The following is a 57671-nucleotide window of genomic DNA, read 5'->3' on the forward strand; positions in this document are numbered from 1 at the left end:
GTCGTACCGGATCCGGGCGGTGAGGGTGTACGTCTGCCCGGCCTGTACCTTGCCGGTCAGGTCCTGCATCGGGCCGGACCCGGTCGTCGCCCGGTCGGTGACCAGCACCGCGTTGGCCCCCGAGTAGGCGTCGTCGGTCAGTGCCAACGTCGCGCTGTCAGTGGCGTTGCCGTTGTTGACGAACCAGCCGTCGAGGCCGGTTTCGAAGCCGCCGTTGACAATGAGGTCGGCGTCGTCGGCGTACACCGGCGACGCCGGGGCGACGAACCCGGCGGCGACCAGGGTGCCGACCGCGGCGAGCGCCACGACACGTCGACGGGCGCCGCGTTGCAGAGGTGGTCTCACGAGAATCCTTTCTGATCTGCGAGTTGACTGCCGGCGGAAAAACAGGTCACTGGCAGGTCTGCGCGTCGTACGGCACGGTCACCGTCGCGGTGACGGCGGTGCCGTCGACGCGGGCCGTCGCGGTCACCGTCACCGCGCCGGACGGCATCGACGCCGTACCGGTCGGGAAGGTCCGCACCTTGCTCGCGGCCGGAACGACCCCGTACTCCTTGCTGCCGTACGGCGAGGTGACCGCGCCGGTCACCCGCGACGGTGCGACACCGGCCAGCTCCACGACGAGCTGCACCTTCTTGGCCAGGCAGCGACTCGACGCGCTGACCGACACCAGCCTCGGCGTGTCGAGTCGGAGCGCTCCGAGGCGGGCCAGCTGGTAGCTGAGCGCCCGCTCCGGCGCGTCGATCTGGTTCTGGGTGCCGAACTGGCCGGCCCGCGCGGTCACGGCGTCATCGAGCGCGGCGCGCATCGCCGCCCAGGCGTCCGCCGGGTGGTCGGCTTCACGCAGCGTCGCGGCGTGCGCGATGGCGTCGTCGAGGGCGCTGGTGTCCAGCGGTCGGCCCTGGGCGGTCAGCACGTCGCTGAGCAGGTAGTGGTCGAAGTCGACGTGCCCGCCGGTGTGCTGCGTCGCGTAGTTGAACAGGCCGACCCGGTGCCCCATGAAGTGCGCGAGGCTGCCGTCGAGAGTCTGCGGACCGACCCGGCTGCCGAGCTGCGCCCAGGTCAGCCCGTCGAAGCTGTAGTGGAACGTGGTCCACAGCTGCCCGGTCGACGAGGCGAAGTCCAGGTCCGCCTTCAGGTGCACCTCGGTGGCGTCGCCCAGTGGCACGGTGCTACCCGGCAGGAAGCTCTCCAGGGTCGCCTGGTCGAGGTCGACAGCGAAGGGCTGGCCCCGGTTGACCACACCGAGGGTGCTGACGCCGTCGACGCGTTTGACCGCCGCGTACGAGAATCCGCGGTTGTACGCGGCTATCCCGGCGACGTCGCCGTCACGCATCGCGGAGATGTCCATCCTGGTCTCCGCCGACTGGCGCGGGCCGAAGGTACGCTGCGACAGCGTGTTACGGGCCTCCTCGAACCAGGCCAGCTCGGCCCGGTTGGACAGCTTCGTGTAGACGTACCCACCGGTGACGACCTTGCCGGTGCTCAGCCGCAGCCAGCCGTCGCGGTCGGTGAGCGACCAGTAGCGGTTGTCCGGGGCGTGGTTCCACTGCCAGGCCATGTCGAGCCGGGAGCCGTTGGGGGCGATCTCCGCCTCGGTCGGGGCTTCGCCGGTCGGCGGCGGGTCCGGGATCGTCCACTGTTCGTCCTGGTACGCCTTGTGCGGGGCGTCGTTGGCGAAGTCGTCGGACGCGACGATGCTCTGCTGCCGCTGGAACGTCTCCTCGGCCGGGCGCAACCGGATCGGCTTGTCGAACACGCCGCCGACCGGCACCACGCCGTTGCTGCCGAAGACCGGCCAGCCGTCGGACCAGGTGGCCGGGATCAGCGCCGGGATGCGGCCGATCGGGAAGGTGTCGCGGAAGAACATGCCGTGCCAGTCGATGCCGCCGGCGGCGGTGGCGATCGGCACCAGGCTGCCCTGGGCGAAGCCGTTGGAGTTGAGCACCCCACGGGCAACGTATGTGTTGACGCCACCGGCCGAGGTGTAGCGTCCGAGCAGCTCGGTCGAGCGGAACATGACGACCTGCCGGCCCTGCCCGGACGGCCAGGTGATGATCACCGCGTAGTAGTAGCCGTCGATGTAGTAGAACTGGGCGCCCTCGAACAGTCCGCCGATGAACGGCTGGCCGGCGTAGTCGGCGGCGGTGAAGATGTTCGGGTAGTTGTGCTCGATGGCGGTCAGGTCGGCGTTGAGCCGCACCGCGCTGGTGCCACCGGATCCGTAGAAGATGTACGGGGTGCCGTCGACGTCGAAGAAGAGCGACGGGTCGTGCAGGCCGCGGCCGAGCGCGGTCCGCTGCCAGGCGCCGTTCTCGATATCGTCGGTACGGTAGAGGTACGCGCCGCCGAGGTTGTTGGTGTTGAACGCGACATAGAACATGCCGTCGTGGTAGCGCAACGACGACGCCCACTGGCCCTGGCCGTACGAGTTCTGCCCGTTGCGCAGCGAGTACGAGTCGCCGATGCTCGCCCGGTCGAAGACATAGTTGACGATATCCCAGTTGACCAGGTCGTACGACTTCATGATCGGTGCCCCCGGACTGAGGTGCATCGTCGTGCTGATCATGTAGTAGACGTCCCGGCCCTCGTCGTTCTCGGCCGCCGGAACCCGCTCGACGCTGATGTCCGGCACGTCGGAGCGCAGCAGCGGGACGGAGTAGGTGCCGTCGCCGTTGTCGGTCGAGGTGTACGACGAGCGCGGCGACCAAGTCTGCTGCTGCGCTGCGTGCGCGGGTGCGCCGCCCGGGGCCAGCACGGCACCGACGAGCACCCCGGTCAGGGCGACGGCGAGCCGGCGGCTGCGGCCAGCCGGATGACCGTTCCCAGCCCGGCCGGGCTGGTGATCGCTAACAGGTTCGCCGGGTGGAGGAGAGCAGGCGTTCGTACGGCCGTTTGAAGCGTGCATGGGAGCTCCAGACGCGGTCGATCGGAAGGTTCATCCTGTTAGCGCTCACATAGACAGGTCAAGACCTCTGTCGATACTCGCCGGAAATGTCCGTGTAACACGGTGCCGGCGTCGAACGTCAGCCGACCGGATCTCCCAGGCGTCAGATCGGGTGAGTGCTCCGTATCCACACCACCGACCTGTTCGTCATCGCCGGGCTGCCGGTGCCGGATGGCCTGGCCTCAGCCTGGCCAACGTCGCCGTGGAACGTAGATTCGATCGTCCGACGCGCCGTCCGGATGGACGGGGAGCACGCCCGGCTCATCAGCAGTAAACAGCTGAGCGACGTGGTGGCGGCGGATGCTATGCGGCAGGACTGAACATCTTCAGGTTGATCGAACCCTGGCCACCTCGCTACTCGACCGAGCACGACCCGGCGGTGACCTATGAGACCTCGGCCGCCTTGCTCTGCCGGGATGACGCCCACGCCTTCCGGCTCGTCCTAGTCGCGCTTGGGGAAGCCGAAGGGGATCACGCCGATGAGATCATGGCTGCGGTGTTCCACGTCGACGGACACGAAGCATCGCTACGGGAAACGCTTCCCTCATCGCATCCCGATGCGGGCTCGTCCTGACGCGTCACCACTGGAAGTAGTCAGATCTCCCACCGCGCGGAGATCCGGCGCCCACTCATCGGCGCGCCTGGACGACCGTCGGGTCATCCTGGCATAACGCTGCATAGTGCATCGATCGCGGCAGATCGGGATATTCGCGCTCGGTTGCCGCAGCCGGGCCATCCTGTCGGCCGCCGACCGGACCCTGATGCTGTCTGGATGCTCGCCGGATCGCTACGCCGGTTCGACGGGCAGCCAGAGGTCACAGGTCGCGGTGCTGAAGTCGTTCGCAGGCTCGTGCACCGCGACGATCTCCGGACCTGGCCGTAGACGCCACGGGTTGGACGGGAACCACGTGGCTGCGGCCGTGGCCCAGGCCTTCTGCAGGGTCTGCGGATGCGGCCCCTTGGTCCGGATGACCACCCATTTGCCAGCCGGAACTTCGATGATGTCGAGGCTGTCGGGGACCGGCGTACCCGGGGACACGGCGACCCCGTGAAGGTAGGTCAGCTCGCTGCCCTCGGCGTAGTCGGGATCGAGGTCGTCGCTGACCGCGAGCAGGCCGCTTGGCTCAGTGTTGCCGAGAGCCTTCAAGCGCAGGTGCTCCTCTGTCGGCAGTGCGGTGATGTGCCGCTGGATGTGGGGGTTGACGCCTTGATGGACCAGCCGGACGCGGGTCGCGTGCCCGACGAGCCGGAACTTGGGATGGTCGACGATGCGGGTGTCCACGTGTTCGCTCCCTTCGACGGTCAGACGGGGTGCCGAGATCAGCGAGCCTCCGTCCGACGTCAACCTTGGTCGCGGCGCGCGGGTAGGCACCCGACCAAATCGGCGCAGAAAATGTCGGGTGGCCGAGGCCGGCGTTGCCGCACGATGGTGGGCATGGATGACACGACGTTGGTATCCCGCTTTCTTCGCGACGGCTTCGTGAAGCTGGAGGGTGCCGTCGCGCCGCGCGTGGCAGCGGACTGCGCGCGGCTGCTGTGGCGGGAGACGGGCTGCGATCCGGACGATCCGGCGACGTGGACGCAGCCCGTGCACTGGGTGCCCGGCCTGGCGCAGGGGCCGTTCGCCGCCGCTCCCAACTCCCCGTTCCTCCATCACGCGTACGACCTGCTCGTCGGTCCGGGCCGCTGGGAGCCGCGCTACTCGCTGGGCACGTTCCCGCTGCGCTTCCCGCACGAGGAGGAGCCGGACGACGCGGGCTGGCACATCGAGGGCAGCTATCTGCCGGAGGGCGAGAGCTGGTACTTCACCAATCTGCGCTCCCGGGGCCGGGCGCTGCTGATGCTGTTCCTGTTCAGCGAGGTCGGTGAGAAGGACGCCCCGACCCGGATCCGGGTCGGCTCCCACCTCGACGTGCCGAAGGTGCTGGAGGCGTACGGGGAGGATGGAGCGAGTGGACTGGCCATTGCGCCTGACCTGGTGGCGGCATCCGAGCATCGGCCGCTCGCCCTCGCCACCGGCTCTCCGGGCGACGTCTTCCTGTGCCACCCGTTCCTGGTGCACGCGGCGCAACCGCACCACGGAACGCGGCCCCGCTTCATGGCCCAACCGCCGTTGATGCCAGCCGCACCGTACGAACTGGAGCGGGCCGACGGCGCATACTCACCCGTAGAGATCGCGATCCGTCGGGGTCTCGGGCAGGAGACCCCCGGTCCGGACGGGGACGGCACCGGCTGCGGCGCCGGGGCGACCTGCTCCGTCCGTTCCTGAGTGCCTGAGCCGGCCAAGTGCGTCGGAGGCGGGTTGGCAGTGGTCCTGCGGGTGAGTACGCGCAATGCCCGGTTCCAGCAGTGGAAAGCTCTCCTCGGGAATCGGACCAAGCGGCAGCGACGTGGCGAGTTCCTCGTGCAGGGCGTGCGCCCGATCACCATGGCCGTCGAACACGGCTGGCAGATTCGGGAGCTGCTCTACGACACCAGCGCTCAGCTGTCCGGCTGGGCACGCGAGGCCCTGGACACAGTCCGGGCTGAGAAGTGCGCCGTCTCGCGTGAACTGATGCACGAACTGGGAGGCAAGGCAGACAACGTTCCAGAGCTGCTGGCCGTGGTCGCGCTGCCGGAGGACGACCTGCGCCGTATCCCGGTCGGTCCGACCATGCTCACCGTTGTGTTCGATCGGCCCACCAGCCCCGGCAACATCGGGACCCTCGTTCGGTCGGCGGACGCCTTCGGCGCTGGCGGCGTCATCGTCACCGGTCACGCCGCCGACGTGTACGACCCGAAGGCGGTCCGGGCGAGCACCGGCTCGCTGTTCGCCTTACCTGTGGTCCGGGTGCCCTCCCACCAGGCCGTTCTGTCCTGGGTCGCTGACGTCCGTGCCGGCGGCATCGGCATGAGCATCATGGGAACCGATGAGCGCGGCACTCTGGACGCCGCCGAGTACGACTTCACCCAACCCACCCTGGCGTTGATCGGAAACGAGACCACCGGCCTCAGTTCCGGCTGGCGCGAGGCATGCGACCAGCTCGTCCGAATCCCCATGTTCGGGTCCGCCAGCTCTCTGAACGCGGCGACCGCCGCGACTGTCGTGCTGTACGAATCGGCACGCCAGCGGGCCGCCGTCGCCGGCGGTAGGGCACTGATCGCAGGCGGCTGCGCCGTACGCGCAGATCGCCGATAGCAGCCGCTCCGCCATGACCTCCGGCCGCCGCAACGACTCCCAACCGACTCCGTCCGGGGCATGAAACGCTACGGACTGCCGACGGCGCTCGGCCGGCGGGGATCCCGCCGCCCTGACCACGGGCGATGTCACGTCCCTTGCTCGCACTCTCATCGGCTGAAGCCGTGAGTCCCTCCGGCTATGTCCCGGAGGTCGTGTCTGTGGTGGGGCCCTCGCCCGCCGAGGCGGCGGGCCAATCGGTCGCGCGGATGTCCACGCCAGTCGGCGGTGACGGCGCGTACGAAAGCACGGGGTGTCGCGATCAGAAGGGCAGTACCGCCGAGGAGGACCAGGTCGGGGTCTGGCGTTCCTCGCCACGTGCCTTGATGTCACCGGGAATTGCCTGGTTGAACTCGGCGGCGAACGCGTCACCGGTCCAGCACTTTCCGCATCGCCGACGCCGTCGTGGAACCTGGGTGTTCCCTGGGTGCTCCCCGCAGAGTTCGCATTTCCGACAAGCCCGGCTAGTTGAGGCCGAGCAACCCATCGACAAACTCACATTTTTCCAGTTCAGATGGTGGGCCGCCTGGGACTCGAACCCAGAACCTAAGGATTAAAAGTCCTCAGCTCTGCCGATTGAGCTAACGGCCCGTCAAGGGCCTAGCCTACTCCGCCTGGCTGTGGGCCCTGCGTCCGCCTGTCGGCTGCCTGGGTGTCGGGGAGCGCGGTTGGCGGGTGGACGGTGCTGGCGGGCGTGTTGGTTAGTGGTCGGGCTGGGCTGTCGGCTGGTTGATGGGGCGGCGCGGTCGACTCTTGCGGGAGATCGACATGGAGATGGTGCAACGCCGCCTTGGGGCAGGTTACTGGCTCGAGGGTGGCCTGCGTCGGTGTCCGGGGTGGGGTGGTGGGTTCGGGGTCATGGGCGTGGGTCAGCGTCGGTGGGGGTGGGTCGTGGGTGGTTGTCGGAGGTGGTAGCGGAGGGTGGAGGTGGTGATCGGGGGAGGTGGCCGATGGTGCGCCATCGGGGTTGTGGGCGCTGGTGAAGACGTCGACGGCGTGGTTGGTGCGGGATTCGGTGGGCTGCCAAGCCCCAGTCGACACCGCGATGTCCTTCTCCATCCGCCTGTCGGCGTGCCACAACACGATCCGCGCCCGGGTGCCGACCGCAGCCGACACTCCAGCGCTGTTGCTCAACGCCCGAAGCTCCACCCGCTCATCCGCTGAGCTCCACGAAGCACAGCCAACCACACTGGCATCAGGTCGAAGACAGCAGGACCACGAGACCACTAGTCCATCCCCTTGCGGCCCGGGGTCCAGAACGGCTTGGTGATCACGTTGCGGCGCGGCCAGTTCCGCTCCTCGACCAGGTGGCGGCGGACCAGCTGGATCGTCCGGGCTTCCCCGGCCAGGTAGGCGCGACCGGGCTCGGCGGGCAGCTCCAACCTGCGGACGGCCTCGACCAGCGTCTCGGAGGAAGCTGCCGACCGGCCCCGGCGGTAGCTCCACTCCAGGTCCCAGCCCGTCTTTGGGTCCAGGCGCCCGTCGTGGGAGTCGATCAGGTTCAGGCGCTCGTCCGGGGAGTCGATCTCGAACCGGCCGAAGACCCGGGCGTCGGCCGGCAGCGCCCGCAGCATCGGACCGTAGGCGGCCTGCGCGGTCTCCTCCCCGGCGAAGAGGTGGTACGGCGCCGGCGCGGTGACGAAGGTGCCCTGCGGTTTCATCAGCATCAGCTCGTCGCCCGGCCGGGTGGTGCGTGCCCACTCGGCGCCAGGGCCGTCCCCGTGGTCGAAGACGACCAGCTCCATGGTCTGGTCCTGGTAGCTCCACACCGTGTAGGTGCGCAGCGTGCCGACCAGCCAGTCGACGGCGGTCGGCCCCGGGGCGAGCTGCAGGCGTACGTGCTGGCCGGGCAGCCAGTCGAGACCCGTCAGGTCGGGCCCGGTCAGCGTGACCAGCCGTAGGCGGGGGCCCAGCGGCTCGACCGCGTGAACCTGGGCGGCGACCAGCAGGCGGTCGAGCAGGCGACTCTTCACGGTCGATCCTCACAATCGGAGTCGAGACTGTTCCTTGCCGATCGACAAGACACGACTTGCCGATCGGCAAGTTATACCCTGTGGCAGTGACCTCCGCCAACCCCACTCCCGAGCCGATGCGGGAGCGCATCGTGGACGTCGCCGTCGAACTGTTCGCCCGCCAGGGCTACCAGGGCACGTCGCTGCGGCACATCGCGGAGCGGCTCGGCGTCAGCAAAGCGGCGGTGTACCACCACTTCCACGCAAAGGACGACATCGCCCGCACGGTCATCAGCCGGGCCCTCGACGTACTCACCGAGGCGTCCGACCGGCTGGTGGTGGCCGGTACCGACCCGGGGGCCTGGCAGCGGGCCCTGCCGCAGATCATCGACATCGCCCTGCGGCACCGGCAGATGCTCGTGGTTCTGGAACGCAACGAGGACGTCTTCCACTCGCTGTTCGCCAACGACCCCGAGGTCGGCGCCCGAATGGCGGCGCAGAACACGAAGCTGTCGGCGCTCTTCGCCGACCCGGCGCTCGACCCGCAGGTCAGGGTCCGGCTCGGCAGCACTCTGGGCGCGATCTTCGGCCCCCTGGTGATGCTGTCGGACCACTATCAGGACCTACCAGCCGACCAGCTGCGCAAGCAGCTGATGGAGGTCATCAAGGTGCTGCTGGGCGACCTGTGACCTAGTGCCTCGTCTTTGAACGTTGATCGTGCGTCAGGTGTCGATGGCCGAGGGCCAGCGGTTGCAGCGGATCATCCGGACCGCGAAGGACCCGGTCGAAGCTGCGCCGGGCGATCGGGGTGCTGATGTCCGCCCAGGGACAGCCGACCCCGGACATCGCTCACCTGCTCACCGCCAGCGAGGACTACGTCCGACATCATCCACAGGTTCAGCAAACGGGGGTTCGACGGGTTGTCCCCAAAATGGAGCGGGGCGCATCGAGACCATCCGGCGGATACTGCACGAACGCGGCGTGTCGTGGCAGGCCACCAAGACGTGGAAGGCCTGCACCGACCCCGGCTCAACGTCGAGGATGCGCCGGATCCTGGACCTCTACGACCACCCACCCGCCGACGGCAGGGTGCCCTGCGTGGACGAGTTCGGGCCACGGAATCCGCAACCCCGCCCAGGACGGTCCTGGCGACCTGTCGCACACCCTGCGGCTGGTGCCACCTATACCCGTGACCAGGGCTTACGGCGCAGGATCGCCGCCCCGGACCCGGCTGCCGCCGCTTCGGTCACCTGCCGGGGCTGGTCGTGGGGGGATGGACCCGCGACCGCAGCGCCCACTCAGCCGTGGTCGAATCCTCGGGCGTGCAACTCCTGGCGAAGGGCGCGCAGTGCGTGGAACAGGCGGGACTTGACCGTCCCGACCGGAATCCCCAGCATTTCAGCGACCTGGGCACCCGGCCGGTCCCGCAGGTAGACCTCGACCAGGACGCTGCGCCACCGGTCCGGCAGCGACGCGATCGCCACCCGTACCTCGGCCGCGTCGAGAATCCGGTCCACCGGGTTGTCCGGGTCGGCGTGTTCGTCGACCGGCTGCGTCTGCCGGGCGGTACGCAGATGGTCGATCGCGAGGTTCCTGGCCACGGTGAACAACCACTGTTGGCCCCACCGTCCGTCATCCGACCGGGCCTGCGGGTTTCGCCAGGCTCGCAGCAACGTCTCCTGCAGGATGTCCTCGGCCCGGTGCCGGTCTCCGTTGGTGAGGCGAACGACATAGCCCAGTAGTGGTGCCGCCTGTGTCTCGTAGAGCTCGCGCAGCGCACCGTCGTCCGTCGACGGCCGCCCCGGTCGTACGGCACTGACATCCATCACATCGGTCACTCTGGATCCGTCCTGCCCCGCCACAGTGGGCGCCCGCCCCACGTCATCGGGGACAACGTATCGGACAGACATCGATGCCGTCGAGGTAACTCGTACCGATTTACGTTCTCCGAATGTACAGGTGACAGCCGTGTGTCAGGACTGTTTCCGGCTGGCTACCGGGGCCGGAAACGGGGTCGCGACGAAGCAGGTGATCGGGCCGCCGGCACCGGATTCGCTATCCCCGCCGGGTCGACGGCAACGGACGCGGCCGGCGCTGCTCACGGGCGCCCAGGACCAGGTCGAATCGGCAGCGGGTCGGTGCGACCGTGGCCGGCACCGGCCGGGCGGGCGCCGCCGGGTCGTCGGGCCCCGCCGCGGCGTCCCGGCCGACAAGGTCCGCAGGGTCCCGGCCGGCAAGGTCCGCGACGTCCGAGGCGACGAGGTCCGCCAGGTCCGCCGGTTGGAGCAGCCTCAGTGCGATGGCCACCGTACGCAGGCTGGCCACCGACTCGCGACATGCCGGACACCCGGCCAGGTGGCCACGGGCCGCCTCGGCCTCCACCCGGTCGAGCCGCCCGAGCACGTATGCGCCGAGCAGCTTCTCGATCGCCGGGTCAGGGCATTCTCCGCCGATCATGCGGTGCGCCGCGCTGGAAGTTGAACCATCTGAACAATCACGGTGGTCATCGCCGCAACCTTCGCTCGTACGAACGTTTCCTCAAGGTAACGAGCGGAAGGCGGTGACAGTTCGATGAGCCAGGTGAGGGGAATCCCTGTTCCCGCTACCTGGCCCGACCTCCAGACGCCGGAGGCGGTCACGCCACCGCCCCCGGCAGACTCGCTTCGCTCACGACGACGGGTAGATCCTCGACGGTGAGCAGGGCCAACTCGGCGTTGGTGACATCGACGGCGGCAGCCAGCCGGGACGCCTGCATGTCGGCCATCCGTTCGAACACCTTCCGGGCCTCCCGGCCGTTGCCGAACGTGCCGTCCTTCGGGATGCGGTCGAAGTACGCCAGCAGCGCCGAAGCGGCAGCGGGGTCCAGCTGATAGTCATGTCCGGCGCAGTGGTTCTCGACGATCGTCACCAGCTCGGCCGGGCTGTAGTTGGCGAACTCGATGGTCCGGCTGAACCTCGACTCCAGCCCCGGGTTCGCCTGCAGGAACCGCTGCATGTCGGCGGAGTAGCCGGCGGCGATCACGACCACCTCGTCACGGTGGTCCTCCATCAGCTTCACCAGCGTGTCGATGGCCTCTCGGCCGAAGTCCGGGCCGGTGCCGCCCCGGCTGTTGCTCAACGTGTAGGCCTCGTCGATGAAGAGCACCCCGCCGAGCGCCGAGTTGAACGCCTCCGTGGTCTTGATCGCCGTACCGCCGATGATCTGCGCGACGAGGTCGGCGCGAGCCACCTCCACCAGGTGTCCCTTACGCAGCACCCCGAGCTCGGCGAGAATCCGGCCGTACAGCCGGGCGATGGTGGTCTTGCCGGTGCCGGGGGAACCGGCGAAGACCAGGTGGCGGGCCATCGGCGGAGCGGAGAGCCCGGCCTCCTGACGACGCTTGGACATCTTGTTCAGGTTGATCAGCGACGTCACTTCCTGCTTGACGCCGTGCAACCCGACCAGTGACTGCAGCTCACGCAACGGGTCGCTGCCCCGGGCCACCGGCCGGTGGTCCTCCCCCGACGCCGACGCCGGCACCGCCGACGCCCCGGCGGTCGTCCCGTAGGCGTCCGGCAGTCGGTTGCGACCACTGGTCAGCCCGACCACGGTCAACTGGGCTTCCGGCTCGTGCTGCCGCAGCCCGGAGCCCTCGTTGTCGTGGACGGTGCAGCCGGTGATCCGCACCTTCCCCTGGGTCCGTACGACGATCCCGTCGCCGGCGTTCGCGCTGAACTCGGAGTCGACGACCGTCGCGGACGAGCCCTCGGCGAGCACCAGGCCGGGGCCTTCGGCGTCGTGCACCCGGCACGCCGTCAGCGAGACGGTCGCCCCCGCGCCGGCCGTCATCCCCTCGCCGCCCACGCCGGCGACCTCGGAATCGGTGAACGACACCACCGCGTCGGTGACCACGACACCGGCGGCGGATCCGCCGCCGCGCAGGCTCAGCCCGGTGACCGAGGTCTGCGCACCCTCGCCGATCGACATCCCGACGCCACCGCACCGCTCGATGGTGACGTTGTCGAAGCGGCCACGTGCGCCGTCGACGACCTCGATCGCCGGGCCGTGGCAGCCGCGTACCTCCAGCCGCTGCAGCAGCGGGTCGGCTCCGCCGTCGAGCCGCACTCCGGCACCGGTGCAGTCGTCGACCTGCGTGCCGGTCAGCTCCGGAGTGCAGCGGTCGCCGATGCTCACACCGATGCCCGCGACGTCGGCGGCGGCGCAGCCCTCCAACCGGCCGGCGGACCGTCCACTGAACCGGAACCCGCTGCGCCGGGCCCCAGTGACCCGGCAGCGGCGCAGCGTCGGCGCGCACCGTTCCCCGGTGAACACCCCGTCGGCGGCGCTGCCCTCCACGACGCAGTCCTCCAGCACCGCCGCGCCGGTGGTGGCCAGGTAGATACCGACACCTCTGGTCCGGCGGACCGACAAGCGGCGTACGGTGGCCTCGGACTGCTGCTCGGCGGCGAGTGCCGGCTTGGTCGTCGCGCTGATCTCGGTGTCCTCGATCGAGATTCGGCCGTGGCCGTTGAGGCAGATCCCGTTTCCCTTGGCCTCCCGGACGGCGCAGGCGCGTACCCGCAGCTCACCATGCTCGGCGACGACCACGCCGGAGGTGCCAAGTTGCTCCACCCGGCAGTCGTCGAGCATGCTGCCGACCGCCGACGTCACCACCACACCGGCACCGGCCTGGTTGGTGACGCGGCTGCCCCGCATGGTCAGTGAGCCCTGGTCCCGGACGAAGACCGCCGCCCAGGCCGACGCCGACAGCTCGCATTCGGTGACGCTCAGCTGACCCGAGGTGAGGGCCAGTGCCGGGCTGTCGCTGTCCGTCGCGGTGATCGTCAGCCCGGAGAGGGCGGCCGATTCGGCGGCGAGGACCACGGGGATGCCCGACGGCGCGGTGATCCGCACCGTACCCGGACCGTCCTGGGCCGCGATGGTGACGATCTTCGTCAGAACCAGGTTCTCGGAGTAACTGCCCGCCTGAACGGAGATCACCGATCCGTCGACGGCGGCACGCAACGCCTCACCGAGCGTCCGGTACCCCGATCCCGCCGACTGACTGACGGTGATCATCCGCTGCGTCATGTTCCCTACCTTCGTCTGACACCTGTGAGGGTGGCCGGATCAGCGGTCCGGCCCCAGTCCTTCGCTGTTCTCGGTGTCCAGGTCCTCGAAATCGTCGATTGCCTTGCGGCCTGTTGAACCGAGGTCGGTCAGTCCCTCGACCACCTCGCCGATGCCGTCCAGTGTGCTCTTGGCGTTGGTCTCCCGTATGCCGGCGAACGGTTTACCGTACTCGTCGTTTCCCCATGGTTCGACCACGGTGGACCGGATGTTGACCACCCCGCGCAGAGCTGTCTTCAGGTCCGCGCCGATGCCGATGAGTTCCTTGAACATGCTCCGCGCGCCGTCCGGATCGATCCTGGTCTCGTCAGCCATCGGTCCGACCGCCCTGCTGCTCGGCGGCCCGGATGATGCCGGGCAGGTCGATGGCCGAGGTCATCAGGCCGCTGACGACGTCGTTGAGATCGACCTTGCCGGCGGCCAGGTCGCCGAAGTTGACGCCGGGCAGGACGTCGCCGCCGGCCATCGCGTCGATCTTGCCGAAGGCCTGGGTACGGCCACGCCGGACGACGTCCAGCAGCATGTCGGCGAGCTCGTTGGGTGCCATGGTCCGGTACTTGGTGTTGTTGACCGTGAACCGGACCAGTTCACCCCGGCCGTCGAAGGTCGCCGTGAGCATCTTGTTCGCGGACTCGACCGTGGTGCTCGCCTCGTTCATCCGGCGCTGGAACTCGGCCAGTTTCCGCTGTTCCTCCCCTAGCAGGGCGAACATCGTTTCCAATTTGGCCGCGGCCCGCGCCGAACCGTTCTCGTCAGCCATTGCGGTCTCCCCTCATGAACTTGCCGAACTCCCGCTGCAGCCCTTCGCGCACTTCCTCCTGTGCCTGCTCGATCCGGGCCTGCCGGCCGAGCACGTTCCAGCCCTTGTCCTGATCGCTCCAGGCGCTGGAGTCACCCTGGACGGCGTTGGCGGTCCGCCGCTGCCCGGTAGCGGCGTCCTGCTGCCCGGTCATGCCCATGCCGCCCATCCCCATGCCGCCCATCCCCATGCCGCCCATCGGCATCATCGGCATCATCGGCATTCCGCCTCCGCCGCCGGCACCACCGCCGGCGGGCGGCGGCGGGATCAGGTCGGTGGGCAGACCGGCCCCGAGGACGGGCCCCACCGGCCGGAACAGTTCGACGTCGGCGGACGCCCCGGACGCCAGGGTGACCGGTGCGCCCGAATCATGCACGTGCCGGCCACGTTCGGCGACGGTCGGCGGCTCGGCGACCGGCACCAGCTCCGGCGGGTCCGTACCGCCCAGTGCCCGGCCGATGTCCTGGTACGTCGTCGCGACATCGTGCAGGAGGAGCTGTGCCCGCTCGTCGTACCCGGCACCGGGACCAGGATCGGCGGCGCGCTGCGCCTGAAGCTCACGCACCCGCGCCTGGCCTGCTGCGAGCGCGTTCGCGGTACGCCGCAGCTGCTGGCCGAACTCGCCCGCGTCGAGTACGCGCAGCACCTCACGGGTCCGGCGTAGCGGCTCGCCCAGCCGCGACAGGTGCGGATCGCCACCCGGCCAGGCGAGGTCGGCGCCCTCGCCCTGCCAACAGTCCGCCAGTCTGTTCAGTGTCCGTTCGGTGACCGCGGCGATGGCCCGCAGACTGCGTCGGGCGTCGTCGAGCAGTACGGCCCCCTGTTCGACCTGGGTGCAGTCGGCCGCTTCGAGCGCCGCCGCGACGGCGTCGAGGTCGCCGGGCCGGTCAGCCGCTGTCCACCGCATGGTCAGTCACGTCCCAACGCTTTGCTGGACGCCGCCTCGCTGCCGTCCTCGCCCCACATGCCGTCCTCCCCGACCAGCCAGGTGTTGCGGTCGCGGTCCCGGTCCCCTTGCTGGCCCATCCCGCCACCCATCGGCGGGGACATCGGCATCCCCGTCCCAGCGGCCGGCGTCATCGGTGCCAGTGACATGGCGGTGGAGGCCGTCGCGGGGGCGGCAGCGCCGTTGGTCACCGGCGCCAGTTCCAGCGGGGCCGGCCGGTCGCCCTCGTCACCGGACCCGCCACCGGAGCCGGACCCGCCACCGGAGCTGGCGTTGCCGCCCGATCCACCGCCGACGTCGCCACGGTCGGAGGTCGTGCTGTCGGAGTCCTCGTCGCCGCCGGTGAGGAAGTCCGCGATGGACGAATGGTCGCCGTCGGCGTCGATCATCTCGTCCAGTACGTCGTCGACGGCTTCCTTCGCCTCGGTCAGCGCCGCCACCCGCGCGTCACGTTCCGCCTTGGTCTCGCCTTCGCCCTCGCCCGCCAACTCCTTGTCGATGAGCTCGTCGATCGAGTCGCTGACCGCCGCTCGTGCCTCGGCAAGTGCGTCGTCGCGGGTCTCCTCCAGCGAGTCCGGAATCCCGTCGCCGTCCGCGTCGGTCCTGTCCTGCGTGCCGTCACCGTCGCCGTCGCCGGCCCCGTCGAGCGGCTCGCTGGAGACCAGGTCGTCGATGGCGTCGGCCGCAGCCCGCTTGGCGTCCTCCAGCGCGTCGTTGCGGGCCTCTTCCTGATCGGCGGAGCCGCCGTGCTCCGACCCGGAACCGCCGCCCGATCCACCGACGTCGCCGATCGCCCCGCTGGCCGCCTGCCTGGCCTTGTCGAGTGCGTCGTCGACCGCTTCGTCGCCCGTGGACAGACCTTCGATCGCGTCGTCGACCGCGTCCTGGGCCTGCTGGAGCGCCTGCTCGCGGGCAGTCTCCGGAGACACGTCGCCAGCACCCTGGTCCGCCAGGTCGTCGATGGCCTTGGCTGCGGCCTCCCGGGCATCCTCCAGCGCCTTCTGCCGGGCCTCGTCGGCCTCGGCATCGCCGGTCGGTTCGGTGTCGAACAGGTCCTTGATGGCGTCGTCGGCCGCTCGGCGGGCGTCGTCCAACGCCTTGTCGCGGGCCTGCTCGGCCGCCGGGTTCGTCGATGTCGTCGGCGGGGGTGTGCCCGCGCCACCGCCGAGCAGGTCGTCGATGGCGTCGTTCGCGGCCTGTTGGGCGTCCTCCAGCGCCTGGTTGCGGGCCTGCTCGGCCTGGCTCGGACCGGAGCCGCCGGAACCGGAACCACGAGAGCCGCCAGACGAACCACCACCGGGCGACCCACCAGGTGCACCCCCCGCCGACCCCATCAGGTCACCGATGGCGTCGTTCGCGGCCTGCTTGGCGTCCTCCAGCGCCTGGTTGCGGGCCTGGGCGGCCGGGTCCTGGCCGGAGCCGCCCGAACCTGCGGACGGGGCTCCTCCGCCGCCTGCGCCCAGGCCGTCGATGGCATCGTTCGCGGCCTGTTGGGCGTCCTCCAATGCCTGCTTGCGGGCCGCTGCCGCATCGTCACCGCCGCCCGACCCGCCACCGCTCTGGCCGCCGCCCGAGCCGGCACCGCTGCCCGGACCGGAACCCGCGCCCGAGCCGCCGGCACCGTCGCCCGATCCGCCGACACCGTCGCCGGACCCGCCACTCAGGCCGTCGATCGCATCCTGGGCCGCCTTGTTCGCGTCGTCCAGCGCGGCGTCGTACTCCGGATCCCCGTTCTTCAAGGAGTTGATGGCGTCGTCGACGGCATCCTTCGCGTCGTCGTACGCCTCCTCGCGGTCATCGCCGATCCCACCGCCCGTGCCGCTGCCACTGCCGCTGCCGTCCCCGGACTTGTCGTCACCGGTCTTGTCGTCACCATCTGAGTTGTCCTGCGACCGGTCGTCCGGCGGGTCGTTACTCGTCGTGTCGACCGGCTCCAACAGCCCGATCTGCAGCTTCGTCATCCGGCCGCCGATGTCGCGGTACTCGTCGGACAACTCCGTGAGCCGGACCCGGATGTTCGACAGCGTCCACTTGTTGGCGGCCTTGACCGCCGCCTTCTCCGCCCGCTCGATGTCCTCGTTCTTCTCGTTCTCGGCGCCCTGGACGCCGTCGTAGATCATCTCGACCATCCGCCGGGCGTCGGCTTTCAACGCCACCCGAAGACTGTCGCCGATGTCGAGGATCTTCCAGTAGGACTCCTTGAAGTCGTGGAGCGCCTGCCGGACGTCGTCGACCTGTTTGCTGTAGCGACTGCCGTCCAGGACGTTGTACACGCCCTCGCGGCTCTTGCGCTTCAGCTCGTCGACATGCTCGGTGAAGGCGGTGGCGGCCTCGCCGACGAAGACCGGTGAATCACCAGAGGTCAGTTTCTTCACCTGGTCGGCGAGATCCTCCAGGATCTCCTCGAGTGCCGTGGTGGACTTCTTCACCGCCTCGCTGGCTTCACCCCACGGCTCCGCAGCGTCGCGGCTCTTGGACATGATGTCGGAGATGTAATCATCGACGTCGTCCATTGTCTCGAGCTGCGCAAAGGTCTGGCCCATGGGCGGACTCTTCTCATCGAAGGTCCCCACTTCACCAACGGCCACGGCTCACCCCACCCGATCATCGAGACACCACCCGGCCCCCAGAACCGGACGGCTGCCGGGGTGCCTGCCGGCCCCCGGCGCCAATCGACCTGCTACCGGCCGAACCGGTTACCGGACCGGATGTCCTGCTGTTGCATGTCGTCGGAGCGGATCTTCAGCTCTTTCGCCAAATCGTGCACGATTGTGTTCATGTCGCCGAAGTTGCGCTCGATCCGCGCCGACAGTTCGTTGTAGTTCGCCGCCGCCGGTCCACTCCAGGTGTCCAGTGCCTGCCCGGTCTCCCTCGACAGGTTCTGGATGAGCTGCTCGACCTCGCGGTTGATGCCCTGCATCCGGCTGACGCCGTCGAGCAGGACCCCGTAGTCGTAACCGATCTTGTCGTCTGCCACGCGCGCTCCCTCTGGTTGGGCGGCCGCACCGAAGGGCGGCTCAGATGTCCTTGAGAATGTTCAGGCCGACAGCGCCGATCTGACCGGCGTTGGCGTGGTCCTGCTCGTCGAAGTCCTGCACGGTGCCGTCCACGTTCCCGGCCATCTCCCGCAGGTCCGCGATGATCGCGTTCACCTCCGACATCCAGGAGTCCCGCGCCTCCCGGAGTGCCTTCATCATCGCCCCGTCGCAGACGTCGTCCAGCACGTTCACCGCGTCGTCGAACGAATTCTTCTGTCGATCGATGTCGTCCGCTGTGGACCGATGGTCGTTGGCGACCCGGATGGCCACCGCTGGATCGAGGGTGGTGTTCGCATTGCCGGCCATGGGTGTGTCTCCCTCCCGTTTCAGATGCGATGTCGATGTCGATGTCGATGCAACCAGTCGGGACCGGTCGGACACGGCGGTTCCCGCCCCGATGCCGCTTCCGGCGGGGATATCCCCCGTCAACCGCCCCAGACCTGGCTCGCCAGCGCCGCCGAAGGGTCCAGCACCGGACCGGTCGGCAGCAGTTCCAGCAGTTCACCGGGGACATCCACCGGCGGGGCACCGCCGTACCCCAGCGCCTCGGCACCCGCCGGTGGCAACGGGTACTTCACCCCGTACTCGGAGATCAGGAACACCGCGTTGCCGGGCGCGTACGGATTGCGGGCCAGCACTCCGGTCCCCGGCGCGATCATGATGCGGTCCGCCGTCCCGGCCGCAGTCGCCGCCCGGGGCACCGGTAACGCCCCGGCGACGGTCGTGGCCGGTACCCGGTAGAGCCGCACCGCCACGGCCGCACCGGCCGAGTCGAATCCGACGCAGGGCAGCCCGCCGCCACCGGTCACCGGCTGCGGCGGATCCGGTGGATAGCCCTCGACGAACTCCGTGGTCGCGGCGACCGGTGCCGCCGCCAGCTCGTCCGGCCGTACCGGGATCGGTCCGACCGCACGGTCCGGATAGGCCTGCCCGATCGCCGGGTCGGCCAACACGAGCGCGGCGGCGGTCCGACTCAGCCGGACCAGACCATCCGCGCGGACCAGGAACTGCTCGGACGTGCCGTTCACCGCGCCGCGTACCTCGTAGACCTGACCGACCCGGGTCGGCCGGCCACCGATCGGCGGGCCCGGCTGCCCCCGCCCGGTGACGGCCGGGAAGATCAGGTCACGACCGGTCGGGATCGGGTTCAGCCATGCCGGTGTCACCAGGACCGGCGCGACGGCGGTGTAGCCGAGCGCCACCGCGGTCGCCGCCGTCAGCCGGTACCGGCGGCCCTGCCAGACCAGATGGACGTGCCCGTCGGCGGTACGGGCCAGGATGGCCTGGTCGTCGCGGAGCGGCACCGGGTCGACCAGGTCGCCCAGCAGCAACGTCACTGCCGGGTCGCCGGCCGGCGACGGCGGCGGTACGCAGACCGTCCATGATCCACGGTGCAGCCGGTTTGCCGGTGGCAGCGCGTCCGGCGCGCCCGGAATGCCGATCGGCGCTCCCACCGGCACCCCGGTCAGCGAGTGCCGGGAGACCCGGACGATGCGGGCGTCCATCGCGCCACCGAGCACCAGGCGGGCGGAGGCGTAGTTGAGCACCGGCCGCAGGTGTCCGTCGAGCAGCAGGTAGCGGGCACCGGACTCCTTGACCGCGATGATCACGCCGGGACGTTTCCAGGAGGCGTCACCCCCTGGCCGGAAGATCCCGTAGATGCCGAACCCGCCAGCGATCACCACCGCCAGCAGAATTCCGATCACCAGGCCGATCATCGGGCGGCGGTTGGGCGGCTCGTACGGGTCGGGCCGACCCATCATCAGCCCGGCGTTGAGCCGACCCAGAATGTAGAAGTAGGCGTGGACCTGATCCCGGCGGGACTCCATCGGCGGTGCCTCCGTCAGCTCGCCCAGGCGCGGATCATCGGATAGATCCCGAGTACCGCGCCGAGCACCGGGATCAACGCGACCGCGAGGACGATCTCCGCGATGTCCACCGTGCGACCCCAGTACGGACGCAGCCGTCGACCCGGCAGGGTGCCGCCGGCGGTGAGGATGGCACCGGCGACGGCCGCCACCAGTGGGGCAAGGACCACGGCGCGGGCCAGGTCGGACCGGTCGGCCGCGTACCGCAGCAGGTCGAACAGCACCAGCGCGATGGCCGGTGCCAGCGTCGCCCAGCGGGCGACCAGTCCGCTCAGGTGCCGGGCCCGCATGCTGATCAGCGCGGCCACGATCAGCGCCAGGATCATCGGCCACAGCCCGCCGGGGGCGACGAGCACCGCCGCGCAGCCGACCTGCGCCGCACCCACCCCGACGGTCAACGCCGCGTGGTACGCGAGACCGGCGGACCCCCGGTCGACCACCATCCGGTACGGTGCCGGGTCGATGTCCTCCGACAACTGCTCCGGTTTGCCGGGCAGCAACGGCAGCGCCAGGCCGCCGAGCCGGAATCCCAGTGGTGGCAGCAGCAACGCGACCAGCAGGGTCAGCACCAGTCCGCAGGCGGCGGCCTCCTGCGGCGTCACCGGCCCGACAGCGGCGAGCAACGCGGTCACCGCACCGGTCACGACGACCGCGATCGCCGCGGTGAACAGCAGGGAACCGGCGGCCACCAGCGCGGCGCCTGCGGCGAGCGTCACCAGCACCGCCAGGCAGGCCAGGGCCACCCGGACCGCCGGCTCGGAGTACGGCGCCAGTGACTCGGCACCGAGCCAGCCGGCCATCGCCGCGTGGGCCGCCGCACTCGCCGCCAGCAGCGTACCGGTCTGCGGGTCCGGAACCGCCCGACTGACCAGCCCGGCGGCGGCGAGCAGCGCGACGGCGAGCAGCCCGGCGACGCTGGCCCGGATGCCGACCGGTCCGTCCAGCCCGAGCACGCCCAGGCCGCCGGCGAGGGCCAGCGCGCCCATCGTGAGCAGCATCGCCCGGGTACGGGGGACCGACCAGCGGTACGGACTGGTCCGCGCCTGATCCGCCACCCCGTCGACCAGGTCGTCGAAGTCGATCGGCGGCAACTGCTCGGCCCGTGGCCGGAAGTGCAGCGTCTCACCGTCGAGCAGGTGCAGCTCGACGGCGGTGCGTTCCTCGTCAAGTGGCGCTCCGCCGAGCCGCTGCACCACCCAGCCGTCGTGTTCCGCGCCCCGGTCCGCAGCCTCCGGATCGAGCTGGAGCAGCACCTCCGGGAGCAGGTCGACCAGCGGCGTCTCCCCGGGCAGAGCGAGATCCGCCGACCGGCCGCCCAGCACGAACCGCAACCGGACGGGAGCCGCGAGGCGTTGCCGTGTCAGTCGTTCCATGCCGAATCAGTCGATCCCGACAACGCTCACTCGGTCCAACTGCGGAAACTGTTGCCCCTACTGGGCTGGTAGATGTACGGCTTGCTGTTGTACCAGTAGATCTGCCTTCCATCGGCGTCGCGCTGCGGCTCGCCGTCGATCAGATAGCTACGGTAGGTCCGCTGCGGCGGGCCCTGCTTCTCCTCCCATTCCGTGTAGACGGTCTGGTCGGGCTCATGGGGGGTGAAATGCTCACCAGTCGGTGGCGGCGGTGGCGGTGGCGCGTCGTCGTCGTCATTGTCGTCGTCGTCGTCATTGTCGTCATTGTCGTCGTCGTCGTCATCATCGTCATCGACGTCGAGGGTGAGGCCGTCGTCGGCGTCCTTGATGGTTTCGCCGTCGGCGAGGTCGATCTCCTCGTCGTCGTCCTTGCCGAGTTCGTCGACCTCGAGCGCGTCGTCCATGTCGTGGATCTCGTCCGGATCGAACTCGACCTTGACCTCGCCGTCCTCGATCGAGTACGTCTTCTTGTCGCCGAGGTCCTCGTCGTCGCCGGTGTCGTAGTCGTCCTTGAGCTTCGCCATGGTCGGGGTGAACTCCGCGTCGGCCATGCCCTCGACGGCGCTGCGCGCCACCCCGGTGGCCGCCGCCACCGCGTCGGCGTTGGACATGTCGACGTTCTCGAATGCGTCGGCGATCTTGTAAAGCCCCGCGTTGATCTCCTCGAACGCCAGCCGCAGATACTTGGCGTGGGTGACGATCGCGTCGCGGCGGTCGACGAACAGATCCTCCAGCCACTCGGCCACGTCGAACTTGCCGGCGTTGGGATCCATGGTGCCCAGATTCCGGAAGGTGCTGTCGTAGTCATCCATGATGGAGCCGATTGCCTTGGCGACCTTGCGCAGCTCGTCCGGATCGACTCGTGTCTCGGTCATGACCGCCCCTCCTGCTATGGTGGGTCCGTCTTCACTTCGGGTCTTCGGTCGCCCTGGCCAGCGAAACCATCGAACCCCGCACCCACGAGACGGTAGGCACGGTGGTCCCGCGCGCAGACCCGCGCGGCGACGTACCGGGCCGATCGGAGGGAAACCCCTCACCGAAGGAGACATCCGTGGGCACGGTCCCGTACTCGCGTAAGGCCCGGCGTGCCGGTCCCGTCGCACCGGTCGAAGAAATCGCCCTGCAGGAGCCGCCGGTCATCCCCGAGCCGGCCGAGCGCGGCATCAGCTCGGTGCTGATGCTGGCCCCGATGGGCATCGCCTCACTGGCCATGGTCCTGATGTTCCTGCGCCCCAACGCCGGTGCCCTGGCGTACGTCGGGGTCTGCCTCATGGTGCTCGCCGCCGTGACGATGATGATCGTGCCGCTGATCCGCAACGCCGGCCAGCACAAGTACCGGCTCAACGGCGAACGCCGCGACTACCTGCGCTATCTCGGCCAGGTACGGCGCAGGGTGCGCAACTCGCTCGTCGAGGAGCGCCGCGCCGCCCGCTGGCTGCACCCGCACCCCGGCGCGCTGTGGACGATGGCGCTGAGCCAGCGGCTGTGGGAGCGGCGCACCTCCCACGAGGACTTCGGTGAGGTGCGGGTGGGGCTGGGCGCCCGCCGCTCGACCACCCGGCTGGTCGCGCCGAGCAGCAAGCCGGTCGCCGATCTGGAGCCGCTCGCTGCCCACGCGCTGCGCCGCTTCCTGCGTGCGTACACCATCCTGCAGGACGCGCCGATCGCCCTCTACCTGCGTGGCTTCTCCCGGGTCGGGTTCCGGGGCGAGCGCCGGACCGTCCGCGCCACCGTCCGCGCGATGCTGGCCCAGCTGACCGTCGCGCACTCGCCACAGGACCTGCACGTGGTCGTCGCCGCCACCGGCACCGACTGGGACTGGGTCAAGTGGCTGCCGCACGTCCAGGACGACTCCGTACCGGACGTCACCGGCACCCGTCGGCGGGTCGTGACCGAAGCGGACGAGCTCGACGAACTCCTCGCCGCCCTCGGCGTACCGGACCGGCCCGGCTTCGAACCGGACACCCCGGTCACCGCGATGGAGCCGTTCGTGGTGCTGGTCCTCGACGGCCCGACGCTGCCGGCCAACCACCGCCTGGGCACCGACGGCTACCGGAATCTGATCGTGCTCGACGTCCAGACCGCCCTCGGCTGGGAAACGCACCCGCACACCCTGCTGATCCAGGCGGCCGGGGAACAGCTGCACGTCGTCTCGTTCGACCACCTGGGGGCCTCGAGCAGCAGCGCGCTGTGCCGGCCGGACCTGATGAGCGTGACGTCCGCCGAGGCGCTGGCCCGCACCATCGCCCGGTACCGGGTCGGTCAGGGCGGCGACACCGAGGAACCGTTGGCCACCGACTACGACCTGGCCGGGCTGCTCGCGCTCGGCGACCTGAACACCTTCGACCCGGCAAGGTACCGGGCGGGACGGACGGCGGCGCAGCGGTTGCGGGTGCCGATCGGGATGACCGCCACCGGCAGCCCGATCGAGCTCGACATCAAGGAGGCGGCGGAAGGCGGTATGGGGCCGCACGGGATGCTGATCGGCGCGACCGGCTCCGGCAAGAGCGAACTGCTGCGCACCCTGGTGCTGGCCCTGGCCGCCCGGCACACCTCCGAGGAGCTGAACCTGGTCCTGGTCGACTTCAAGGGCGGCGCGGCGTTCCTCGGCTTCGAACGGCTGCCGCACACCTCGGCGGTGATCACGAACCTGTCGGAGGAGCTCGAACTGGTCGACCGGATGCAGGATGCGCTCACCGGTGAGCTGAACCGGCGGCAGGAGCACCTGCGGGCCAGTGGCTACCCGTCCCGGCGCGACTACGAACGGGCCCGCGCCGACGGGGTCGCGATGGAGCCGATGCCGGCGCTGTTCATCGTCGTCGACGAGTTCAGCGAGATGCTCAGCAGCAAACCGGAGTTCATCGACACCTTCGGCATGATCGGACGGCTCGGCCGCAGCCTCGGGGTGCACCTGCTGCTGGCGAGCCAGCGGGTCGACGAGGGGCGGATCCACACCATCGAGTCACACCTGTCGTACCGGATCGGGCTACGGACCTTCTCCTCGATGGAGAGCCGCAGCGTGCTCGGGGTGCCGGACGCCTACGAGTTGCCGAACGTGCCCGGCAACGGCTACCTGCGACCGGACACCCAGACGCTGATCAGGTTCAAGGCGGCGTACTGTTCCGGGCCGTGGCGACCGCCGAGCCAGCGACGGCGCTCCGCCGGACCGGGCGGCCTGGTCCCGTTCGGGACCGCCCACCTGCGGCCGGAGCAGCCGGCCGGTCCGCAACCCGACGACGAGGTCGACGACGGTGACAAGCCACCGATCCTGGCCGACATGCTGCTGCAGGTGCTGCGGGGACACGGGCCTGCGGCCCACCAGGTGTGGCTGCCGCCGTTGACCGACACGACGACGCTGGAGAAGCTTCTGCCACCGCTGATCGACCACCCGACCCTGGGGCTCGCGCCGGTCGGTGGTTTCGGGACGGGGCAGCTCACCGTCCCGGTCGGCCTGATCGACCTGCCCGCCCAGCAACGCCGGGAACTGCTGCAGGCCAGCCTGGCCGGCAGCGCCGGCAACGTCGGCATCGTCGGCGGGCCCCAGTCGGGCAAGAGTACGTTGCTGCGGACGCTGATCTGTGCGCTCGCGCTGACCCACACCGCGGCCGAGGTCCAGTTCTACTGCCTCGACTTCGGCGGCGGCGCGTTGGCGTCGTTGTCGCGGCTGCCGCACGTCGGTGGGGTCGCCGGCCGCCTGGACCGCGACAAGGTGACCCGCACCGTACTGGAGATGACGAACCTTCTCGCCCGGCGCGAGATGCTCTTCGCCGAGCACGGGATCGACTCGATGGCCAGCTACCGGCGTGCCCGGGCGGACGGGCAGTTCCGCGACCTCGACCCGTACGGTGACGTGTTCCTCGTCGTCGACGGCTGGTACACCGCCCGGCAGGACTTCCAGGAACTGGACGACCGGTTCGGTGAGCTGGCGGCGCGCGGGCTCGGTTTCGGCGTCCACCTGCTGGTGTCCGCCGGTCGCTGGTCGGAGATCCGGCCCTGGCTGCGTGACGTGCTGGGCACCCGCTTCGAGCTGCGGCTCGGTGACCCGGTGGAGTCCGAGGTCAACAGCAGGGTCGCGGCGACCGTCCCGGCGATCCCCGGCCGGGGCATCACCGCCGACCGGCAGCACTTCCTCACCGCGCTGCCCCGCATCGACGGCGACCCGAACACCGAGGATCTCGCCGACGCCACCGCCGAGCTGGTCGAAGCGCTCGACGTACCCACCGCCCCCCGGGCACCGCAGGTGAAACTGCTGCCGGACCGGCTGCTCGTCACCGAACTGCCGGCACCCACCGCGCCGTCGCGGGAAGCCGAGATCCGCATCCCGCTCGGCCTCGACGACGTACGGCTGGCACCACTGTGGCACGACTTCGACGCCCACCCGCACCTGCTGATCTTCGGCGACACCGAGACCGGCAAGACGAACCTGCTGCGGCACATCGCCCGCAGCGTCGTCGCGCACCACACTCCCAAGGAGGCCCGGGTGGTCTTCGGCGATTCCCGGCGTGAGCTGCACGACGCGATCCCGCAGGCGAATCAGATCGGCTACTCGATGTCGGCCGAACGGCTCGCCGCGACGATGGCCGAGGCCGGGCAGGTGCTCACCTCCCGGCTACCCGGCCCGGAGATACCGCCCAGCAGGCTGGCGAAACGCGACTGGTGGACCGGCGGCCGGTTGTTCATCCTGGTCGACGACTTCGAGCTGATCGAGGGCGGCCGGGACTCACCACTGGCTCCACTGTTGCCGCTGCTGCCGCACGGCGCCGAGGTCGGCCTGCACCTGATCATCGCCCGGAGCACGTCCGGCGCAGGCCGGTCGATGATGAACCCGGTGCTGCGCCGCGCCTGGGAGCTGGGCACGCCGGCGGTACTCTTCTCCTGCCCGCGTGAGGAGGGCAGCTTCCTCGGCAACGTCCGGCCCCGGACCCTGCCGCCGGGCCGTGGCCAGTACATCGACCGTCGACGCAACGTACGACTGGTGCAGACGCCGCAGTTGCCGGCTGCCGAGCCGCCGACGTCCTGATCATTCACCCGCCGGTCCGCTCACCCGCCGGGCGGTCGACGGTGGCGCCGGCGGACCGCCAGCCACGGGCCCGGCCGGCCGGTATCAGCACCCGCAGCAGGGCCACCAGTCCGAGCAGCACGACCGCCGTACCGGCGGCGAGCGCGGCCATCGTCGGCCCGATCGGGTCGGGCGGCGGCAGGGCGGGGTGGCGGGCGTCGGGGCCCGGCACCACCGCAGCGCCGCCGCCCTCCTCGGCGAGCGTCGCCGACACCGCCGCCGCCGGGTTGACCACGCCCCAGCCGTAGCCGGCGTCAGGCAGCGCCACCGCGGGATGGTCGGCGGTCGCCAGCAGGCGGTGCCGCACCTGCGCGGCGGACAGATCCGGCCGGTACGCGCGGACCAGCGCCGCCACGCCTGCCACGAAGGGCACCGCGTAGCTGGTGCCACTACCGCGCCAGTGCCCGGGGCCACCGGGTCCGATGCTGACCACCTCCACACCCGGTGCGGTCAGCCCGAGATGGGGCCCGGTCTGGGAGAAGGCGGCGAGCGCACCGGTCGAGTCGATCGCCCCGACCGCCAGCACGGTCGGCAAAGCCGCCGGGTACGCCACCTGTTGGTCCTGCCCGGCCCGGTTGGCCGCGGCCGCCACCACCACGACGTCGCGCCGTTCGGCGTACTCGATCGCCGACACCAGGCCCTGCTCGGGCGCGGTGGTGCTGGCGGAGATGTTGATGACGTGGGCGCCGCCGTCGACGGCGGCGCGGATCCCCTGCGCGAGCAGCCTGGCGGTGCCGTCGTCCATGCTGTTCGCCACCCGGACGGGCAGGATCCGCACGTCGGGGGCGACGCCGTGGAAGCCGGTCCCGTCGGTCGGCGCGGCACCGATGATCCCGGCGACGAACGTGCCGTGGCCGAAACAGTCCCGGTCGGCCCGGGTGTTGCCCGGGCTGGTCAGGTCGAGGCCCGGCAGGACCCGACCGCGTAGTTGCGGGCTGTCCGCGGCGACACCGGTGTCGACGACGGCGACGGTGACTCCCGCACCCCGGGCCAACGGCCAGACCCGCTGCACCCCCAGCCAGGACTGGGCCCAGGGGACGCCGGTCTCCATGCTCTCCGGTGGCCGCAGGCACCCGTCGCCGGGGTCGGGCAGCGCCGGTGCCGCCGCCACCGGGACTCCTGCGGCCAGGGCGGCGACCAGCCCGGCGGTGAGTCCCGCGAGGGCCCGGACGACAGTCACCGTCGGCACGGTCAGTCCGGTGTCCCGGACGGATGCACCGTGGCCGTCACCGCGAGTGATCCGTCGCCGGCGGTGACGCTGAACCGGGCGAGCCGGTCGATCGGGACCGGACAGGTGGCGGTCACCACCTGCGGGCGGCCGGTGCCGCTGATGGTGGCGAGTTCCCAGCTACGCCCGTCGAGGTCGGTGACGTAGAAGCGGTACGGCGCGCCGACGGTGAGCCCGGTCACGTCAGCGCGCAGCCCGACGTCGTCACCGCGTCGGGTGACCGACACGGCCAGGGTGGCACCGGTCGCCTCGTCGGTGGCGTCGGCCACCAGGGTCGTCGCCCCGGTGCCGCCGAACAGCCCGGTCAGTGCCGACTGGCCGACGACGATGGCACCGAGGAGGAACAGCACGGTCGCGAGGCCGGCACCGACCAGGACCAGCCGGCGTGGGCCGCGCCGGCCGGGCCGGGGCCGCGTCGGGGGGCCGGCGGAGCCGCCGGGGCGGGTGTGGTGGTTGCCGGCACCACGCGGTGGTGCCCCGCCCTCGGACGGCACCCCGGACGGCACCCCGGACGGCACCCCGAACTCGGCCACCAGGTCGTCGCGGTCGGCCTCGGAGAGCAGCGTCAGCAGGAGCGCCGCCTCGCCCACCCGTTCGGCGTCCGCGAGGCAGTCGGAGCAGGTCCCGAGGTGACGCTCGACCGCACTCGCCTCGTCGTCGGGCAACGCGCCGAGCTGGTAGAGGCCGATCGCTTCGCGTACCTGCGGCTCGCCGCACCCGCTGTCAGCCATGCCCGATCACCTTCCGTCGACCAGTCGCCCGCGCGGTCATGGGCCACCGGCGTCACGTCACTCCTGGAACGGAATCGAGGCGCGGCAGGTTCACGCCGGGCGACCACCGGGGTGTGTCGCCTTGCGGACAAGGCTTCATTGGGACGCGGCGGCGGTCGGCCGCCGGTGTGGCCACTGCGCGTCCAGCTCCTCGCCGGTCTCCGCCGGTTCGCGCATGCTTCGCCGCAGCCGGAGTATCAGCAGCCCGGTGAGGACGACCCCGGCGAGCAGGGTCAGTAGGAACACGACCCGTACCGCCCCGCTGTCACCCTCGCCACCCGTCGAGGCACCGCCGGAGATCGGCGTCACCTCCTCCGGCAGGACCCGGACGACCGCGGCCTCCGGGTTGACCATCCCGTAGCCGTACCGCGGGTCCGGCTCGGCGTCGCCCATCCGGTCGGCGGTGACCGCCACCCGGTGCGCCACCTGCGTCGCCGTCAGAGCCGGGTGGGAGGCGCGGACGAGGGCCGCGACCCCGGCGACCGCCGCGACCGCGTACTGGGTGCCGCTGCCGGTGAACGACCGGGTCCCGTTGGCGCCGATGCTGGTGACGTTCACCCCTGGGGCGACGACGTCGACCGAGCCCGGCAGGTAGTCCTGCGCCGTCATCCCGTCGACGCCGATGCCGCCCACGGCGATGAGTCCGTCCGGTGCCGCCGTCGCGCCGCCGGCCGCGTCGTCCGCCGGTGCGCCGGCGACCACGACGATGTCGTGCGACAGGGCGGTCGCCACTGCGGCTGCCACCGGCGCGGCGGTGACGTCGACGTACGCGCCCAGCGCGATTACGTTGGCCCCGGTCGAGACGGCGACCTCGATCGCCGTCGCCTGCACGGTCGGATCGGCCGGTCCCTCGTCGATGACGATCCGCACCGGCATCACCACCGACTCGGGCGCCACGCCGGTGAACGTCTCCTGTGGCGTCGCCGGTTCGGCGGCGATCAGACCGGCCATCGCCGTCCCGCTGCCCAGGCAGTCGACGTCGCCACGGCCGTCACCGGTCACGATGTTCGCACCGATCGCCACCCGGCCGCTGAGCTGCTCGCTACGGCCGTCGACGCCGGAGTCGACGATCGCCACCAGCTGGCCGTGGCCCCGGGTGTGCGGCCAGGCCAGGTCGGCGGCGAGCCGCACCATCGCCCAGTCCGAGGGTTCGCTCGCGGCGGTCGCCGCGACGCACTCACCCTCGGCGACCGGCGGCGGCGGTGCGGTCGGCACCTGCGCCGGGTTGGGCGGGACGCCGGCCAGCTCCGGTCGGCCGCCCGGACCGGCGGAGGGCTGCGGGCCGGCCGACGGCCCGGGCCCGGTGGTGGTGGCCGGCCGGGTCGGTACGGACGGGTTCACCGGCTGACCCGGTGACGCCTGCGGGTCGCCACCGACCGGTGCCGGGTCGGACGCCGGCGGCGGCTCGGTCGGCAGTACGCCGCGCCGCACGCCGGGTCCGGCGGCGTCCCACGGCATCACCAGGTACCAGCCGGCGCGCAGCGAGTCCGGATCGGTCAGCGCGGTGCCGTCCGGCTGGCGCCGCCCGACGTTGAGGTTGTACACCTCGGTGGACCGCGCGCTGTCGCCGAGCAGCCGGTGGGCGATGGTGCCGAGGGTCTCCGGCTTGCCCTCGTACGACGCCGCCACCGTGTAGTAGACGACCTTCTCGTCGGCGCGCGCCGACCCTGCCGTCGTCACGGCCGCGAGCAGGACCACGACGAGCACCGTCGCGATCCTGCTCGTGACCCGGGGCATGGTCGCGCCCGGCGGCCGCATCACCTGCTCAGGGTCCATCGCTGATCGACGGCGTGATCCTGAAAGGTCCACTGGTTGATCGGCGTCCCGTCGCTGCCGTTGATGTCGTCACCGAGGATGTCGAGCACCTTGTTGGAGTGCCGGTTGCGGATGTTGTAGCTGCCGTCGGCCCGCCGCTCCAGCTTCCACTGCTGGTTGTGGTCGTTGTGGTTGGGTTCGAAGAGGATCAGTTTGGCGTTGTCGTCGACCGAGGCGTCCATGATGCCGAGCGCCTTGTGGTTGAAGGCGTTCTTGATGACCACCCAGCCGGGATCCGGGGCCTCGATGATGTGCCAGTGCTGGTCCTTGCCCCGGTTGTTGCGCCACAGTTGCACGGTCACCCCGGCGATCGTGGTGTCGTCCAGGCCCGGTACTTCCATGATCTTGCCGCTCAGCACGTTGGTGAACTGGTACCGGACCGTCGGATCCCAGACCGTGGCGGGCGGCGCGGTGGTCTTCGGTGCCTGCGGCTTGGGCGCGACGGTCGGCGACGACGACGGCTGCGGGCCGGTGGTGGTCGGACCCGGGCCCGGCTGCGGCGACCCCGACGGGCTCGGCGACGGGCTCGGCGACAGCGACGGTGACGGACTCGCCGACGGTGACGGGCTGGGCTTGACCAACCGCTCGTCGGCCAGGTAGCCGTCGACGTAGCCGGCCACCAGGTCGACAAGCTGCGGGATCGCGGCCTGGCGCGGCACGCCACCAGCGGCCCGCACCGCGGTGGTGCCCCACTGGTACGCGGCGAGCGCCAGTTCGTAGGACCCCGTACCTTCGACCTTCATGTTGGACAGCTGATTGGTCAGATCGCACATCGCGCTGCCCAGCGCCGGGATCGCGGCCACCGGATCCCACACCGACGCCGACCGCGACGGCCGGTACTGGTCCCACATGGCCTCGGTGAACTGGGCGATCCCCTGGCCGCCCTGGTCGCCCTTGAGGTTCGGGTCGAACCCGGAGACCGCCATCAACTGAGCGGCGATCTGCGCGGCGGAGACGTCGTCCGGGCAGACGTTACCGGCGGTGTGCACCAGTTCGACGTACTCCTCGGGGACAGTGACCGGCGCGGTCGTCGAGGCGGGCGACGCGGCCGGTGCCGCCTCGTCGGCCCCGGCGAACTGCGGCTGGTCGGCGTACCAGTTCGCGTACCCCACGACGGTGTCGACATGCTCCCGGGCCTGCTCGGGCACCCCGTCCGCGTCGATCACCTGCTGGATGTCGACCCGCTCGGCGGCGACGGCCGCCTTCCACAGGTCGCCGGAGACGCCCACCGACCGGGCCTGCCCGACGGCCGCGCAGGTGCGGTGCGCGATGGCGAGTACGTTGGCCCGCACGTCGTCACGTTGGGCCGACACCCAGGGCGCCCACTCCTGCCACTGCTGGGCGTCCATGCCCGCGAGGCCCTCCCCGTACGGGGTGCGGGCCTGGGGTTCGAACTCCGAGGCGGCCATCAGCTGGGCGGCGAGGCGGGGGCCGGTGAGCGTCGGGCAGGCGGTCGTCCCGATGACGATCGCCGCCAGCACGTCCGGCGGCACCGGCTTACCCTCGATCTTGGTCTCGGCCAGCGCCGGCCCGACCTGCAGGCCGGCGGCGACGATGCAGGCCACCGCCGCGGTGAAGGCCACCCCTGCCTCGACGCGTTGTCGGGTGGTCCGCAGCGACCGCCAGGCCCGCCCGAGCACCGACCGGGATCTGGGTACGGATTCCGACGCGACGTCGGACGGGGGCTGGGGCTGGGGCTGGGGTGCAGGCTTCGTTGTCACGGTTGGCTTCCCTCCACCGGCATGTGCTCTGTGAACGGGGTGAACCTCGGGCGGGTTCACGATTCGCTCGGATCTCTGGGGAAATTCCCGGTGCCCGCCAAAGGTCCTCAGCGGATGAACCCGCGCGAGGTGAGGTCCTCGTGCAGGGCACGCAACGCATAGAAGGTACGGGACTTGACAGTGCCTTCCGGCACCGACAGGTGTCGGGCGGCTTCGGCCACCGTGTGGCCCTTGAAGTAGATCTCGATCAACGCATCACGGAGGCGTTGCGGCAGGCGGGTGACCGCGGCGCGCACCTCCCGCCGGTTGAGCAACTGCTCGGTGTCGTCGACCAGTGCGTACCGGTCCTCGAACTGCTCGTCGAGGCGTTCGGTCGGTCGGGCCTGGCTCGACCGGATGTGGTCGATGGCGATCCGGCGTGCCACGGTGAACAACCAGGCGCGCGTCCACTGGCCGTCGGCTGTCCGTGCCTCCGGGTGGTTCCAGGCGCGCACCAACGTCTCCTGCAGAACGTCCTCGGCCATGGCGCGGTTGCCACCACTCAGCCGGAGCAGGTAGTTCAGCAGAATCGGGCCGTGCGTCTCGTAGGCGACCTTCAGCGCGTCCTCATCTGCCGGGGCAGACGACGAACCGCTGGGAGGCACGCGCCTCGTGGCCGGATCCACAGTAGCCAAGACGGCTCACTCACACCGAAAGTTCACCACTCGTGGGTGGTATCCCGAAAAGTTATCCACTACGTTCGCGCAGCACCGACGCCGGGTTCCGGATCGGACCACCCCGCCCCGGGGTAGCCCGGCCAGTCCGCACGGATCGCCTCGCTGATCAGGCCGAGGATGCCGTCCGGGCCGAGGATGCCGTCCGCCGCGAGCGTCCATTCCACGGCCGGGTCGAGATCGACGCGGCCGCGGGTCCACAGCACACGGGTAGGTTCGAGCTCATGCCGCAGGTCAGTGAGTCGTCGGGCGACGCCGGCGGCCAACACGTCGATGGCCTGCGCCAGATCAGCCAGCTCCGCTGGCGGCGCAGGTGGCGCGGTATCCGCCCCGTCCATCGGGTTGCCGCTGGTCATCGCAGGTCACCACCGACGAGTTCCACGTCGGATCGATGGGTCGCCTGCAGGTCACGGGCGATGTCGTGCAACGCGTCGTGCAGCATCCGGACGTACACGTCGTAACCGGCGAGCAGGTCCTGCAGCCGACCGGCCGGCAGGTCCGGTACGCCGACCCGATCGAGGCTCGCCAGGTGACGTCGGAGTTGGCCCAGCCGTGAGCCGACGTCGGCCGCGACGTCGAGGCATCGGTCGGCGACGTTGCCGGCCGCCGGGCTATACGGTGTAATCCCGCTCATTACCGCCTCCATCCTCAGGGAGAACATCCTGTGAACGTCGGGCGAACCGCTCGGGTTCACGCAACCGCCCACAATCCGGCGACTCCCCCACCCGCCACGCAGTGCCCGACGAAGGACGACGACAGGATGAGACGACGCCCCTCGACGTACCGCGGCCCGCTCGTCCTGCTCGTCACCTGCCTCACCCTGGTCTTCGTCGGCTCCCCGGCGGGGGCGGCACCCGGTGGCGACCCGATCCCGCCACGCAGCACACCCACCGAGACCGGTAAGTACTACGTGGTCGGTCCGCCGGTCGACGGCCAGCGGGAATTCCTGTACGCCATTGCGGTCAAGACCCTCGGCGACGGCACCAGGTACCGCGAGATCCTTCTGCTGAACCAGGGTCGGCCTCAGCCGGACGGCGGCCAGCTGGTCGACGCCACCACCGTGGAGCCGGGTTGGATCCTCATCCTGCCCGCCGACGCGGCCGGTCCGGACGTGCTGACCGGCGCGTTGCCGATGCCCGCCGGGTCGCCGGCCGCAGCGGCCGGTCCAGGTACGACGGGCGGTGGCTCCGGTGACTGGACCAGCACCGGCCTACGGGTCGCGCTGATCGTGCTGGCCGTGCTCCTGGTGATCTGGGCCCAGGTCACCCTGATGATCCGGCGGCGCGCACACCCCATGCCGGTCACCGACCCCGGCACCGGTCCGGGTGCCGACGCAGACGCAGACGACGACGCGGACACCGGGTCCGCCGTGGAGTCGGACCCGGGCTCCGCCACGGCCACCGACCGGGTCGCTCGTACGGTCGTGGTGCCCCGTCCGGCCACGGCACCGCTGCCGGACCTCGACGTGGCGACCATGCTGCCACCAGTCGCGTCCCACCCGTTCGCGACGCTGGTCACCGCGCTCGACTGCGACGGTCAGCCGGCCCGGGTCCGGCTGGTCGGCGCACGACCCGCCCGCTGGGGTTCGGCGTACGGCTGGTTGCCCGCCGGCCGACGGCCGCCGCCGGCGACGGCGGCGCTCATCCTCGGCGAACATGACGGGCTGCGACTGTGGGCGGACCTCGGTCGCGCCCCGGACGCGCTGACCGTTGTCGGCAATCCGGCGGCCGCCGAACGGCATGCGGCGACGCTGGTCGCACAACTGGGCGCGGAGACCGACGTCGTCGTCGCCGGGGACGCCCTCGGCGACGACCTGCCCGACGGCGCCCGGTGGGTTCCGGAGGTGGCGGACCTCGCTGCGGACCGGTCGACCACCCGGATGAGCGTGGTGGTCTGCTCGGCAGCCGACGTCCCGGCGTTGCGCGGGCCACTGCGGCAACTCGCCCGCGACGGCCGGCAGACCGTACCGGTGATCGTCGGGCTGGCACCGGCGGCGCGGTGGTCGATCCGGATCGGCGATGCCGGCACACCACCGTCCACCGGTGGTGGCCCCCGGTCGGGCGCGTCGTGACCGACACCGGGCCGTCGCCAGTACCGGGCCCGCCGCACGCCGTCGCGGGTCTGCGTGACCTCGTGCTGACGCCCACCCCGGACGGGGGCCTCGCCCACCCTGACGCACCTGACGTCGCGCTCACCGCAGCGCAGCTGGCCGACCATGCACGTTCCGTGGTGTCCGCCGGTGAGCATCTTCGGCTCCTCGTCGACGACGGCGCCCGGCACACTGCCCTGCTCAGCCAGGTCGCTGACCGGCTCGGCTGCGACATCCTCGTCGCACCGGTCGGCGCGTGGGTGAACCTGCCCGGTGGAGCCGACGGTGCGGTGGTCGACGCCGTGCCGGTCGACCGCGACAGCGGCCGGGTCGTCGACTGGGCCCTGATCCAGCCCCCCGGTCCGGCGACCCCGCTGCCCGGCTGGTTCGACCTGGTCGACGGGCAGGTGCTGACCCGGACCGGGTTGGCGACCCTGCCGCTGCCCGAAGGAGTCGAGTACGTCGCCAGCGAGGACTTCGTGGCCCGTCGGGCGGCGGCGGCCCGGCTCGGCGGCGGACATCCCGAGCTGGTCACCGTCGCGGTCGCGACCGACGGCACCGGGTTCCACCTGCCGACGTACCGGACCGACGAGCTGACGGTCCCGGCCGGCCACGACGGCCAGGACCTCGCCGCCGCGCTGGCGCAGATCCCGCTGTACGGCGGCGACCTCCGCCTGTGGCTGCGCTGGCCGGACGACCCGACCGGACACCATCGGATCGCGACACAACTCGCCGTACTCGCCGAGACGACCGGGGCCACCGTATGGGCGCCGGCCCCCGGCGGCGAGGCGGTGCTGCTGCCCGGGTGCCGGGATCTCGGTGCCCGGGACCGCGCCGGGAACGTGACCCGGTGGCAGGAGTACCGGCCACCGCACGCCATATCGGCACCGATGTTCACCACCGACCTCGACGGACGGCTGGTGCCGGCCGCCGGTCCGCAGGCCGGTGCGCTCGGCGCGGTGACGGTGGTCAGCACCCGCCGGGCGACACCGGCGACCCTGGGTACGCGGTACGCAGGCCTGACCGCACAGCCGGGCAGCAGGCTGCTCGACCTGTCCCTGTTGGACGACGGTCGCCTCGCGCTGTCGTATCTCGACGGCAGCTGCCTCGCCGTGGCCGGCGCCGTACTGCGCGCCCTGCTGGTCAACCTCGGTTGGACCGGGGAGGATCTGCTGCTGCTCACCCCGGTGCCGCCCGATGCCGCCGACGGGCTGTGCGCGCATCTGACCGTTCTCGAATCCGCCCTCGGTGTCGAGCTCTGGTCGCTGCCCCCGGGCGCGTCCGTGGAGGTACGCGACGGGTGTGCCCGCGCCGTCGACGGACAGCGGCGGCCCGCCGACTGGCTCCGGGCCGGCCGGGCGGGACCCGTGCCGATCGGTAGCCGGTGGTACACCGACGACGGCTGCCTGCTGCCGGCCCGTCGGGAAGCCTCCTGGCTGAGCGACCGGCTGGACGACCGGCTGAGCGCCCCCGCCCTGGCACCACCGCCGGCCGCCCCCGCCGCCGCACCACCGCCGGCCGCCCCCGCCGCCGCACCACCGCCGGCCGCCCCCGCCGCCGCACCACCGCCGCACCGGCTGCTGCCCGCGCCGAGTCCGCACCGGGTGGTCGTGTCCCGCCGGGCCGACGTCGGACACGGCGTGCCCTGGGTGCCGGACGATCCGCTGGTCAACGCCACGCCGATCCGGCTGTGGCTGTCCAGCCCGTGTCCGCCCGGCCGCGCTGCGGTCGAGGGAATCCCGGCCGCGGGCCTGTTCCTGGTCGCCGACCTCGACGGCACCCGGGTGGCCGCCGCCAACCCGGGTTCGTACCTGCTCTGCCTGGGGGTCGGCGCCGGCGGCGCGATCGACCTGAGCCAGGTCGACGCGGCACCGGTGGGGGTACCCGCTCCACAGGGCGACGGGTTCGACGCAGCCGGCCGGTTCCTGCTGCCGGCTGCCTGGCTCGACCAGGTCCGTCTGCTGGCTGGTTACCGGGTGGACGACAGCGGCCGGCCACGTCGCCAGGTGCGACTGCCCGCAGAACCGGCGCTGTTGCGCTGCACCGGCGCCCGGCACGGCATCGACGGCCTGCCGGACGAGGCCGTGCGCTGGCCGGGCGGCGCCCGCGCCTGGGTGATCCTGCCGGCGGCCCCGGAGGCACCGGCGGTGGGCGACGCCCTCGACGCGTGGCTGCGGCGTCCTGCGGTTCGCGCCGGACGTCGGCTGGCCCGGGTACGGATCCCCGCTGGTACGGCGATCGACGTACGGGCCAGCGCCGCAGTGCTGGCCGGCCTCGCGTCGGTCCGCAACCGCCTGCCGGAGCTGCTGATGAACGAGGTCGACCTGGTGCTGCCGGCCACGTCGTACGACCGTGTCCGGGCCGACCAGCTCCGGTACGCCGACGGTGACCGGTGGCGGCGGCTGGGTCGGCGGGTCGACCTGCCGCTGTCCGCCCTGTTCGAGTCGGACCCGGCAGCGTTCGCCGGTCAGTCGACCGGGTACTCGCCGACCAGCACCGCTGCGGCCAGCTCCACCCGCGACTGGTAGCCCGCCCTGGTGAACAGCCGCGACAACCGGCCCTCGACGCTCTTGGCGCTGCTCTGGGTGACTGCGGCGAGTTGCCGGTTCGACAGTCCCTCGGCGACCAGCGCGGCAAGCAGCCGTTCACCCTCGGTGAGGGCGTCCGTCCGGCCCGGCACCGCGACACCGTGCTCCCGCATCGCCTGCCGCACCCGGGACCGGTGCAGGACCGCCCCGAGCCCGCCGTACAGGTCGTACGCCTCGGCGAGCAGCTCCGGCTGGTGACCGGTCGCCCGTACCACTCGCTCCAGGGTCCGGGCCAGCTCGTACGGTCGACCGAGGTCCCGAGCGAGCCCGACCACCTCGGCGGCCCGAGCCGGGTCCTGGCCGGCGACGAGACGGGCGCTGGTCGCCCGCAACGCCGCCGCCGCGCCGCCCAGCGCGGCAGCGGCCGCGTCGGCGGCGTCCGCCGCTGCCAACGCGGCCGGGCGGTCACCGCGCAGCGCCGCCAGCTCAGCGGTGACCAGCCACAGCTCGTCCGTGCCGAGCAGTGCCCCGGACCGGGTGGCGGCGGCGAGGGCCTCCTTCGCGATCCGGGCGGCTGCGGGCGCGTCGCCGAGGGCCAGTTCCACCTCGACCGCAGCGACCGCCGCCAGGTGGCCAAGCGGTGTGGCCGGGTTACGCACCGGATCCAGCATCGCGCGGGCCCGCATCGGCCACCCCCGGCCGAGCAGCACCTCCGCGCCGGCCCGGTGCACCAATGCCGGTGCCGGCAGGCGGGTCCGGGCCACCCCTGCGGCGATGCTGACCTGCGCCGCGTCGAGCGCGGCGGTCCACCGGCCGTGCTGCCAGTCGGCCAGGCAACGCTCGGGCATGGGCAGCTCGGCCAGGGTCAGCCGGGCCGCGCTGAGGATCGCGGCGGCGTCAGCCGGGTCACCGACGGCCACGGCGAGTCGGTACCGGCCGAGGGCAGCGGTCACCTGTCGGCGGCGGCTGCCGGGCCCGATCACCGATGTGGACGGGCGCCTGCCGGACGACAGGTGCTCCAGCGACAGGTGCTCCAGCGACAGGCTACCCGGGGGCAGCGACCTCCTCCTGCTGCCGGTCACCGCCGTGACCTGGGCGGTGACCATGTCGGTCAGCGGGTCCGGCCCGCCCGGCCCGGCTGCGGCGAGCAGGTCGGCTGCGGCCGTCCAACGACCCAGCAGACCCAGGGCGGCGGCCCGGGTCACCGGCAACGGTGACGGGCCGTCGGGACGCCACGGCGCGCCGGCCGCGACGGCAGCCACTGACCCGGCGACACCCCCGGACTCGGCAACGCCCCCCGGGCCGGCAACACCGGCCGGCCCGGAACCCGCATCGTCAGCTGTCCCGAGGCGGGCCAGTTCGAGCAGTTCCGCTTCCTGTCGGGCCAGGCTGGACAACCCGCCGATCTCCGCACCGAGCAGACGGCTCAACGGTGGGCGTGCCGCTGCGGGACGGCCGGCGTACAACGCGGCGGCGGCCTCCGCGAGCAGCGCTTCGACCCGGTCCCGCGATGCCGTGCTGAGCGCGGCGGCACCGGCCCACCAGCGCGCGGCCGCCGCCGGCCGGGCCGCCTCGACGGCCTGCGCACGTTCCCGCAGCACGCCCGTCGCCCGCCGCGGATCGACCAGATGCCCGGCGACGGTGATCTGGTCGGGCAGGAAGTCGGGGTCGGCGCAGGATGCCGCACCGGACCAGATCGCCTCGACCGCCACCTGGGCCAGCCGCCGCCGCTCGTAGGGCCCGAGGCAGGCGGTGAGCGCCACCGCCACCGCCGGCACCGTGATGCGCCAACCATGCCGGCTCCCGGTCGCGACACCGGCCGTCCGCAGTTCCGCCAGATCCTCGTCCACCTCACGGACCGGGCGACCGGTCGCCCGGGCGGTCAACGCCGGTACGGCCGGGCCCAACGGCTGCAACACCGCCAGTGCCCGCGCGGTGGCGAAGGCACCGACGGCCAGTCGGCGTACCGGGTCCAGCAGCGGGTGGTCGGTGGGGATCCGTGGCCTCGCCGCCGGATCGGTCAGGTAGGCCCGGCGGTCCATCACCCGGACCGCCGCTGACCCCTGGTAACCCTGCGCAGCGGCGAGCAACGCGGCCGGCCGGCCCCGGCTGAGCCGGCGTAGTTCGTCGTGCAGCAGGCCGTACGGGGTGGCGTTCAGGATCTTCGTTGCCAACGCGTCGGACTGGGCCGGCGTACACCGACGGACCGGGACGATCCGGACCAGACCGGCGGCACGGAGCCGATGGAACGCGGCGGACACGCCCTTGGCGGTCCCGGTGCCGACCCCGGACCGCACCGCCGCCACGCAGCGCACCTGACTGCCGTCGAGGCCGTGCAGCGCGGCCAGCAGGGCGCTGGCCGAGAACGGATCGGCCCACTGGGCATCGTCGACGACGATCGTCAGGCCCCGGTGCCGACGAAGCGCCCGGGCGAGGAGTACCGTCGCCGCGTCAACGGTGCCCCGGCCCCGACCGGCAGCGAGCCGGGCCGGCAGCGGGGCGAGGCCGGCGAGCACCCGCCCGGCCAGGTATCCGGGATCGTCCTGGTCCTCAGTGGCCAGCCGAAGCGCCAGAACCGACTCGCCGGCTGCCTCTGCCGCCTGCCGCAGGGTGCGCAGCGCATGCGTACGGCCGATCCCGGCCGGGCCGACGAGCAGGGTGAGCGTCGGGGCGGCGGCCGCCGGCCGGGCCGGATCCCGCAGTGGCGTGGCCGCCGGCTCCGCAGTTGCCGTCAACGGGCGACTCCTGTCGGTCAGGACGCGAGGTCCAGGTTGTCGGAGGTGATGCTCGCCGCCGCGAGCTCGACCCGGGACCGGAAGCCGGTCCGGGTGTACAGGCGGGTCAGGTAGTTCTCGACGGTCTTCTCGCTCATCCGGATCGCGACGGCGATCTGCCGGTTGGTGCGGCCGGCCCGGATCAGCTCGATGATCTGCGCCTCGACCGGGCTCAACACGCTCCGGGGCGCCCGGCCCCGCCGCCGGCGGACCCCACGGGTCCGCATCGCCTCGCTGGCGGCGGCGCGCAGTGCCGGCGCGTCGATCTCCTCGGCCACGTCCAACGCGGCGAGCAGCAACTGGCGTGGTTCGTCGACGACCCGGCCGAGGTCGAGAGCGGCGTAGCCGAACTCGACGCGGTCGCCCCGGGCCTGGATCGCCTCGACCGCCTCGGCCACGGCGCAGGGGTCGGCCGTCGTCACCGCGCGCACCATCGCCCGGGTACCCCGGTCGAGGACGCCGCCGAGACAGGGCGAGGTGGTCGCGGTCGCGGTCGGCGTCACGGTCGCGGTCGGCGTCACGGTCGCGGTCGGCGTCACGGTCGCGGTCGGCGTCACGGTCGCGGTCGGCGGTGGCCGGTGGTCCGCGAGCTCCGACTCGACGAACTCGGCGATCGCGGCACCCCGCGCTGCCAGGCCGAACCGGGCAGCAACCCCGGCTGCCCGGACGAGCAGGCGGTCGAGACCGATCCTGCTGCCGTACCGCAGCTGCCGTCGGCAGGCCCGGTCGGCCGCGTCGAGGTGCCGTTCGGCCTCGGCCCTGGTGCCGGGTTCACCGGCCAGTCCGTTGCCCACCCACCAGCGCAACGCCGCGTACGGCGGATCGTCGGGGACGGAGGCCAGCCAGGTCGCGGCCTCGGCAGCCCGACCCCGCAGGGCCAGCGACTCGGCCGCCCACAACCGGGCCAGCCGGCGCGGCACCGGTGCCTGGCCGGCGGTCAACCCGACCTGGCGTGCTGCGGACACGACACCGGGCAGGTCACCCCGCGCCCGGTCGGCCACCAGCCGGTGGTACGCGGCGAGCGGCCCGTCGCCGGGCACCCGGTACCGCCCGGCGCCCAGCACCAGGTGGAACACCCGGACCAGGTCGCCTGCCCCACCGGCGACGAGCAGTTGGTCGACGGTGTCGGGACCGGTCGCCGCAACCGTGCCGGCGCCCAGCGCCCGGGCGACGAGACCGAACTCGGCATCGCTGACCAGCGGCGGCAGGACGGTGTCCGCCGTACCCGGCGGCGGCAGGACGGTGTCCGCCGTACCCGGCGGCGCGCACGTCGACGGTCCGGCGACGGCGGTCGACGCGGCGAACCACCGGTCCACCAGGGCCGCTACCGCCCCGTCCGGCGGCCGGTGGAGCACCTCGGTGACCGGCACTCCGGTGTGCAGCGCGGCGAGCGCCCCGGCCGCCGCCAGGTCGGCGTGGTCGCCGCCCGGCACCGCCCGCACCACCTCCCCGAGGCGGGTGAACCGGCCGGTACGCACCAGCAACCGCAGCAGCCGGGCAAGGATCTCCTCGCCGGCCGGTCCGCCGCCGCTGTGCCGTAACGCGGCGTCCAGCCAGTCGGCGGCCCGGTCCGGCTCCCGGTCCATCGCCTCGGCCGCCGTGTCGACCAGCGCGAGCGCGGTCCGGCGATCGGTCGGCAGAGTGCCGCCGGCCGACGTGACGTGATCGGCGAGAGTCGCCCGGTCGGCCGGTAGGCCGGAACCGGACCGGCGGAACATCGCTGCCGCGTACGCCCGGTGCAGCCGGTTCACCGCCCCGGTTCCAGCGTCGGCGACCAGCCTGGCGGCGAGCGCCGGACACATCGGGCGGACCACGTCGTCGGGCCCCAACACCAGCACCCCGTCGGCGACCAGTCCGTCGAGGACGGGACCGGCGACGTCGACGCGGTCGCGCGTCGCGGCGGCGAACAGCGGCAGGTCGTCGACGTGGAAGCGGGTGATGGCGGCCATCGTGGCCAGGCGTACGGCCGTCACGCCGCGCCGCCGGGCTGCCGTCGATGTCCGGTGACCGACCGGCAGGGGGATCGGTGCCTGCGGATCCAGCAGGCACAGGTGTCCGCCGACGACGACGAGCCGGCCGGTCTGCACCAACGTGGCGGCGGTCTCCAGCACCGTCGCGGGGTTGCCGGCCAGCGGACCGAGCGCCGAGCTCAGCGCCACCAGCGCGGACTCGTCGACCGGTACGCCGTGCCGGCGGATCAGCAGCTGGCGTACCGCCGTGGTGTCCAGCGGCGGCAGGTCGACGACGAGGTCGGCGAGAGCGGCCAGCCGGCCGCCGCCACTGGCGGTGGCGGCCACCACCAGGCAGTTCTCGCGTACCGCGGCGGCCAACGCTGGGACGAACCCGCCGGTGTCGTCGACGTCGTCGGCGATCAGCACGGTCGGCAGTTTCCGACCGATCAGCCCGAACGCGGCGGAGGTCTCCTCGGCGAGTACCGCCAGCCGGGCCGGCGACGGTGGGTCGGCGTGCGCGCAGAGCGCGCCGATGGCGCTCAGCGGTCCGGCCAGCAGCGGGTTGGCAAGCTGCCCGTACTGCTCACGCAGGACGTCGAGCAGCGCGGCGTACCCGGCGATCGTGCCGCCGCCGGGCGGTGCCGGCGGCATCCGCAGTACGGCGGCGCCGGCCGTCTGCCAGGCGTCGGCCGCTGCCGCCAGCACGGCGGTACGTCCACTGCCCGCCGCCCCGGTCAGCACCGCGAACCGGCCGCCCTCCGGTGCCTGCCGGAACGCCTCGTCGAGAGCGTCGAGCTGCACCTGGCGGCCCACCACCTGCTTACGAAGCACCGCCGGCCCCCACTTCGGCTGCCGCTACGTCATCAGCGGGGTGCTGCCGGATCATCAGCAGGATTTCGCCGGCCGTGGCCAACGACCTGAGGTACCCGTCGTCGTCGGCGGTCTCCAGCCAGACGGTCCGGCCGGCGGCCCGCTTCGGTCGCGGGCCGTCTACGACGTGCGCGTCGACGAGGATCAGCGGGACGTCCGCCGACCATGCCGGGGGCACCTGCGTCGGCGCCGGGTCGGCGAGGAAGGCCTGCTGCTCGTCCGGGGTCAGTCCGCTGGGACCGAACGCGGCGAGCACCCGCTGCTGCAGCCGGCCCCGGATCGCGCCGGCGTGGGCGATCCGGGCCTGGTGACGCAGCTCCGGCGGGGTCGCCAGGTAGCCGTCGATCAGTACGTCGAGCAGCAGCTCGGGGGTGTCCGCGACGACATGACGCCCGCCGCCGGCGTACACCATCCGGTACCGCCCCTGCCAGTCGTCCAGTCCAGCCACAGGTGCTCACCTCCGCGCGTCCGGTTCCGATCGCCGGTCGCGCCTCTGAAACGGACGCCACGTGCGTTCCGTTCACGGCGATCGCGCCGGGTGGTCACCGGGCCACCGGACCGTCCGGCGGACCGGACCGGGCTGTTCGGGCCGGCGGTTCACCGGTCGGTGGCCGGCCCTGGGTCGGGGTCACCCGGGACGCCGGACGGGAAGAAGAGCGCGAAGTCGTCGGCGAAGTCGTTTGCGGCATCCGGTAGCCGGTGCGGCTGCAGCAACTCGGCGATCTCGTCCGGCGACAGCTCCGCGACGGTCTGTGCGAGCAACGGGTACGTCAGTGCGCCGATCCCGTGCTCCCGGGCCGCGACGAATCCGACCGCCAACAGGTTGCGTCGGGCCTGCCTCGGGTCCGACGGTGCCACGTCGGCCACCCCCAGCCGGTCGGCGAACGCGGACAGCGCGGCGACGAGCGCGTCGGGATCCCGCTGTCCCGGGTCGACACCTGCCGCGTCCAACAACGCGTCGACCACGTGGTACGCGGTGAACGACCCGCCGTCGCGCTCGACGGCGAACGTTTCCGGGTCCGGGCCGATCTCGTCACCATCCGGGTTGTGCTCGTCACCGAACGCGGCGCGGAACAGCTGCTGGTCCTCGTCGCTGATCTCATGGATCGCGCCGATCCCGACGTCGGGCAGCTCGGCCGGCCGCGACTGCGGGCGGTGGATGCGCACGTCGCCCTGCTGCGGCGGGACGCCCCCGGCGGATTGAAGTGCGCGGACGGTACCCAGGGCCGCCCACCACAGGTGCCACGGAAGGTCCCGCGACGGTGAACCCATGACCACAGCGGGATCGCCCTGCTCGATCTGTGGTTCGTCGCCGGGTATGCCGATCCAGAGCCGCCCGTCGACCACTCGGTATTCGATCGTTGGTGCCCGCACGTCCCGGCCGCCGCGATGACTGAGGTCGACCTTGCCGTCCGGCAGAGCCGGTACGGGCGTGGCGTGCACCTGGTAGAAGGCGGCGAACGGGCGCATCGTGGGGGCGAACGTCGCACCGATCGCCACGAAGTGAGCCGCCAGTTGGTCGTCCGGTTCGACCAGGTCGACACCGAGCAGCAGGCGACCGGAGTCGCCGAGCGACTCGGCGAGTCCCACTGCCTGCTCCGCCGACAACAGGGGTCCGGTCGTCGCGCTGTCGGCGGTCACCTCGACGAGCGCACCGGCCGGCAGGTGGTCACGAAGCTCGGCCAGGACCACACCGGCCTGTGTCGGGTCGGCCACGTGGACGACCACCAACGGATCCGATGGCGGAGGCAGCCGGTGCGGCGGTGCGGCGGACGAGCCCGCCGGCCGGACGAAGGTCCCCGCCGCGCCGAGATCGACCAGCTCGTACCCGTCGATCGGCGACAACCGGGCTCGCGGCTCCACGCTCCAGTCGCGTACCGATCCACCGGCTTCGAACTCGGACTGCAGATGCAGGGCCGGTGCCTCCACCGGCCGGGCTCGGTACTCGAGTTCCAGCTCCGTCTCCGTACGGTGGAACTTCGCCTCGCCGGCCTGCAACCGGTGCCGGAGCCGCGTCCCGGACGGCACCGAACTCGGCGCCGCCCGCAGCCGCCCGATCTCCTGCAGCTCGGCACTGGGATCGAATACGTAGCCCTGGTCCTGGTTGCCCAGGACCTGCCGGAGGGCGATCTCCGGTAGCACGTCCTGCGGTGGTCCGAGCCGGGCCAGGAAGTCGGTGACCGCCGGGTTACGGATGACCACCCGGCTGGCCGTCGACCACAGGTCCAGTCCGGCGTCGCGGTCCTGGCGCTCCGCGAGGGTGGCCCGGTATGCATTCCCCGCCTGTTCGAGGTGCAGCATCTCGTGGACGACATCGCTCAGCACGTCGTCGACCGGTCGGTCGGTAGAAATCGACAGGAGCCAATGGCCGCTGGTGAAGGTACCCCAGGTGAGCGCGTCGTCGGCGGTGCGGGTCACGAAGGTGATTTCAGCCGGTGGCGGCAGCCCGATCCGATCGGCGATCAGGGACACGATCCACCGCCAGCTGGCAATCTGCCGGGAAAGCCGCTGCGCCTCGTCCGGTCCCGACGTGCCGGCCAGATCCTGGTACGCGGATCGCGCCGCCGCGCGTACCTCGGCGAGGACCGCCGGGTCGGCGACACGGAAGAACCAGCTTTCCCGCGCGGTCGTCAAGCCGAGCAGGGCGTCGTGGGCGTCCAGGAAGGCGGCGGTGTCCGCCGTCTGGAAGACGTCGACCTCGATCTGCCGGGACTCGGTGCTGATCCCGCCGGCCGGCCCGGGTCGCACCTGCCACCCTGCCGCGACCAGATCCGCCACCAGCCAGTTGAGGCCGGCCTGCAGCAGTGCCTCGTCGATCGGTAGCGGACGCAGCGCCCGCAGCACGTTGCCGTCGGCGTCGACCTGGGCCCGCACCAGCACGTCCCGCCCGTTCACGGCACCCAGGTACAGGCCGTGTCCCGCGAGCAGGAAGTCGTCGCGAACCCGCCGACCGTCGTCGACGATCCACTGGACGAACGCCGATGCCGTGTCGCGCGGTGTCCGCCGAACCACCGCCGGCTCCTGACCTTGTCCCGGCTGATCCCGTCGGTCGTCCGCCGAGGTCCAGTCGGCTTCCCGAGCGCGGCGGTAGAAGTACCGGACGTCGGCTGGCGACAACGCGTCACCGGTCCGGGTCCCGGCCGCGTCCTGGCCGGGCCGGTCGATCGGGACGGCCGTCGACGGGTCCGGTGCCACCGACGACGGGTCGGATTCCGGCCGTACGGTGTCGCGGTCGACCGGGTCGGCGAGCGCGACGCCCAGTCCACCCAGGCGTTGGTCCAGTCCGGCCAGATCGGCCCGGAGCTGGTCGGCCCGGAGGTGGTCGGCCGCCACCGGCCCGTCGGTCACCGGCACCAGCAGCACCGGGACCGGACCGGCCGCGTCGACGGCACGCCGGAGGGCGTCGGCCAGTTGCACGATGAGGCCGGCCCCGCCGGGCAGCGACCAACCGGCCGGGGCGAGATCGGCCGTCGCCGCGTACGCGACCACCAGTGTTCCGTCCACCGGGGAGATTCCGGCCGGCGGGTGGCCGTCGCCCAGCCACCAGAGGCGTCCCTCGCCGTCGAGCGGATCGGGAACACTCGACTCGACAATCGTGGCCGTCGACCGCGCGTACCGTCCGGCGAGCTCCTGATCGCCTGCCCGCCGCTCGGACGGGTCCGGGGCGAGTTCGAGGATCCGGATGAGTCGTACGGTCGGATCGGTGGCCGGATCGTCGGCCCGGGCCTCGGCGAGCAGCCGCTGGACGAGTGGCTCGCCGACCAGGTCCGACCCGACCCGCTGCGGGTCGAGCAGGGCGATCGCCCGATGGGCGGCGGCGAGCCGGGCAGCGGTCACGCCGTCGGCACCGTACGCCCGGACCGCCACGTAGCCGATCGACGGAAGCTCGGCGCGGGTGACCCCGAGCTGGTCGGCCAGCCGGTCCATCCCGGGTTGCTGGCTGCGGGTCGCCGGGGTCGACGGGCCGAGGCCGGCGGCGGCCAGCAGTGCCCGGGTGATCGCCCGAGGGTCGACAGCGGCATCCGCGTTCGCCGGTCGGTACGTCAGGTCCTCGGCCGGCACCGTCGAGCCGAAGATCCTGGTCAGCAACAGATCGGCGGGGCTCGGCGGCACAGTGGCGGGTGCCACGGGCGACGGAGCCAGGAACTCGGCGAGTTCCGACCGTGCCGGTGGCGCCTGGTCGCCGGGCGGGTTCACGTCGACGTCCGGGCCGAACGTGGCGAGCAGGTCCCGGATCTGTACGGCCGCCGCTGCCGTCGACTGGTCCGGATCGTCCGCCAGCCTGGTGAGTACGGCGAGGTCCGGCGTGACGTGCGTCGGATCCTGTGCCCACAGCGACAGCAGCCGGTGCTCGGCGTCGGTCTGCTGTCCGGCGGCGTGGTCGGCCACGATGGTCGACAGCGCGGTGGAGGTGGGGTCGGCCACCGGTGACCCCGCCGGCAGGGCCGGTCCGCTGTCGACGCCGGTTCCCCGGTACCCGGAGCTGCGCGGCGGGTCGGTGACCGACCGGGCCAGCGTGTTCGACTGGAGTGAGTCGGGGTCGCCCACCGACCGGACGATCCCGGCCCGGTCGATCACCACGGCTCGGGCGTGGGTCTCGGCGTCGAGGTCGAACGGGGTGGTTTCCGGATCGAGCAGGACGGGGCGACCGTCCGAGCGCAGGTCCAGCCAGCGCACGCCGTAGGGAGTGTGGTACGCCGCGTAGACGTGGCCGCTGTCCTGGTTGGCCCGGTCCAGCAGCACCACGGCTGTCGACCCGGGGCCGAGGTCCGCCTCGCCCAGCCGGTCGGTCAACGACTCCCACGTCCCGAACCGTTCCCAGTCCCGACGGTCCGCCAGCCACGATCCGGCCGTCCAGCCGAGGTCGCTGTCGTCCCTGGTCCGTGAGACCCGCACGGTGTGCGCGACGGGTCCGCCGCCCGCCGGGTACAGCCGGGCGACCAGCGACCGCGCCAACTCCAGGCACTCGGCCAGGGACAGGCGGCCGTGGTGCGCGGCCGACCGCAGACCCTCGTCGACCACCTCCCCCACGAGCTGTTCCAACGTGTCGTCCGCGAGGACCGGAGGCAACGCCGCACCGTCGCCCGACCGGGCGCGATCGGCCCCGCCCGACCGCGCGTCGTCGGGGCGCACCGGCGGCACACGGTCGTCGGGGGGCGCCGGCGGCACACGGTCGTCGGGGGGCGCCGGCGGCACACGGTCGTCGGGGGGCGCGAAGAGCCCAGGTGCCGGTTCCGGCACGATGCCGAGGTGGTACAGGTCCACGGCTTCCCGCTGGTCGTCCGGGTCGGCGAACAGCGCGTCGATGAGCCGACGTGCCGGCAGGGTCCGGGCCGGCTCCACCGGCCCGGCGATCCGCAGGCTGCCGTCGCGCCCGTCGCTGACGGCGGTGCCGTCCGGCGGCAGCGCGTCCGGGGGCAGCTCCTGATCCAGGTACGGGCTGCCCCGCATGGACAGCGCCAGGCTGGCGGCGCTCAACCGGGCCAGCCCCTGCAGGTACTGCGGACGCAGCCGGGTGCCGCCGAAGATCCGCATGGTGAGCCCGTCCGCCACGTCGATTTCGAGCATCGACGGGTAGATCGCGTCCAGCCGGTCAGCGGTCATCATCCGCCGGATCGTCGCGTCATGACCGTCGACCAGATTCCTCAGTCGGGTCGCCGCCGCATCGCTGAGTCCCCCGTCGTGAGGGCGGGCCCGGATCGTCACGTCGACGTCGATCTCCTCGACGAGGCGGCGGATCTCGCCCGACACCTGGCTGAGGAGACGATCACGACCGGTCACCGGGAGAGAGATCTGGGCGCGGTCGAACTCATGCGACGCGACGACGCCGGGCGTACCCAGCAACCGGTCCAGCGCGGCGGTGTTCACGTCGTCGGTGGGAAACGCAAAGCTGACCTCGACCGTCACCTGGCTGGTGTCGTCCGTTTCGATCAACGGCCACCGATCACGCAGTGGAATCGGATCCAGGCTCGGGTCCTGTTCGAGTCGCTGCCGCAGCAGCACGCGCCGCGCCTCGAACAGCTCTGGCGATTCGACCAGGCGCAGCGGTTCGCGACCGGGGGCGTAACTTCCGTAGTGCGTACCGTCCCGCCACAGGTGCAGGCTCCGGGCCGACGACGGCCCGAGACCGACGGAGCCCTCCGACGAGGTCAGCACGATGGTCAGGTCGAGTGCCCGGGCCACGACGGCGACGGCTGACACCGTGGCGGAGCTGCTTGCCGCGTCCGGCCGGGCGAGCAGCGCGGAAAGCAGCTGAGCTGCGGTCGGCAGGGCGGAGCCGTCCTGGGTCAGCTGCCGCAGCGCCGCCAGGAGCGGATCGCGGTCGACCAGTTGCGGGTGCGTCCGCGACAGCAGGTGCACCAGCAGCCGGGTCCGGTCGCCGCCCTGGTCGATGTCGGCGGCCACCGCCTGCCGTAGCCGGGTCCGCGCGAGATCGGTGGCGTCGGCGGTTACCCCCGACAGGTCCACGTCAGGACGCAACGTCAGCAGCAGGCTCAGTGGCAGTGCGCCGGCGACCAGCTGCCCGAGGCTGGGCATCGACGCGGCTACCGCCGCGTTCGAGTCCACCTGCCCGGCCACGTACCGGCCCAGCCCGTCGACGGTGGTGACCGCCGCCGGCAACGTGACGGACTGACGGCGGGCAGCGTCCAGCAGGACGTCCAGCAACGACGCCTCGCCCGGCGGCAGCCCGCTGCGGCGCAGCACCGACGGGTCCGGCCCGGCGACCGGTCGGGCCCCGCTGTCGACCCCGATGGCAGCGGCGTCGTCCACTGTGTCGGTCGGATGCCCGCGCGCACTGAACCACTGGCGCCACTGCTCCAGCGGCAGGTCACCGCGGCGGATCTCGGCCCAGAGGGTACGGGTGGCCTGCGCCCGCTCCCGCGCCACCGCCGTACCGTCGTCGGCGGTCGCCAACTGCCGCGCGGCCCGGACGCGGTCCACGAAGTCCGACCAGAACGCGGGCGGCAGGGTGACCCCGGCGAGATCAGCGGCGCGCATGTCCGAGGTGAGCAGCTGCTGCTCGGCCAAGGTGTCGAGCAGGATCGCCGGGTGTTCGGCGCCGGCATGGGTGATGTCGTCGTCGCGCCACGGCGCTGCCAGCCCGAGCCGCTGCGCCTCCTCCGCGCCCAGACCGATCGGCAACCCTGCCTGGCCGGGACCTGGATGGACCGGCGTGACCAGGAACGTCGCGGCACCCTGCCACCGGTCGGTCGGATCCGTGAACAGTTCAGCCAGGAATTGCACGCCGGCCTGGTCGGGAGTGTCGGACAGTCGCCAGCCGCCGGCGGTACGGGGGACGTCGGCAGGGGCGGTACCGCTGCCGGCACCAGTCGGCTCGAGGTCGACGGAGTTCTCGTCGGCAGCGTCCACCAGGCCCAGGGCGAGTTTGACGTCGAACTGCACCGGCCCCAGGTCCAGCGTCACCGGATCGAACATGCGCAGCACCAGCGCGCCGTCCGACCACTCGATCGCGTCACCGCCGAGCCCGTCGCGCCCGCGCAGGTCCCGTACCCGACCGGTGGTGGGATCGGTGGCGAGCCGGATGAGAATGTCCGCATGCCGCTGCGTCAGATTCCGCAGTGCCACGGCGGAGTCCTCGTCGACTCCGTCGACGGTGACGGTGAACGAGTCGGGCGTCGGACGGGCACCGTACCGGCGAAGGACGTCGAGGAGGTAACCCAGCTGGCGCCAGGGTCGCTGGGCCGCGCCGAGATCCAGCGAGAATCGCACCGTGTCCCCGTCGAAGTCGCGGTACACCTGGTCCGGGCCGATCCCGGCCCGCCCGGCCGCCTGCTCGATCCGGCGGGCCCGATCGACCGGATCGACGACGGTCCACGGATTGGTGGACCGCGCCACCGGCAGGTCGACGGCGAAGTCGACCCGTACGCCGTGGCTGCCGCGACCGGCGCCGGGCAGCAGCCCGGCCGCGTCGTCGTCGGTGTACGGGACGGGATGCAGGCCGAGCCGGATCCGTTCGGTGACCCATCTGCGCAGGCCGGTACGGGTGTGTTCGGCCGGAGCAGTGAGCTCGGGAGCCCGCCAGGCCCGGTCCACGGGATCGACGCCGTCGGGCTGGCCGGTGTCCGCACCGTACGCGTCGCCGACGAGCCGATCGTCGTACACCGTTGCCGCCCAGGCATCCTGGTACCGGCTCAGCGCGGGCATGATCCAGTCGGCGTCACGGTCCGGGTCCGGCGGCAGGCTGTTCAGCGTGGCGTGGGCCCGCGCCCGGACGCCGTCCGGCAGTGGCAGTTGTTCGCCGCGCAGCAGCCGGACCGCGTCGCCCACGGTCAGCTCTGCTCCAGGGAACTCGCCGAGGACCTGCTCCGGGGTGGAGAAGACGAGCAGCAGTTCCGACCCGGTCATCGCCGTGCCGCGCCGCTGCCGGAGTTCCTCGAGTCGAGCTCGCCCGTTCGCCGTCAACGCCGGCACCACCCGGTCGACGGTCACCGGTGCGACGAGGTGCTCCGGCACCGCCTGCCGGACGACAGGATCGGTACGGACCGGACCGATGGCCAGTGGGGGCGGCTCGTAGGACCAGCTGTTGCCGACCGGATGAGGCCCGACCGCAGCATCCGGGTCCGGATCGGCCGCAGGATCAGGAGCACCGGGTACGGCCGGCACCGGGGACTGGTCCGCGTCGGGGCCGGACTCCGCGTCGGAATCCGTGTCGCTGTCCTGGTCGCTGCGTGTGTCGACGGTGATGACAATCGGGGGCAGGTACACGAACTCTCCGTCGCCCGACGCGGGGGCAGCGGATCGATCGTCGACCGGGCCGCGAGCCGGCCTTCGGTCCGGCCGCGAGCCGTCGATCACGTACAGCGACTGGAGTTGGACCCGGGCATGATCGTCCGGCACCACCTCGAGCAGTTCCCGGGCCAGGTCGACCGGGTCGAACACCGACCGGTCGAGATCCGGGAGCGGGGGGCTGTCGGTCGCCCGGGTGAACACCGGTCCCCCACCCGACCCGTCGAACTCACTCGACCCGGCGACCTGGACGAACGCCGAGAAGAGCAGCGCCGCACCCTGAAGTCGGGTCCCGCTGACGTCGGGAAGCAGGAACGTCACCGTGTCCGTCGGACGCCAGTCGACATCGAACCGCAGTACCCGGTCCGGACGGCCGTGGTCCTCGAGGAACGCCGGGACCGTCGGATACCCGTACCTGATCGCGTCCATGCCGCCAGCGTTCCCAACCGTCGGGAGCAGACCCAGCCGGTGCAGCACCGGTTGGGCGGCGTAGAACCTCTCCGCCAACCGCAGGTAGGCGGCGGGGTCGGTGCCGTACCCGGTCTGGACGGTGATCGAGCTCACCGGCGGGAGTCGATCGGCGAACCGCTGGTACGCCCGCCAGAAATCACCGTTGCCGGGCAGCGCGACGCTGTCCACCGTCCCGCCGATCGTCTGCCGGCTGTCGACGCTGACCCCGAGCTCGTTTGCCAGCTCGCTGATCGCGAGCGGATCGACGGCGTCCGACCGGAGGAAATCGATCGATACGCCGTCAGGCACCGGCAGGTCGACAAGGTACGGCGTACGGGCCCGCAGCGGGTGGGTGGCCTGATCGGCCGCCGCACGGAGCAGATCGAAGGAGTCCTCCGGGTGGTCCTGTGCGAGCCGGGTCAGCGACCAGGCCGTCAACTCCGCATGGTCGATGCGCAGCGTCAGTACGGCCTGCCGGGCGGCCCGGCTGTCCTGCGGTAGGTGGCGCAGGATCTGACCGGTGCTCCGTACCCACTCCAGGTCGTCGGTGCGCAGATGGGCGTCCCGTTCGAGGCGACCGATCCAGTCCGCGAACTGGGTCCGGATCGTCTCGACGTTCGACTTCCCGGTCGGAGCGAGGTCCTGCGCCGCGATCGCCACCACCTCGGGCCGTTGCCGCAACTGGTGGGACAGGGTCACCAGCTCGGCCGGGCGAAGCCCCGCGCTCGTCGCGGTGGAGACGATGTTCCTCGGCAGTCGGGAGGTCTCCCAGATCTGCTCGAGCGTCGTCGGACCGTACCGCGCTCGTCGGTCGGCCGGTAACTGCTCGGCGGGCTCGAAGCGCCGATCGGGCGGACCGGCGGTCAGCCCACGCAACCCGTCGGCGTCGGTGAGCGTGTCGGGGTCGATCGCCCGGTCACCGGCGTACGCCAGGATCAGCCCGGGATCGGCGACGCCCAGGCGTTCGGCGATGACCGGCAGATCGGTCGGCACCCGACCGATCGTCACGCTGAACGACCGTACCCACGCCGCATCGACCCGCAGCGTGGCCGCCAGGGTCGCGATGTCGTGCGGGTCGAGCTGCGCGTCGTCGGCGAGCAGGCGCACCATCTCGTCCCAGTCGCGGACCATTTGGTCCCAGTCACCGACCACCGTGCCAGCGGGGGTTCGGGCCCGCAGGAAGGGCGGCCGCACACCGAGGATGCGGGCGGCGTGAACGAGACGTTGCTCGAAGCGCGGATCCGACGGCTGCGGCGACCCGCCGGTCTCAGCCTGCCCGGTCTCAGCCTGCCCGGCGGGGTGGTCGGCCGGTGAGGTCTGCGCGTCACGCTGCGCCTCCAGCGCCGCCAAGGTCGCCGGGACGCTGTATGTGGTGCCGGCCCCCAACAGGACCGGATCGACCTGCTGGTCACGGGCGTCAGTGAACAACTGACTCACCGGTACCCCGAACTCGTTCGCCAGCGTCGGCAGTTCGGACGGCACCCGGTTGATGGCCACGCTGAGCCTTCGCACGTCGTCGGCGGGCACCCCGATCGACGTCGCCAGCTGCAGGACGGCCCGGTGATCGAGCCAGCGCCGTCTGGCGAAGTCGGCAGCGAGGTCGACGTCCGACGTCCCAGGCAACCGCTGCGACCACCAGTCGAACAGCCACGCTTCACCGCTGTGGGCCTGCGGTCGGGCGTTGCGTCCCGGGCTGGGCGCTCCGGCGAGCCCGTCGGCGACGTCCTGGTCGGACATGGTGTCCACCGTGCGGTGCAGCGGCATCAGCGACAGCGCCCGCTCGTGCAGGGCGGCCACCTGCGACAGCTGTGTGGCGAGGGCGGTGACGTCCCGGCCGCCCTCGGCTCCGTGCGGCAGGTCTGCGGCGAGTTCCAGTGCGGACGCCGTCAGCGTGGCGAGTGCCCGTACGTAGGCGACGTCCGTGTTGTGCAGCGCGACGACGCGCAGCGGCAGGAGGTCGGCCCGGTCCTGCGGCCGGTCGAAGGCGGCACGGGCGCCGGCGCGTGCCGCCTCGGCACGGGTCAACTCGCCGACCTGCCGGTCGACCTCGTCGACGCGGGCCCGTAACCGCTGGCCGAAGCGGATCGATGTCGTCCGTGCGGCGTGCTGGACGGCTGCCGTCACCGCGTCGGCCGCCGGATCGGGCCGGTCGTCGCCCGTGCCGATGGACTCCACCGACCCGCGTACCGTCTCGACGTAGTCGGCGACGACCTGGTCGACCTGGTCGACGAGACCGTCGAAGCCGTCGAACATGTCCTTAAGGCTGGTCCGCAGCTGCCCGGTGAGCCGTTCGACGACCGTGTCGAGGCCCGACGCGGTACGTTCGTCGGCCGGCCGCTCGACAATCGTCGTCAGCTCACGCACGACCTGCGCGATGGGCTCGCTCGTGTCCGGGTCGAGCATCTCTCGCAACCCGTCCGCTGGATCGCCCTCGGCGAACAGCATGCCACCGCCGACGAGGTTCCGGGTGATCCTGCGGACCGCAGCGGCCACCGTGTCGTCGGACTCCTGCCGCGCCGTCAGCCGCTGCGGCAGGGTGTGGGTCAACGTCTCGACCATCGCCGACAGGTCCACAGCCGTCCGGTCCAGATCCTGGAGCAGTCCGTCGACGACGCCGGACAGCCATGGTCGGAGCGCGACGAGCACCTGGTGTCCGGCATCGTCCGCGCTGGTCGGGGCAGGTGCGGCGAGCGTGCCTGCCAAGGCGGCGCTGCGGGTACGGGCCACCGACAGTTGCTCCGAGAGCTCGACGATGGCGAGGTCCTCGATCGAGCTCACCCGGTTGGTCAGCTCCGGGAGGTAGCGGCTGAACCAGGCCGGTCCGTAGTGTCGGCCATCGGGCCCGGTCGTCCATCGGAAGACCAGCCGGAAGACCCAGGGAACCCGCAGCTGCTCATCCAGCATCAGCGAGCTGTTCCGTGCGTTCAACCTGAGCTGGTCGACGAGGTCCTGCTCGGTGATCTGGTCCGGCCGGCGCACACCGGTCTCCGTACGGGCGAGCGGCGCCCGGAACGGCAGCAGGTGGCGTGGGTCGACGTCGAGCGACCGCGCGGTCCGCAGCAGCAGCGCCGGATCCACGTCGAGCAGCAGCGCCAGTTGGCCCAGGTCGGTGGGGACGCGACCGATCCGCTCGGCGAGGTCGACCAACGCCGGCAGGTCCCGGTCCGGCAACCCGGCACGGTGGCCGGCGATCAACAGTGCCCGTGGGTCGGCCCATGGCACGTCGGCCGTCAGCCGGGTGAACTCCGCCACCGTGATGTTGAGCCGGGCCGCCCATTCGGCGGCCTCGACGGCCGGATAGACGTTGCGGGGCAGCCCGGCGTGCAGGGCCGCGCTCGGCGCCACCTGGCCCTCGGCGAGCAGTTGCAGCTCGTCGCGGATCAGCTGCAACGGCACGTCGCCGAGGGCCTCGTGGGCCAGCAGCAGCAGATGCCGGGACGGCTGCAGGAACGCCAGGTCACCGACAAGAAAACCCAGCCTGCCGGAGAGGGTGAGATACCGGCGGAGGTTCGCGCCCGAAACGTGCTGCTCCGCACGCAGCGCGGCACGTACCCGTTCGGCGACCGCCGCCGCCTGCCGCCGGGAGCGGGCGGTGGCCGACAGCCCGGACTCCGGGTCACCCACCGCCTGGGCCGCAGCCAGGATCTGCCGCTCGATGACGGCCAGGTGCTCCGGCCGGACACCGAGTTCTGCGGCGAGCAGTTGCACCGTGTGGCCGTTGCGCAGGCCCATCAGCGCCCAGGGCACGACGACGCTGTCCGGCTCGCCGGGCAGCGCCCGCAGCGCGGGATCCTGGAGCCGGTCGAGGGCACCGAGTTCCTGGCGCAGCTGCGCCACCACCAGTGCCTCCCGCACCAGTGGGTCGGGCAGCGAGTGCAGCAACTCGACCGGTACCTGCTGGTCGGCGAAGGAGCGCAGGAGCGGCAGGTCGGTAGCGGACAGTCCGAGCCGCGCGCCGATCTCACCGAGCCAGCTCAGCTCGTGGGTGGTGGGTACGCCCGACTCGGTGCGCAGCCGGGCCACGGTGACCGCACCGCCGGCCGCCGTCAACGTCCGGATCTGCGGTGCGAACATCGCCAACGCGCGCGGGTCGACGGCGAGCTCGATCGCCAACCTGAATGCCGGTCCGGCGTCGGCGAGGCCGAGGTGGCGGGCGGTCTCGTCCGGGTCCGGCACCCGCCCGATCGCCTCGGCCCAGGACAACAACCGGTCGTCCAGCGGCAGTCCGGCGGCGTCGGCGAGGGTGGTGAGTTGCTGCGGGGTCGTCGCCAGCAGCGGGTCGTCGAGGACTCGCGTCCACCGGTCCGCATCGACCCCGGCCGGTGGTGCCTGCCCGCCGTCCACCGGCGACGGTGCGGACGGATAGTCCGGCGGGTCCAGGTAGCTGGCGAGCTCCTGTGGTGCGGCGGCGTAGTGCTGCCGCACCTGGGCGGCGGCCGCTGGGTCGAGCAGCACCTCGACCTGGCCGGGAAGCTGGACCACGGTGGACGCCGAACCGGGGCCGGTGGCCGTGACGGTGGCTTCCAGCCGGGCCGCGACGACGACCTGCGGGCGGTCACCGACGCGGACCACGCCCGCCGGCACGGCGTCGCGCAGCGTGAAGTGAACGCCCGACGCTGCGGGGTCTGCCGCGAGCCGGTGTCGCAGGTATCCGTGCAGGGCATCCGGCGTGCTGCGGTTCTGCCGAAACTCGGCGTCCCGCCTGACCAGCCTGGACAACGCGTGGAGCGTGTCGGCGGTGATGGTGCCGACGGCGGCTCGGCCCTGTGACCACCAGGCCGGTTCGATCGGCAGCACCCGGTTGCCGGCACCGTCGAAAGCTGGTGGGACTGCCGCCGGGGTGGGTGCGACCGGGCGGACACTTTCCACCACGGACAAGGTGCCGGTGCCGAGGGTCGTCCCGGTGCCGTCGCGCAACTCGACGGTGAGGGTGACCGGACCGGCGTACTCGGGGCCGTGCACACCCACCCCGGTCAGCCGGTACGGGCCCGACCGGCGCGCCTGGACGACCAGCTCGAGACCGGGCAGGCCGGCCGGGGGGTGCTCCGGCCGCAGCACCAGACCCGCGTCACCCGACGCCGCCGCCATCCTCCCGGCCAGCGCGCCGGGTCCGAGCAGACTCGTCAACGTGACGGCGCGGCTCGATTCTCCGGCCACCTGCCACCGGTTCCGGTCTGCCGGACGCCCGTCGGAGTCCGGCGGTAGACCGGCCCAGAAGAGGAGCTCGGCGGCTACGTCGGCGGCGGCGAGTGCCGCGCGGTCCGCCGGAGCGGGCGACGGTACGAGCGCGACGGTCTGCCGGCCCGCCCCGACCTGCGACACCGGCAGCTGAGCGGGGACGATCCCCGCACCGGGATACGCCAGCGGCAGGTACCGATCCGGGGTGATCTCGGCGACCGGGATCGGCGGACGCTGCGGATCGCCGAAGGTCCGGACCGTGCCGTCCGGCGCCCAGATGGCGACGTGCGGCTGCCCGCCACGGTCCGCCTCGACCAGATCCGCCGCCGCCGCGACGGCACTGGCCAGCTCCATCGGCTGATAGGACGACGGCTGCAGCCCGAACTGCGCTGGTGTGTCGGACAATGTCCAGCCCGGGACGACACCGCTGGTGACCACGAAGCGCACCCGGGTGGGGTCCGGCGGCGCCGACGCCCGGGCACCCACC

At 72.0% G+C, this 57671-nt stretch carries 35 protein-coding genes and 1 tRNA gene (2 of these 36 cut by a window edge); 8 read left to right on the forward strand and 28 right to left on the reverse strand.

Annotation, left to right across the window (positions count from 1 at the left end):
* Both O7623_RS18895 and O7623_RS18900 read right to left on the reverse strand, forming a co-directional pair.
* On the reverse strand, positions 1 to 345 hold the 5' portion of the coding sequence (locus tag O7623_RS18895; RefSeq protein WP_282224350.1) for a family 43 glycosylhydrolase. Its footprint begins 2073 nt before the window's first position; the window shows 345 of its 2418 coding nt (coding positions 1-345); its start codon is at positions 343 to 345; its stop codon lies off the left edge, out of view.
* 46 nt (positions 346 to 391) lie between these two features.
* Positions 392 to 2773 carry a family 43 glycosylhydrolase gene (locus O7623_RS18900; protein WP_282224351.1) on the reverse strand — a complete coding sequence of 794 codons (2382 nt, stop codon included), beginning with the start codon at positions 2771 to 2773 and terminating at the stop codon, positions 392 to 394.
* A gap of 290 nt (positions 2774 to 3063) precedes the next feature.
* Between O7623_RS18900 and O7623_RS18905 the strand changes: the two genes are divergently transcribed.
* Positions 3064 to 3267 carry a hypothetical protein gene (locus O7623_RS18905; RefSeq protein WP_282224352.1) on the forward strand — a complete coding sequence of 68 codons (204 nt, stop codon included), beginning with the start codon at positions 3064 to 3066 and terminating at the stop codon, positions 3265 to 3267.
* Between the two features lie 11 nt (positions 3268 to 3278).
* The gene (locus tag O7623_RS18910; protein ID WP_282224353.1) at positions 3279 to 3521 is read left to right on the forward strand and encodes a hypothetical protein; all 243 of its coding nucleotides are present in this window, start codon (positions 3279 to 3281) and stop codon (positions 3519 to 3521) included.
* A 213-nt stretch (positions 3522 to 3734) separates the two neighbouring features.
* On the opposite strand, the gene O7623_RS18915 is transcribed toward O7623_RS18910, so the two are convergent.
* Positions 3735 to 4229: a GyrI-like domain-containing protein gene (locus O7623_RS18915; protein WP_282224354.1), complete on the reverse strand. Its 495-nt coding sequence runs from the start codon at positions 4227 to 4229 to the stop codon at positions 3735 to 3737.
* Between the two features lie 153 nt (positions 4230 to 4382).
* Here O7623_RS18915 and O7623_RS18920 point away from each other — a divergent pair, with 153 nt between their 5' ends.
* On the forward strand, positions 4383 to 5216 hold the full coding sequence (locus O7623_RS18920) for a phytanoyl-CoA dioxygenase family protein (protein ID WP_282224355.1): 834 nt from the start codon (positions 4383 to 4385) through the stop codon (positions 5214 to 5216).
* 33 nt (positions 5217 to 5249) lie between these two features.
* Complete coding sequence (locus tag O7623_RS18925) at positions 5250 to 6125, forward strand: TrmH family RNA methyltransferase (protein ID WP_282224356.1); 876 nt, start codon at positions 5250 to 5252, stop codon at positions 6123 to 6125.
* A 554-nt stretch (positions 6126 to 6679) separates the two neighbouring features.
* On the opposite strand, the gene O7623_RS18930 is transcribed toward O7623_RS18925, so the two are convergent.
* Positions 6680 to 6755, reverse strand: a tRNA-Lys gene (locus O7623_RS18930).
* A gap of 635 nt (positions 6756 to 7390) precedes the next feature.
* The gene (locus O7623_RS18935) at positions 7391 to 8137 is read right to left on the reverse strand and encodes a siderophore-interacting protein (protein WP_282224357.1); all 747 of its coding nucleotides are present in this window, start codon (positions 8135 to 8137) and stop codon (positions 7391 to 7393) included.
* A 116-nt stretch (positions 8138 to 8253) separates the two neighbouring features.
* On the opposite strand from O7623_RS18935, the gene O7623_RS18940 reads away from it, so the two are divergent.
* Positions 8254 to 8805 carry a TetR/AcrR family transcriptional regulator gene (locus O7623_RS18940; protein WP_282229472.1) on the forward strand — a complete coding sequence of 184 codons (552 nt, stop codon included), beginning with the start codon at positions 8254 to 8256 and terminating at the stop codon, positions 8803 to 8805.
* A gap of 609 nt (positions 8806 to 9414) precedes the next feature.
* On the opposite strand, the gene O7623_RS18945 is transcribed toward O7623_RS18940, so the two are convergent.
* From O7623_RS18945 to O7623_RS19000, 12 genes are all read right to left on the reverse strand, one after another.
* A complete protein-coding gene (locus tag O7623_RS18945; RefSeq protein ID WP_282224358.1) occupies positions 9415 to 9954 on the reverse strand; it encodes a sigma-70 family RNA polymerase sigma factor in 540 nt (179 codons plus the stop codon).
* Positions 9955 to 10171: 217 nt separating this feature from the next.
* Complete coding sequence (locus tag O7623_RS18950) at positions 10172 to 10573, reverse strand: zf-HC2 domain-containing protein (protein WP_282224359.1); 402 nt, start codon at positions 10571 to 10573, stop codon at positions 10172 to 10174.
* A 178-nt stretch (positions 10574 to 10751) separates the two neighbouring features.
* Positions 10752 to 13187, reverse strand: coding sequence for a right-handed parallel beta-helix repeat-containing protein (locus tag O7623_RS18955; protein ID WP_282224360.1), 2436 nt, complete (start codon positions 13185 to 13187; stop codon positions 10752 to 10754).
* 39 nt (positions 13188 to 13226) lie between these two features.
* The gene (locus O7623_RS18960) at positions 13227 to 13541 is read right to left on the reverse strand and encodes a hypothetical protein (RefSeq protein ID WP_282224361.1); all 315 of its coding nucleotides are present in this window, start codon (positions 13539 to 13541) and stop codon (positions 13227 to 13229) included.
* On the reverse strand, positions 13534 to 13986 hold the full coding sequence (locus O7623_RS18965) for a YbaB/EbfC family nucleoid-associated protein (RefSeq protein ID WP_282224362.1): 453 nt from the start codon (positions 13984 to 13986) through the stop codon (positions 13534 to 13536). Before O7623_RS18965 ends, O7623_RS18960 begins: the two co-directional genes overlap by 8 nt.
* Entirely contained in the window at positions 13979 to 14932 is a 954-nt protein-coding gene (locus O7623_RS18970; RefSeq protein WP_282224363.1) for a hypothetical protein, read from the reverse strand. Before O7623_RS18970 ends, O7623_RS18965 begins: the two co-directional genes overlap by 8 nt.
* A 2-nt stretch (positions 14933 to 14934) precedes the next feature.
* Positions 14935 to 17514, reverse strand: coding sequence for a hypothetical protein (locus tag O7623_RS18975; RefSeq protein ID WP_282224364.1), 2580 nt, complete (start codon positions 17512 to 17514; stop codon positions 14935 to 14937).
* Between the two features lie 137 nt (positions 17515 to 17651).
* Positions 17652 to 17948 (reverse strand): WXG100 family type VII secretion target, encoded by a 297-nt coding sequence (locus O7623_RS18980; protein WP_282224365.1) that lies wholly within the window; start codon positions 17946 to 17948, stop codon positions 17652 to 17654.
* Positions 17949 to 17988: 40 nt separating this feature from the next.
* The gene (locus O7623_RS18985) at positions 17989 to 18315 is read right to left on the reverse strand and encodes a type VII secretion target (RefSeq protein WP_282224366.1); all 327 of its coding nucleotides are present in this window, start codon (positions 18313 to 18315) and stop codon (positions 17989 to 17991) included.
* Positions 18316 to 18434: 119 nt separating this feature from the next.
* Positions 18435 to 19838, reverse strand: coding sequence for a type VII secretion protein EccB (eccB, locus tag O7623_RS18990; protein ID WP_282224367.1), 1404 nt, complete (start codon positions 19836 to 19838; stop codon positions 18435 to 18437).
* A gap of 14 nt (positions 19839 to 19852) precedes the next feature.
* Positions 19853 to 21250 carry a type VII secretion integral membrane protein EccD gene (gene eccD / locus O7623_RS18995; protein ID WP_282224368.1) on the reverse strand — a complete coding sequence of 466 codons (1398 nt, stop codon included), beginning with the start codon at positions 21248 to 21250 and terminating at the stop codon, positions 19853 to 19855.
* A gap of 26 nt (positions 21251 to 21276) precedes the next feature.
* Positions 21277 to 22164, reverse strand: a complete 888-nt coding sequence (locus O7623_RS19000) for a hypothetical protein (RefSeq protein ID WP_282224369.1) — start codon at positions 22162 to 22164, stop codon at positions 21277 to 21279.
* Between the two features lie 176 nt (positions 22165 to 22340).
* Here O7623_RS19000 and eccCa point away from each other — a divergent pair, with 176 nt between their 5' ends.
* On the forward strand, positions 22341 to 26309 hold the full coding sequence (gene eccCa / locus O7623_RS19005) for a type VII secretion protein EccCa (RefSeq protein WP_282224370.1): 3969 nt from the start codon (positions 22341 to 22343) through the stop codon (positions 26307 to 26309).
* A gap of 4 nt (positions 26310 to 26313) precedes the next feature.
* On the opposite strand, the gene mycP is transcribed toward eccCa, so the two are convergent.
* From mycP to O7623_RS19040, 7 genes are all read right to left on the reverse strand, one after another.
* Positions 26314 to 27528, reverse strand: a complete 1215-nt coding sequence (gene mycP, locus O7623_RS19010) for a type VII secretion-associated serine protease mycosin (protein WP_282224371.1) — start codon at positions 27526 to 27528, stop codon at positions 26314 to 26316.
* Positions 27529 to 27539: 11 nt separating this feature from the next.
* Entirely contained in the window at positions 27540 to 28307 is a 768-nt protein-coding gene (locus O7623_RS19015; protein ID WP_282224372.1) for a zf-HC2 domain-containing protein, read from the reverse strand.
* Positions 28308 to 28442: 135 nt separating this feature from the next.
* The gene (locus O7623_RS19020; protein WP_282224373.1) at positions 28443 to 30122 is read right to left on the reverse strand and encodes a S8 family serine peptidase; all 1680 of its coding nucleotides are present in this window, start codon (positions 30120 to 30122) and stop codon (positions 28443 to 28445) included.
* Positions 30104 to 31801: an RICIN domain-containing protein gene (locus O7623_RS19025; protein WP_282224374.1), complete on the reverse strand. Its 1698-nt coding sequence runs from the start codon at positions 31799 to 31801 to the stop codon at positions 30104 to 30106. Before O7623_RS19025 ends, O7623_RS19020 begins: the two co-directional genes overlap by 19 nt.
* A 188-nt stretch (positions 31802 to 31989) precedes the next feature.
* On the reverse strand, positions 31990 to 32526 hold the full coding sequence (locus tag O7623_RS19030) for a sigma-70 family RNA polymerase sigma factor (RefSeq protein ID WP_282224375.1): 537 nt from the start codon (positions 32524 to 32526) through the stop codon (positions 31990 to 31992).
* A gap of 89 nt (positions 32527 to 32615) precedes the next feature.
* Positions 32616 to 32951 carry a hypothetical protein gene (locus O7623_RS19035; protein ID WP_282224376.1) on the reverse strand — a complete coding sequence of 112 codons (336 nt, stop codon included), beginning with the start codon at positions 32949 to 32951 and terminating at the stop codon, positions 32616 to 32618.
* Positions 32948 to 33229: a hypothetical protein gene (locus O7623_RS19040; RefSeq protein ID WP_282224377.1), complete on the reverse strand. Its 282-nt coding sequence runs from the start codon at positions 33227 to 33229 to the stop codon at positions 32948 to 32950. Before O7623_RS19040 ends, O7623_RS19035 begins: the two co-directional genes overlap by 4 nt.
* A gap of 126 nt (positions 33230 to 33355) precedes the next feature.
* Between O7623_RS19040 and O7623_RS19045 the strand changes: the two genes are divergently transcribed.
* Positions 33356 to 34666, forward strand: coding sequence for a hypothetical protein (locus O7623_RS19045; RefSeq protein WP_282224378.1), 1311 nt, complete (start codon positions 33356 to 33358; stop codon positions 34664 to 34666).
* A 62-nt stretch (positions 34667 to 34728) separates the two neighbouring features.
* Positions 34729 to 37212 carry a hypothetical protein gene (locus O7623_RS19050; RefSeq protein WP_282224379.1) on the forward strand — a complete coding sequence of 828 codons (2484 nt, stop codon included), beginning with the start codon at positions 34729 to 34731 and terminating at the stop codon, positions 37210 to 37212.
* Here the strand turns inward: O7623_RS19050 and O7623_RS19055 are convergent.
* From O7623_RS19055 to O7623_RS19070, 4 genes are all read right to left on the reverse strand, one after another.
* Complete coding sequence (locus O7623_RS19055; protein ID WP_282224380.1) at positions 37152 to 39947, reverse strand: AAA family ATPase; 2796 nt, start codon at positions 39945 to 39947, stop codon at positions 37152 to 37154. The genes O7623_RS19050 and O7623_RS19055 overlap by 61 nt on opposite strands.
* A gap of 17 nt (positions 39948 to 39964) precedes the next feature.
* Positions 39965 to 42769, reverse strand: coding sequence for a LuxR C-terminal-related transcriptional regulator (locus tag O7623_RS19060; protein WP_282224381.1), 2805 nt, complete (start codon positions 42767 to 42769; stop codon positions 39965 to 39967).
* Entirely contained in the window at positions 42759 to 43256 is a 498-nt protein-coding gene (locus tag O7623_RS19065; RefSeq protein WP_282224382.1) for a hypothetical protein, read from the reverse strand. The genes O7623_RS19060 and O7623_RS19065 overlap by 11 nt, the downstream gene beginning before the upstream one ends.
* A 149-nt stretch (positions 43257 to 43405) precedes the next feature.
* A protein-coding gene (locus O7623_RS19070) for a hypothetical protein (RefSeq protein WP_282224383.1) crosses the window boundary here: on the reverse strand, positions 43406 to 57671 show its 3' portion. 12038 nt of this gene lie beyond the right edge of the window; 14266 of the gene's 26304 nt are visible here — the last part of the coding sequence; its start codon lies beyond the right edge, outside the window; its stop codon occupies positions 43406 to 43408.

The organism is Solwaraspora sp. WMMD791 (assembly GCF_029581195.1).
Classification (GTDB): domain Bacteria; phylum Actinomycetota; class Actinomycetes; order Mycobacteriales; family Micromonosporaceae; genus Micromonospora_E.

Excerpts from the sequence above, each read along its gene's own strand:
- O7623_RS18920 (WP_282224355.1), top strand. The coding sequence starts at position 4,383 with ATGGATGACACGACGTTGGTATCCCGCTTTCTTCGCGACGGCTTCGTG.
- O7623_RS18940 (WP_282229472.1), top strand. The coding sequence starts at position 8,254 with ATGCGGGAGCGCATCGTGGACGTCGCCGTCGAACTGTTCGCCCGCCAG.
- O7623_RS18950 (WP_282224359.1), bottom strand. The coding sequence starts at position 10,573 with ATGATCGGCGGAGAATGCCCTGACCCGGCGATCGAGAAGCTGCTCGGC.
- O7623_RS18955 (WP_282224360.1), bottom strand. The coding sequence starts at position 13,187 with ATGACGCAGCGGATGATCACCGTCAGTCAGTCGGCGGGATCGGGGTAC.
- O7623_RS18960 (WP_282224361.1), bottom strand. The coding sequence starts at position 13,541 with ATGGCTGACGAGACCAGGATCGATCCGGACGGCGCGCGGAGCATGTTC.
- O7623_RS18965 (WP_282224362.1), bottom strand. The coding sequence starts at position 13,986 with ATGGCTGACGAGAACGGTTCGGCGCGGGCCGCGGCCAAATTGGAAACG.
- O7623_RS18970 (WP_282224363.1), bottom strand. The coding sequence starts at position 14,932 with ATGCGGTGGACAGCGGCTGACCGGCCCGGCGACCTCGACGCCGTCGCG.
- O7623_RS18975 (WP_282224364.1), bottom strand. The coding sequence starts at position 17,514 with ATGGGCCAGACCTTTGCGCAGCTCGAGACAATGGACGACGTCGATGAT.
- O7623_RS18985 (WP_282224366.1), bottom strand. The coding sequence starts at position 18,315 with ATGGCCGGCAATGCGAACACCACCCTCGATCCAGCGGTGGCCATCCGG.
- eccB (WP_282224367.1), bottom strand. The coding sequence starts at position 19,838 with ATGGAGTCCCGCCGGGATCAGGTCCACGCCTACTTCTACATTCTGGGT.
- eccD (WP_282224368.1), bottom strand. The coding sequence starts at position 21,250 with ATGGAACGACTGACACGGCAACGCCTCGCGGCTCCCGTCCGGTTGCGG.
- O7623_RS19000 (WP_282224369.1), bottom strand. The coding sequence starts at position 22,164 with ATGACCGAGACACGAGTCGATCCGGACGAGCTGCGCAAGGTCGCCAAG.
- O7623_RS19015 (WP_282224372.1), bottom strand. The coding sequence starts at position 28,307 with ATGGCTGACAGCGGGTGCGGCGAGCCGCAGGTACGCGAAGCGATCGGC.
- O7623_RS19020 (WP_282224373.1), bottom strand. The coding sequence starts at position 30,122 with ATGGACCCTGAGCAGGTGATGCGGCCGCCGGGCGCGACCATGCCCCGG.
- O7623_RS19035 (WP_282224376.1), bottom strand. The coding sequence starts at position 32,951 with ATGACCAGCGGCAACCCGATGGACGGGGCGGATACCGCGCCACCTGCG.
- O7623_RS19040 (WP_282224377.1), bottom strand. The coding sequence starts at position 33,229 with ATGAGCGGGATTACACCGTATAGCCCGGCGGCCGGCAACGTCGCCGAC.
- O7623_RS19045 (WP_282224378.1), top strand. The coding sequence starts at position 33,356 with ATGAGACGACGCCCCTCGACGTACCGCGGCCCGCTCGTCCTGCTCGTC.